The organism is Actibacterium sp. D185-2 (genome assembly GCF_054954595.1).
In genome coordinates this window covers 53,303-110,021 of sequence record NZ_JBPWNX010000005.1, presented here as the reverse complement: position 1 = coordinate 110,021, position 56,719 = coordinate 53,303, and the positions used below count along the sequence as shown (strand labels likewise).

The window sequence follows — 56,719 nt, the reverse complement described above, 5'->3', positions numbered from 1 at the left end:
GGTAAAGTCTGGTATGCACATCGATCGCGGCGCCGTAAGCGACCAGCAGCAGCGGGAACTGCGCGTCCACATCGGCCTCGGTCCAGCCAGGGCACACCCGTTCGAACCCCAGCCGCAGCATCGCCCGCCCGCCGCGAAACGCGGTGGCCTGATCCGCGATGGGGTCTAGCGGCGCGCCCAGATCCAGCTCTGCGAAACAGGCATTGGCCGCGGCGATCAAATCACCGCTGGTATCGGCCAGCGTGCCATCCAGATCGAAAATCACCGTCCGCATTGCGCACCCCCTTGGCATGTTTCCGCCGAGCGTTGAAATCCGGCGAAACGCCTTTTGATCCGCCTTTCCCTTGCGATCGGGCATAACCCCGATAAAAGGTGCGGCAGCAGAAGAAAAGGGCGGACCATGCCGACAGCGCTTATCATCCTTGCCGCGGGCCAGGGCAGCCGGATGAATTCCGACCTGCCGAAGGTGCTGCACCCCATCGCGGGCGCCCCGCTACTGGTCCACGCCATGAAATCCGGCGCAGCACTGGACCCCGAACGCTGCGTAATCGTCGCGGGCCACGGCGCCGAGGCGGTGGCCGCCGCCGCCCGCGGCCATGACCCGGATGTCACTGTGGTGCTGCAGGAACAACAGCTGGGCACCGGCCATGCAGTGGCCCAGGCGCGCGCGGCCCTGGCGGAGTTCGCGGGCGACGCGGTGGTTCTCTATGGCGACACACCCTTCATCCAGCCCGACACGCTGGCCGCGATGGCGGCGGCGCGGGGCCGCCATGATGTTGTGGTACTGGGGTTCGAGGCCGCCGATCCGGGCCGCTATGGCCGATTGATGATGGCCGGTGACGCGCTGGAGCGGATCGTCGAGTTCAAGGATGCCTCAGATGAGGAACGCGCTGTAACCATTTGTAACAGCGGGGTTATCATGGCCAATACACAGACTCTTATAGGCTTGGTCGACGGGCTGTCGAATGACAATGCGGCGGGCGAATACTATCTGACCGATATCGTGGAGCTGGCCCGCGCGCGCGGGCTGTCGGCCACCGCCGTCACCTGCGACGAGGCCGAAACCATGGGCGTGAACACCCGCGCCCAACTGGCCGGGGCCGAGGCCGCGTTTCAAGCCCGCGCCCGAGCCGAGGCGCTGGATAACGGCGTGACGCTGATTGCACCTGACACCGTCTTTTTCGCGCATGACACGGTGATCGGCCGCGACGCGCTGATCGAGCCGAATGTGATCTTCGGCCCCGAGGTCACCATCGAATCCGGCGCGCGCATCCGGGCGTTTTCGCATCTGGAAGGCTGCCATGTGTCGCGCGGCGCCACGGTCGGCCCCTATGCACGCCTGCGCCCCGGCGCCGAGTTGGCCGAGAACGTGCATATCGGCAACTTCGTCGAGATCAAGAATACAACCGTCGACGCAGGCGCCAAGATCAATCACCTCAGCTATATCGGCGACGCCTCGGTCGGCGAGGCCACCAATATCGGCGCGGGCACGATCACCTGCAATTACGACGGTGTCTTCAAGCACCGGACGGAAATCGGCGCGCGGGTCTTCATCGGGTCGGACACGATGCTGGTGGCCCCGGTCCGTATCGGCGACGAAGCGATGACGGGGTCGGGCTCGGTGATCACCTCGGACGTACCCGCGGGGGCGCTGGCCCTGGGGCGCGCGCGGCAGGAGATCAAACCGGGCTTCGCGCGCCGGATGTTCGAAAAGTTAAAGGCTGCAAAAGAAAAGCGGCACAGAGAGGAAATCTAATGTGCGGTATTGTAGGGGTTCTGGGCGATCACGAAGTTGCCCCGATCATCGTTGAGGCGCTGAAGCGGCTGGAATATCGCGGCTATGACAGCGCCGGGATCGCCACCGTGAACGACGGCCATCTGGACCGCCGCCGCGCGGTGGGCAAGCTGGTCAACCTCAGCGATCTTCTGGTGCATGACCCGTTGCCGGGCAAGGCCGGGATCGGTCATACCCGCTGGGCCACCCATGGCGCGCCCAACGTCTGCAACGCGCATCCGCACCGCTCGGGGCCGGCGGCGGTGGTGCATAACGGCATCATCGAAAATTTCCGCGAACTGCGCACCGAGCTGGCCGCGCAGGGCATCCCGTTCGAGACCGAAACCGACACCGAAACCGTGGCGCTTCTGGCCCGGTCCTATCTGGATCAGGGGCTGGCCCCGCGCGACGCGGCGATGCAGACCATCGACCGGCTGGAGGGTGCCTTTGCCCTGTGTTTTCTGTTTGACGGCGAACCCGACCTTCTGATCGCCGCGCGCAAGGGTTCGCCGCTGGCCGTGGGCCATGGCGACGGCGAGATGTTCGTGGGCTCGGACGCAATCGCGCTGGCCCCGCTGACCGACCGCATCACCTATCTGGAAGAGGGCGACCGCGCCGTGATCACCCGCGCCGGCGCCGAGATCACCGATGCGCAGGGCCGGCTGGTCAACCGCGCGGTCAAAACCATCCAGATCGACGCGACCCGGGTCGAAAAGGCCGGACACAAGCATTTCATGGCCAAGGAAATCGCCGAGCAACCCGCCGTTCTGGGCGATGCGATCCGGCATTACCTGAGCGATGACGGCCGCGACATCGCGCTGGAGGCCGATCTGGATTTCACCGCCTATGACCGGATCACCATGGTCGCCTGCGGCACCGCCTATCTGGCCTGCCTGACTGCGAAATACTGGTTCGAACAGATCGCCAGGCTGCCGGTCGATGTCGATGTGGCGTCGGAATTCCGCTATCGCGAACCGCCCATCCCCGCCCGCACCCTGGCGCTGTTCGTCAGCCAGTCGGGCGAAACCGCCGACACGCTGGCCGCGCTGCGCTATTGCGACGGCAAGGCCGACAAGATCCTGTCGATCGTCAACGTGGCCGAAAGTTCGATCGCGCGGCAAAGCGATCTGGCGCTGCCGATTCTGGCCGGGGTCGAGATCGGCGTCGCCTCGACCAAGGCGTTCACCTGCCAGTTGACGGTGCTGGCGGTGCTGGCGCTGAAGGCGGCGGTGGCGCGTGGCCGGCTGGAGCCGGACGAGTTGGCGCAGCATCTGGTCGCGTTGCAGAATCTGCCGGGGCTGATGAACATCACGCTGGGCCTGAGCAAGGAGATCAGGGCCGTCGCCCGCAAGCTGGCCGAAACCCGCGATGTGCTGTTCCTGGGCCGCGGCGCAATGTTTCCCCTGGCCCTTGAGGGCGCCCTTAAACTGAAAGAAATCAGCTATATACACGCCGAAGGTTATGCATCTGGGGAACTGAAACACGGACCCATCGCGCTGGTCGACAAGGCGGTTCCGGTGATCGTGATGGCCCCGCATGACCGGCTGTTCGACAAGACCGTATCGAACATGCAGGAGGTGCTGGCCCGCGGCGGCAAGGTGGTTCTGATCACCAACGCCCAGGGCGCGCGGGAGGCCGGCGAAGGTGTGTGGCAAACCATCATTCTGCCCGAGGTATCAGAGCTTTACGCGCCAATCCTCTATGCGCTTCCGGCGCAGCTTCTGGCCTATCACACCGCCGTGGCCAAGGGCACCGATGTGGACCAGCCGCGCAATCTGGCAAAATCCGTGACCGTGGAATAGGCGGATGGCGAAACAGTTCGACCGGATCGAAGATCCCCACCGCGCCTTCATCGAGGCGCAGCATATGTTCTTTGCCGGATCCGCCGCCCCCGAGGGCCGGGTCAACATCTCGCCCAAGGGGATGGACAGCCTGCGCGTGCTGGGGCCGAATCGCATCGTCTGGCTGAACCTGACCGGCAGCGGAAATGAGACCGCCGGGCACCTGCGTCAGGCCGACCGGATGACGCTGATGTGGTGCTCCTTCACCGCCCGCCCGCTGATTCTGCGCGCCTATGGCACGGCGCGCACGCTGCATCCGCGCGATGCCGGGTGGGATGGGCTGATCGGGCTGTTCCCGCCCCTGGCCGGGGCGCGGCAGATTTACGATATGCGGGTCGAGATGGTGCAAACCTCCTGCGGCTATGCGGTGCCGTTTTTCGAGTTCGCAGGCGCGCGCGACACGCTGGTGCAATGGACCGATGACAAGGGGCCCGACGGTATCCGTGCCTATTGGGAAGAAAAGAACCAGACCACGATCGATGGCGCGCCGACCGGTATTCTGGACCCCGCCCCGTGACGCTGGATGATGCCCTGGATGCGCTGAAAGCGCGGATCGAGCCGGGCCGTGCGGAGGGGGCGGCACGCTATCACAAGGTGGCGCGCCCCTATCTGGGCGTGACCAACCCGGCAATCAACGACCTGACCAAGACGTGGCGCCAGGGGCTGAGCGTGGACGCGCGCGTGGCGCTGGCCCGCGCCCTGTGGGACACCGATATATTCGAGGCCCGGCTGGCGGCGGCCAAGCTGCTGACCCAGGCGCGGATCCGGCCCGATGGCGCGGTCTGGGATCTGATCAAATCCTGGGCGCCCGATTTCGACAGTTGGGCAATAGCCGATCACGCCTGCATGGCCGGGCAAAAGCGGCTGGTCGCCGACCCTGCCCGGCTGGACGAGGTCGCGGACTGGACCCGCTCGGATCACATGTGGACCCGGCGCGCGGCGCTGGTCATCACCCTGCCCTGGACCCGGCAGAACCACCCCAAGCCCGCCGATCTGGCGATCCGTGACCGGGTGCTGGGCTGGGCCGCGGGCTATGTGACCGATCCCGACTGGTTCATCCAGAAGGCCGTGGCCTGGTGGCTGCGCGATCTGTCAAAGCACGACCCGGACCGGGTGCGCGCCTTTCTGGCGGCGCATGGCGATGTGATGAAGGCATTCGCGCGCAAAGAGGCCGGGAAATACCTGTAACGCCGGGCTCAGGGCCGGGCGTAGACGATCAGTTCTGGCAGCGCCGTCAGCGGCACGCCCAGAATGCGCAGCGCCGGCAACGAGACCTGGCTGCCGCCGCCTTCGCCCGCCAGCGGGCGCAACTCGACCAGCACCGCGTTGCCGGTGGCCGGATCGACCAGACGGCCCGGTTGTGCATCCTGTACCAGCGGGGTCTTGGCCCAGAACCCCGGATCGCCCGGGTCGCCGAGCGAGGCAATCGTGCGCCCCAACTCGCGGTCGGGGCGCGTGGCGGGCGGGCTTGCCACGGCGGCGGCGCGTTCGGCGCTGGTGGTGGTATCGAACGCCTCGGCCGTGTGGGCACCCGCTGGCGGGGCCGCGCTGTCGGACCGGGGCTGCGGGCGGGGCGCATCGGGCGTGACGGCCTCGGGCGCATTATCCCGCCCGAACGGGTTGATCCCGCCAGCGCATCCCGCCAGGCAAACCAGCACAAGCGCGGCCAGAACCGGCCGCGCAATCGCGTTGAAATGGGTCATTGCCTGGCCTGCCTCCGTCCGCCTCGCCGGCAGCCTACCCGGCCCTTGTGCCGCATTCAATGTGAACGAATGGCGCTTGCCGCGCGGCAGGCGCGCGCCTAGGTTGCCCGGCATGACACAGCACCCGCCCCATCTGATCGACCCGTTTGCCCGCGCGGTGACCTATCTGCGCGTCTCGGTCACCGACCGCTGCGATTTCCGCTGCGTCTATTGCATGTCCGAAAACATGACCTTCCTGCCCAAGAAGGAGCTGCTGACGCTGGAAGAGCTGGACCGCATGTGTTCGGCCTTCATCGGGCTGGGGGTGGAAAAGCTGCGCATCACCGGGGGCGAGCCGCTGGTGCGCAAGGGGATCATGACCTTCTTCCGGTCGATGACCCGGCATCTGGATTCGGGCGCGCTGAAGGAGTTGACGCTGACCACCAACGGCTCGCAGCTGGAGCGGTTCGCCGATGACCTGTACGCCGCCGGCGTGCGCCGGGTGAACCTGTCGCTGGATACGCTGGACGAGAAAAAATTCGCCCGCATCACCCGCTGGGGCCGCCTGCCCCAGGTGCTGCGCGGTATCGATGCGGCCCAGCGCGCCGGGCTGCGGATCAAGATCAACGCGGTGGCGCTGAAAGGCTTCAACGAGGATGAACTGTTCACCCTGACCGAATGGTGCGCCGAACGCGGCATGGATCTGACCTTCATCGAGGTCATGCCGATGGGCGATCTGGGCAACGAGGATCGGCTGGATCAATACTGGTCGCTGCGCGATCTGCGCGCCCGGCTGGCCGAACAGTATCAACTGACCGATCTGGCCGAACGCAGCGGTGGCCCGGCGCGCTATGTGCGGCTGGAAGAAACCGGCCAGAAGATCGGGCTGATCACCCCCCTGTCACATAATTTCTGCGAAAGCTGCAACCGGGTACGGATGACCTGCACCGGCGCGCTTTACATGTGTCTGGGCCAGGAAGACATGGCCGACCTGCGCACGCCCCTGCGCGACCATCCCGGCGACGACGCGCCACTGATCGCCGCGATCCACACGGCGATCGGACTGAAACCCAAGGGCCACGATTTCGACTATTCGCGCCAGCGCGCCGATGGCCAGGTCTTGCGCCACATGAGCCATACCGGCGGCTGAGTCCCCCGCTCGGGCTTCTTTTTCGTGCAAATATCCCCGCCGGAGGCATGAAATCTCTCTGCCCCGCCGGGCCCGGGATCCGTCAGCGCCGGTAACGCGCCACGAAACGGCCCAGGATCCGCGCGGGCACATGCACATCCGCCGCACGACACATCGCGATCAGGCTGTCAGCCTCTTCGGGCGGGAAATAACCCTTGTTGCGGTAGATGCGGATGCGGGTCTCGAACCCGTCGCTATCGGCCTCGGGGTGGAACTGGGTGGCATAGACGTTCTGCCCGTGGCGGATCATCTGATAGGGGCATGTAGGCGACGACAACAGATGCGCACAGCCATCGGGCAGCGCCTGCAGCGCCTCCTTGTGGCCGACAAAGGCGTGAAAGGCCGCCGGCAGCCCCTGCAACAGCGGATCGGCGGCGCCCGCGTCTGTCAGGCGGCAATCGGCGGTGCCGACGGATTCGCCATAGCGGTCCTTGGTCACGGGCGCGCCCAGATGATGGGCCAGCACCCCGATGCCGTAGCAGCAGCCCATGAACGGGAAATCGGCGGCGGTGATCGCGGGCATCAGGCCCAGCACCGCCGCCTCTATGCGCTGTTCGGCCGGGGACTTGTCGGCGGGGGCATCGGACACGCAGCCGGGGCCGCCGCCGACGATCACCCCTGAATAATCGTCCAGTGTCAGATCGGCCGGGATCGGTTCACACTCCAGCCGGATGCGGCGGGCCTGATGCGCGGCCAGCCCGCCCTTGCGCAGGATCGCGGCATATTCATCGTCCGAGGCTTCGGCCTCGGGGCGCAGTTGCAGGATCAGAAACGGTTTCATGCCCCGGTTCTTAGCGCCGGGCGGGCCGCGCTTCCAGCCCTGACGGGCCGTCCTCGCCCACCGAAAGCGATGACGCCCGCCCGGGCGGAAAAGCGGCCCCGATCAGGCGGCGGGCATCCGGTTCTCGATGATCTCGGCGAACCATGAACATCCCGCGGGAATGGCGTCATCGTCGAAATTATATTCGGGGTGATGCACATAGGCAGTATCGCCATTGCCCAGGAAGATATAGGCGCCGGGACGCTTGTTCAGCATGAAGCTGAAATCCTCGGCCCCCATCAGCGGCGGGGTATCCTCGATCACCGTGCCCGACACCTTGCGCGCGACCTCGATCGCGAAATCGGTCTGGTCGGGCGCGTTCACCGTCACCGGATAGCCGCGCTGGTAGTCGACCTCGGCCATAGCGCCGTAGGCGGCGGCGGTGTTGGTCACGATCTGCGAAATGTGGCCCTGCACGAAATCCTGCACATCCGCATCCATGGTGCGCACCGTGCCCTTCAGCAGCACGGTCTGCGGGATCACATTGTGGGCCTCGGTTTCGGTGCGGAAGGTGCAGACCGACACCACGATCTCTTTCAGCGGGTCCACGCTGCGGCTGGCGATGGATTGCAGCGCGATCACGATATGGCTGGCCACCAGCGTGGTGTCGATGCACTGATGTGGCTTGGCGGCATGGCCACCCTTGCCGGTCACGGTGATTTCAAACTGATCGGCCGCGGCCATGATCGGGCCGGGGCGCACGGCGAAACTGCCAACCGGAAAGCCGGGCATGTTGTGCATGCCGTAAACTTCCTGAATGCCGAACCGTTCCATCATCCCGTCTTCGACCATCTCGCGGCCGCCGCCGCCACCCTCTTCGGCGGGCTGAAAGATCACCACGGCGGTGCCGTCGAAATTGCGGGTCTCGGCCAGATATTTCGCCGCGCCCAGCAGCATCGCGGTATGGCCGTCATGGCCGCAGGCATGCATCTTTCCGGGCGTCTTGGACGCATATTCCAGGCCCGTGGCCTCTTTGATCGGCAGCGCGTCCATATCGGCGCGCAGGCCCAGCACCTTGCCGGACAGGTCGGTCTTGCCCTTGATCACGCCCACCACGCCGGTACGGCCGATGCCTTCGACCACCTCGTCGCAGCCGAAGCTGTGCAGCAATTCGGCCACCCGGGCCGAGGTCCGGTGGGTGTCGAACAGCAGTTCGGGGTGTTCGTGAAAATCGCGCCGCCAGGCGGTGATTTCGGGGTGCAGTTCGGCAAATCGGTTCTTCACGGGCATTCGTGTTACTCCTGTAGCTGATCCACAAGGCGCGCCATGAAGGCTTCGCCCTGCCGGAACTGTTCGACGGTGATAAATTCATCAGGCTGATGCGCCTGTTCGATATTGCCGGGGCCGCAGACCACGGCGGAATAGCCGCGCTGCTGGAACTGCCCGGCCTCGGTGCCATAGCTGACCACATGGGTGGCGTTGTCGCCGGTCAGCCCGCGCACCAGACCCTCGGCCGCGCCGCCCGGTTCGGGGATCAGCGGCGGGACGTGGAAATACTGCGCGACCTCGATCCCCGCATCCGGGTGGATCGCCTTCATCCCGGCCTCGACCTGGCGCACCTGTTCCAGATAGGCCGCGTGCCAGTCGTCCAGGCTTTCGCCCGGCACGCAGCGGAAATCGAGCCCAAAGCGGCAGTCGGCGGCGGTGATATTATGCGCGGTCCCGCCCGAGATCGTGCCGACATGCACCGTGGTCCAGGGCGGAACGAAGATCGCATCCAGCGCGCCGGGGGTACGGGCGCGGTTTTCCGCGTTCATCCGGTTGGCCCACTCGATCAGCTTGGCCGCCTCCATGATCGCGTTGACGCCGGTATGCATGATCGAGGAATGCACCTCGTGCCCCATCACATGGGTCGCGAACCCCGCGCCGCCCTTGTGGCCGGTCACGGCCTTCATCTGCGACGGCTCGCCCACGATCACCGCATCGGCACGCGGAAAGCCGGTATTGGCCACCATGTGGTCGATCATCGGCGGCGCGCCGGTGCAGCCGACCTCTTCGTCATGGCTCAGCGCGATCTGAAGCGGGCGGGTCACGCCCTCGACCTGCGCGCGCACCAGCGCGCACAGCGCCAGCGCGTCGAACCCTTTCATGTCGCAGCAGCCGCGCCCGAACAGCTTGCCGTCGCGTTCGACCACGGCCCAGGGGTCAGTGGTCCAGTCCTGCCCGTCCACCGGCACCACATCGGTATGACCCGACAGAACGACGCCGCCCTCCACCATCGGGCCGACATGGGCATAAAGGCTGGCCTTGCGGTCGTCGGTGGCGTTGATGACACGGATGCAGGAAATGCCGAAGCCGGCCAGATATTCCTCGACCCAATCCACCAGCGCAAGATTGCTGTCCCGGCTGACGGTCGGGAAAGAAACAAGTTTTTCAAGCAGTTGCCGTGGCGTCAACTGTCGGCGCATGAGGTACTCCAGCCTGTTGTGACGAGGTGTCGAGCGCAAGGGTGATGCGGGAAAGGGCAGAGGTCAAGCGACAACGCCCAACGATTGATCAACTGGTCAAAATTACCGCCGCGCCGCCCGAAATCTCGCCAGTTTGAAGTTGCCGGATGGGTGAATCGTGATAACAATTTCATCACAAGCACGGTGCAAGCCATGGCGGACACCGGGAAAACAACGAAAAACGAACGACTTGGGGAGTTCTCATGCCCGATGGGGGTATGCCCGTCCTTGACGTCAGGGACCTGAAGACCGTGTTTCAAACACGGTCGGGCGAAATTCACGCCGTCAATTCCGTCAGCTTCTATCTGCGCCCCGGCGAGTTGCTGGGTGTGGTGGGCGAAAGCGGATCGGGCAAGTCGGTCACGATGATGTCCCTGATCGGGCTGCTGCCCTCCCCGCCCGCCGATGTGCGGGCCGGCAGCGTGATGTTCGGCGGCGAGGATCTGCTGAAAGTCCGTGAAGAGCGGTTGCGCGAATTGCGCGGCGCGCGGATCGGGTTCGTGTTTCAGGATCCGATGACCTCGCTCAACCCGGTGTTCACCGTGGGTTATCAGATCATGGAACCGCTGCGCAAACATATGGGCCTGACCAAATCCGGTGCCCGGACGCGCGCGCAGGAACTGCTGGAACTGGTCGGCATTCCCGATGCCAAGCGCCGGCTGGGCGACTATCCGCACCAGTTTTCCGGCGGGATGCGGCAGCGGGTGATGATCGCGATCGCGCTGGCCTGCGACCCCGAAATCCTGATTGCGGACGAGCCCACAACCGCGCTGGACGTGACCATTCAGGCCCAGATCCTGGAGTTGATGAAAGAGCTGCGCGAAAAGCTGGGCATGGCGGTGATCTGGATCACCCACGATCTGGGCGTGATCGCGGGCATCGCCGACCGGGTGATGGTGATGTATGGCGGCCAGGTGGTGGAACAGGCCCCGGTGCGCGAGCTGTTCGGAAACCCGCAGCACCCCTATACCCGCGCTCTGCTGGAAACCATCCCGTCGGTCACCGGCGAGCGGGCCGAGCGGCTGCGCGTGATCGAGGGCCAGCCGCCAATCCTGTCGGCCCCGCCTGCGGCCTGCCCGTTCCGGGCCCGCTGTCCCTATCGGTTCGACCGCTGCGACCGGGAAAACCCGCCCCGTATACTGGTCGGCCCCGGCCATGACGCCGCCTGTTTCTGGGATCCGGCAACCGGGAAGCCACGCGATGTGTGAAACCTGCCGCTTTTGCGCCCTGACGGCCGTCACCGCCGATGGCCCGCACGCGAAAAGCGCCCGACAGGGAGAGATGAGCGCCTGATGCTGGACAATCCGACAAAGCTGGTCGAGGTGAAAAACCTCAAGATGCATTTCCCGATCTTTTCGGGGCTGCTACGCCGCCGCTCGGGCGAGGTGAAGGCGGTGGACGGGGTCAGCTTCGACATCTACGAGGGCGAGACCCTGGGCCTGGTCGGCGAATCCGGCTGCGGCAAATCTACCTGCGGCCGCGCCGTGCTGCGACTTTATGAAATCACCGAAGGCTCGATCCGCATCGGCGGCAAGGAAATCGGCGAGGCCGGGTACAGCCAACTACGCCCGATGCGGCCCACCATGCAGATGGTGTTTCAGGATCCGCAGGCCAGCCTGAACCCGCGCATGACCGTCGCCCGCATCATCGGCGAGCCACTGGACGAGCACACCGACCTGTCGAAAAAGGAAAAGCTGGCCCGCATCTATGAACTGATGGACGCGGTCGGGCTGAACCGCGCCTTCGCCAACCGCTATCCGCATGAATTTTCCGGCGGTCAGCGTCAGCGCATCGGCATTGCCCGCGCCCTGGCGCTGAACCCGCGGTTCATCGTCTGCGACGAACCGATCGCGGCGCTGGACGTGTCGATTCAGGCCCAGGTTGTGAACCTGCTGGAGGATCTGCAGGAAAAGTTCAATCTGACCTATCTGTTCATCAGCCACGACCTGTCGATGGTGCGCCATATCGCCGACCGGGTGGCGGTGATGTATCTGGGCCGGGTGGTCGAACTGGCCCCGCGCGACGCGCTTTATGCCCGTCCGATGCATCCCTATACCCAGGCGCTGCTGTCGGCGGTGCCCGAACCCGACCCGAATCTGGAAACCCGCAAGCAGCGGGTAATCCTCAAGGGCGACGTGCCCTCGCCCGCGAACCCGCCGCAGGGCTGCAATTTTTGCACCCGTTGCCCCAGGGCAATGCCGATCTGCCACCAGATCGACCCCGAAACGAAAGAGCTGGCGCCGGGCCACTTCGTGGCCTGCCATCTTTACGATCCGACAATCAGCCAGACCGCCGGGGACACGGCGGCGCCCGAGGCCGAGAAGAGCATCCAACAAGGAGAGTAATAAAATGAGACTGAAGACAGCCCTTTTGGGCGCAGCGACAGCGCTGGCGCTGGCCCCTGCAGCCTTCGCCGAACGCGGGTCGGATGGCCAGTTGAACATTATCTACTGGCAAGCGCCCTCGACCCTGAACCCGTTCCTGTCGGGCGGGACAAAAGAGGTCGAAAGCGCCTCGCTTGTGATCGAGCCGTTGGTGCGGTTCGACGAAACCGGCACCATGGTGCCCTGGCTTGCCGACAGCATTCCGACGGTCGAAAACGGCGGCGTCAGCGACGACCTGACCCAGATCACCTGGAAACTGAAACCGGGCATTCTGTGGTCCGATGGCACCCCGCTGACCGCCGCCGATGCGGTGTTTACCTGGGAATACTGCACCCATCCCGAAGGCGGCTGCGCGCAGTCGTCGTATTTCGACGGGGTCGAAAGCGTGGTGGCCGTGGACGACATGACCATTCAGGTCAATTTCGCCACCCCCAAACCCTTTCCCTACACCGCCTTCGTCGGCTCCGAGAGCCCGATCATCCAGAAGGCGCAGTTCGCCGACTGTCTGGGCGCCAAGGCCCCCGAATGCACCGACGCGAATTTCGGCCCGATCGGCACCGGCCCCTACGTGGTCAGCGAATTCCGCCCCAATGACGTGATCCAGTTCAGCGCCAACCCGAATTTCCGCGAGGCGGACAAGCCGGCCTTCGCGACCGTGCTGTTCAAAGGGGGCGGCGACGCCACCGCCGCGGCCCGCGCCGTGATGGAAACCGGCGAATTCGACTATGCCTGGAACCTGCAGATCGATCCGAACGTGCTGAAGGACATGGAATCCAAGGGCCTGGGCAAGGTCGTTGCCGCCTATGCGACCTCGGTCGAGCGGATCCACGTCAACCAGACCGACCCCAACCCCGCGCTTGGCGACGAACGCGCCACCGTGGCCCATCCGCACCCGTTCCTGACCGATCCCCGGATCGGCAAGGCGCTGTCGATGGCTATCGACCGTTCGCTGATCGCCGAGATCGGCTATGGCGCGGGCGGCGTTCCCACCTGCAACGTACTGCCGGCGCCGGCCCTCTATGCCTCGACCGCCAATGACGATTGCCTGGTGCAGGATGTCGACGGCGCCAAGGCACTGCTGGACGAGGCCGGCTGGGTCCCGGGCCCCGACGGCGTGCGCGTCAAGGACGGCATGCGCCTGTCGGTCAGCTATCAGACCTCGACCAACGCCGTGCGCCAGGACACCCAGGCGCTGGTGAAACAGTGGTGGTCGGAAATCGGTGTGGAAACCGAATTGCGCAATATCGACGCGTCGGTCTTCTTCGGCGGCGATCCGGGCAGCCCGGACACGTTCCAGAAGTTCTTTGCCGATGTCGAGATGTACACCAACAACTTCGCCGGTGTGGATCCCGAGGCCTATATGGCCAACTGGCGCTGCTCGGAAATCCCGAGCCCCGAAACCCAGTGGCAGGGCTCCAACATGCAGCGGTTCTGCGATCCGGCCTATGACGCGCTGGTCGACAAGCTGTCGCAGACCGCGCCGCTGGAAGAACGGGCCGCGATCGTGAAGCAGATGAACGATATGCTGATGCAGTCCTATTCGATCATCCCGCTGATCCACCGCGGCAACCCGTCGGCCCATGCCAACACCCTTGCCGGTGTGCGCATGAACGACTGGGACAGCGAGATCTGGAACATCAAGGACTGGTCGCGCGCCGACTGATCCAACCCCATCCGACGGCCCCGGATCCCGTATCCGGGGCCGCCTTCCCTTTTTTGCAAGACTGCTGACCCGAGGCGCCCGTCATGTTCACCTACACGATCCGTCGCTTGCTGATCGCATTGCCGACGCTTCTGTTCATCAGTCTGATCATCTTTCTGCTGCTCGACCTCGCGCCGGGCGACCCCACCGCACAGCTGCCGCTGACCATCCCCCCCGAGGTGAAGGAGAAGATCCGCCAGAGCCTGGGCCTGGGCGAGCCGATCCACATTCGCTATCTGCTGTGGATGAAACAGTTTTTCGTGGCCGAGCCGCTGCATGTGTTCGACAACATGTTCGGCACCGAATTCGCCGGCGACATGCAGCGCGTGATGTCGTGGCAGACCCGCAGCCCGGTCGCCGACATCATCGCCCAGCGGATGCCCCAGACCCTATGGGTGGTGGGCATGTCCTATGTCATCGGCACCCTGATCGCGGTGCCGATCGGCATCATCTCGGCCTACCGGCAATACAGCTGGTTCGATCAGATCGGCACGTTCGTGTCGATGATCGGTTATTCGGTGCCCACCTTCTTTACCGGGGTGCTTCTGATCGTGATCTTCGCGGTCAATCTGGGCTGGTTCCCGTCGATCTATGACACCACGCTGGTGGTGAAGGACTGGGGAACCTTCGTGACCCAGCTGAAACAGATGGTGATGCCGGTTTCGGTGCTGGCGCTGTATAACGCGGCCCAGATCAGCCGGTTCATGCGCGCCTCGATGCTGGACAATCTGGGTCAGGACTATGTGCGCACCGCCCGGGCCAAGGGCCTGTCGGAAAAGGTGGTGGTGCTGATCCATGTGCTGCGCAACTCGATGATCCCGGTGGTGACCGTGATCGCGCTGGGGGTGCCGACGATCTTTGGCGGTGCCATCATCACCGAACAGGTGTTCAAGGTGAACGGGCTGGGTCAGCTGCTGATCACCGCGATCTATGCCAATGACATCCCGATGGTGCAGACGCTGACCTTCATCTTCGCCGTGCTGATCGTGCTGTTCAACCTGATTGCCGACGTGCTTTACGGCATTCTCGACCCAAGGATCCGCTATGACTGACAGCCTCCCCCCCCGCATGGTCGAAGAGGCGTTCCGCCCGCCGCGCAATCAGTGGCTGGACGTGTGGGACCAGTTCAAGACCCACAAGGGCGCATTGCTGGGCGCGATCATTTTCGCGGCGATCCTGTTTGCCGTGCTGTTCGGCCCGTGGCTCTGGCATATGGACCCCACCTATATCGACATCCGCGCCCGCAATCAGGGGCCCAGTCTTTCGCATCCGCTGGGCACCGATCAGTTGGGCCGCGACATGCTGGCCCGGATGATGGCCGGCGGGAAAGTGTCGATTGCGGTCGGCGTCACGGCCATGGGGCTCAGCCTGCTGCTGGGTACGTTGATCGGGGTGCTGGCGGGCTATTTCAAACGGCTGGACGGGCCCTTGATGCGGCTGACGGACCTGTTTCTGGCACTGCCGCTGCTGCCGCTTCTGCTGGTCATGGTGATGCTGTTCCGCGAGGCGCTATCGACCCGCTTTGGCCCCGAAACCGGGGTTTTCATCCTGATCGTGGTCGCCATCGGCGTCACCAGCTGGATGCAGACCGCCCGCATCGTGCGCGGCGACGTTCTGGCACTGAAGGAACGCGAATTCGTGCTGGCCGCACGCTCGATCGGGACGCCCAGCCGCCGGATGATCACCCGCCACATCCTGCCCAACGTGATGTCGCCGGTGATGGTGTCGGCCACACTGGGCATCGCCAACGCGATCATCACCGAATCCGCGCTGTCCTTTCTCGGCCTTGGCTTTCCGCCGGATTTCCCGACCTGGGGCCGGTTGCTGTATGATGCGGTGGATTATCTGCAGCAACATCCCGAGCGGGTGCTGTGGCCCGGCCTGGCGATCTCGTTGGCGGTGCTGTCGGTCAACTATATCGGCGACGGGCTGCGCGATGCGCTGGACCCGCGGATCCGGGGCCGCTGAAAATAAGAACGCCGCCCCACCCGGCCCGCGGACCGTGGCCGGGGATTTCCCATGCCCCGCCCGGCCCGGAACGGGTTTCGCCCGACCGTGGGAAACCGGAACAATGTTCCATTCTCAGGGCGCGACCCCGCGCGTAAACACCTTGATTTACAGGCGGGCCCGGCGCAGGTGGAACGAAATTCCGCATCAAAGGAAACCCCATGTTCGAAGAGTTCGGATTCGCAACCCTGACCGCACCGCAGGCCGCCATCTGGTTCGGGCTGGCGCTTGGCGCCCTGTTCGGCGCGCTGGCCGAGATCACCGGATTTTGCTTTCGCCGCGCCGTCACCGGCCCGGCCGCACAGCGCCGCCCCGCCCTTGGCCTGTGGCTGATGGCGCTGGTCGCGGCCCTGCTGGGCACCCAGGGCGCGGTCGCCGCCGGGTTGATCAGTTTCGAGGGGCACCGTTTTTTCACCGCCGATCTGCCGGTGCTGGCGATTGTCCTGGGCGGGCTGTTGTTCGGCGCAGGCATGGTGCTGACGCGCGGCTGCGCCTCGCGGCTGACGGTGCTGGCCGGGTCGGGGAACCTGCGCGCGGCATTGGTTCTGGTCGTCTTCGCGATCACCGCCCATGCCACGCTGAAGGGTGTGCTGGCACCACTGCGCGTGGCCCTTGGGTCGGTCACCATGCCGCTGGGCGAGACCGCCAGCCTGGCCGCCCTGCCCGGCGGTGCCGCGCTGTGGACGGCCGTTCTGGCAATTCCGGCGCTGGCCTATGTCTGCTGCTCGGGGGCGCGGGCCCGGATGCTGGTGCTGGCGGTGCCGCTGGGCCTGCTGGCCGCGGCGGGCTGGGTCGGCACCGGGTTTGTCCTGTATGACGATTTCGACCCCATCGCGCTGGAAAGCCTGTCCTTCACCTCGACCGCTGCCGATACGCTGTTCTGGGGCGTCGCGGCGACGTCGATCCCGGCACGGTTCGGTGTGGGCCTGATCGGCGGGGTGCTGGCCGGCGCGCTGGTGGCCTCACTGCTGGGCGGGCGGTTTCGCTGGCAAAGCTTCGAAAGCCCGGCCCAGACCGGCCGTTACCTGGCGGGTGCCGTTCTGATGGGGCTAGGCGGCGTTCTGGCCGGGGGCTGCACCGTGGGCGCGGGCCTGTCGGGGGTGCCGACGCTGAGCCTGGCCGCACTGCTGGCCATCGCCGCCATCGCGGCAGGCGCGGTGGCGATGGACCGGGTTCTGGGCACTAGCCGATCGCACGCCGGATCCGGCGCACCATCAGCCACACAACCAATACGACAAGCGGCGTAAGGATCGCCGTCAGCATCCCCTTGCTCAGCCCCAGAGGTTCAGCAAGGGGATAGGCCATATAGCCCGCAAGGCTGACCGCGTAATAGCTGATCGCGACCACCGACAGCCCCTCGACCGTTTCCTGAAGCCGCAATTGCAGATCGGCCCGCCGGTCCATGCTTTCCAGCAACGCCTGGTTTTGGGCCGAGCGCGCCACGTCGACCTGGGTGCGCAGCAACTCGCCCGCGCGGGTGGCACGTTCGGCCATCGCGTTCAACCGCGCCTCGGTCGACTTCACCGTGCGCATGGCCGGGTCGAACCGGCGCATCATGAATTCGCGGAAGGTCTGGCGCCCGCCGAAGCGTTCCTCGCGCATTACCTCGATCCGCTGATGCACCAGCGCCTCATAGGCCATGGTGGCCCCAAACCGGAACGAGGATTGCGCAATCATGCTTTCCAGTTCGGCCGAAATCGCCAGCAGCCCGTGCAGGGTTTCCTCGGCGGTGTGGGCGCCTTCGTTCAGATCGCCGACCAGCGCCACCAGCATCGGGTCAAGCTGCCCCATCCGCGCCGACAACTCCCGCGCACGCGGCAGGCCCAGCATCGACACCGCCTTGTAGGTCTCGATCTCGGTCAGGCGCTGCACGATGCGCCCGACCCGGCGCGCGCCGGTCTCGGGCCGCGCGAACAGGGCGAACCGCATATGGCCGGCGCTGTCGATCCTGAAATCGGACGCCACCACCGCGCTGTCATCCAACACCCGCGAACAGGCCAGGCTTTCGGGCACGAACCAGTCATGCAGGCGCTGCACGATCTCCTCGTCCTCATGCCGAAGCTGCTCGACCCGCATCAGCGCCGATGTGACCCGCAACCCCGGCGCGGCGGCCAGCCAATCCTCGGGAAAGACGTCGAAGGCGTTGGGGTCGAACGGCCGCTCGGCCACGCCATCGGTGAAGATCGTGTAGGTCACGAATTCGGTGTGACTTTCCCATTTCAGCTTGTGCCGCCCGATCTGGCCGAAAAAATGCGTAGCATCCGGCTGCGGGTGCTGTGCGCCGAACCGGTCAAGCAGATCGAGCAGATGCGCGCGATCGGCGTCCCGGTCGCGATTGGCGGCGTCATGGGGCCGCTTGATCGCCAGATAGGCGGCATGGCACGGTGTGTCCAGCGCCGGAAACGGGCGCGCATGCAACTCGTTCGCCATTGCATAGCGCAGCGGGTGATCTTCGATCGGGCTCATGCCGGTGCCTTCTGAAATGTCACCAGACCCTACCCGGAAACACGCCGGTGTAAACAAAAACATTCAACAAAAACCATGTGTTGAACGCATACAATGGCACACAGCCAAAGGATCACTCGGCTTTGGGTGGCGTGGTGTTGCCGTGTTTGCGCGCGATCAGCATGAACCCGGCAAGCCCCAGAAAGGCCAGCCCGGCGCTGGCCCAGAAGGTCGCCGCCGGGCCAAGCCCGGCCCACAGGACCCCGGCCAGAAAGCTGGCCAGAAACAGCGCAATGCCGCTTGTCAGGTTGAAGACGCCGAACGCGGTGGCGCGCACCTCGGGCGGGGCGCTGTCGGCCACCAGTGCCGACAACAGCCCCTGTGTCAGGCCCAGATGCAGCCCCCAAAGTGCTGCCCCGATGAACACCGCTGTCACGCCTTGCGCCAGGGCCAGGATCACATCCGCCACCACCAAGGCCGCGAATCCCAGCATCAGCAGCCCGCGCTTGCCGATCCCGTCGGACAGCACCCCGACCGGATAGGCCGAGGCTGAGGAGACCAGGTTGATGATCACCAGGATCAACGGCGCCAGGGCCAGGGCCAGCCCCTGCTCCTCGGCCCGCAGAATGACAAACGCCTCGGTGAACCGGGCGAGCGTCATCACCCCGCCCAACGCCACCACACCCCAGAACAGCGGCCCCATCCGCGACAGCACCTTTCGGTCGATCGGGGTGCGCACGGGGGCAGCGGCGGCGCGCTTTGGTTCGCGCACGAAGGTGACGAGCAGGAAAACCGCGATGCAGCCGGGCACAAGCGCAACCCAGAACACCAGCCGGAAATTATCGGAAAACAGCGCCATCAGCGCCATCGCCAGCAGCGGCCCGACGAAGGCGCCGACATTGTCCAGCGACTGACGCAACCCGTAAGCTGCGCCGCGCTTGTCGGGCGGGGCCAGATCGCCGACCAAAGCATCGCGCGGCGCACCGCGGATGCCCTTGCCGATCCGGTCGGCAAACCGCGCGCCCAGGACCCAGCCCGCCGTGGGCGCCAGCGCGAAGATCGGTTTCGACAGGGTGCCCAGCCCATAGCCCAGAATGGTCAGCGGCTTGCGCTTTCCCATCCGGTCGCTCAGCGCGCCGGAAAACAGCTTGGTGATATTGGCCGTGGCCTCGCCGATCCCCTCGATCAGGCCAACGGTAACGGTGCTGGCCCCCAGGACCGTCACCAGAAAGACCGGCAGCAGCCCGTGGATCATCTCGGACGAGATATCCATCAGCATACTGACAAAGCCCAGCGCCCATATACTGCGCGGAAGGCCGCGCCAGTTGCCCTTGTCACCGTCGGTCATGCTGCCCCCTTTGCCATTGCAGAAAACGCTAGGCCCGCTGCCGCCCCCAGGCAACAAAAAAGCCCCGGCGCAATGGCCGGGGCTTTGATTTTCATGGACTTCCGATTACTGGATCAGCGTCAGCAGCTTGTCGATGCTGGCCTTGGCGTCGCCATAGAACATGCGCGTGTTTTCCTTGTAGAACAGCGGGTTCTCGATGCCCGAATATCCCGTGCCCTGGCCGCGTTTGCTGACAAACACCTGCTTGGCCTTCCAGCATTCCAGCACCGGCATACCGGCGATGGGGCTGTTGGGATCGTCCTGCGCGGCCGGGTTCACGATGTCGTTCGAGCCGATGACGATGGCCACATCGGTGTCCGGGAAGTCATCGTTGATCTCGTCCATCTCCAGCACGATGTCGTAGGGCACCCGCGCCTCGGCCAGCAGCACGTTCATGTGGCCGGGCAGACGCCCCGCCACCGGGTGAATGGCGAAGCGCACATTCTTGCCCTTAGCGCGCAGCCGCTTGGTCAGCTCAGACACCGATTGCTGCGCCTGCGCCACCGCCATCCCGTAGCCGGGGATGATGATGATGCTGTCGGCCTCGTCCAGCGCCGCGGCCACGCCTTCGGCGTCGATTGCGATCTGCTCGCCCTCGACCGCCATCGCCGGGCCCGTGGTGCCGCCGAAGCCGCCCAGAATGACCGAGATGAACGAACGGTTCATCGCCTTGCACATGATGTACGACAGGATCGCGCCCGAGGAGCCAACCAGCGCCCCCACCACGATCAGCAGATCGTTGCCAAGGCTGAAGCCGATCGCCGCCGCCGCCCAGCCCGAATAGCTGTTCAGCATCGACACCACCACCGGCATGTCGGCGCCGCCGATACCCATGATCAGGTGATAGCCGATGAACAGTGCGGCCAGCGTCATCAGGGACAGCGGCAGGAAGCCACCCGTGTTGAAGTACCAGATCAGGCACAGCACCGAAAGCGCCGCGGCGCCCGCGTTCAGCATATGCCCGCCCGGCAGTTTGGTGGCGGTCGAGCCGACCTTGCCCGCCAGCTTGCCATAGGCGATGACAGAGCCGGTGAAGGTCACGGCACCGATGAAGATGCCCAGAAACAGCTCGACCCGCAGGATGTTGACCTCGACCGAAGTCTTGTGCGCCAGCAGCGCGGCAAAGCCTTCCAGCCCCGTTCTGGCGGCGTCATCCATCGCCAGCACGCGGCCCAGCTCGATATGGGCGACATAGCCCACGAAGACCGCCGCCAGACCGACCAGAGAGTGCATGGCCGCCACAAGCTGCGGCATCTCGGTCATCTGAACGCGCTGCGCCACGACATAGCCGATCGCGCCGCCGGCGGCGATCAGAACGAGCGACAGCAGCCACAGGCCCGAGCCGGGCCCGATCAGGGTGGCCAGCACCGCCAGCGCCATGCCGGCGATCCCGTACCAAACCGCGCGCTTTGCGCTTTCCTGCCCCGACAGACCGCCGAGCGACAGGATGAACAGAACAGCCGCGACAACATAGGCGGCAGTGGTGAATCCGAATTCCATCGTCCCGGCCTCCTTAAGATTTCTGGAACATGGCGAGCATGCGCCGGGTTACGAGGAAGCCGCCGAAGATGTTGATCCCGGCCATGAAGACCGACAGCGCCGCCAGTATGACCACCAGCGCCGAGCCCGATCCGATCTGTACCAAGGCCCCCAGGATGATGATCGACGAGATTGCATTCGTGACCGCCATCAAGGGCGTGTGCAGGCTGTGGCTGACGTTCCAGATCACCTGGAAGCCCACGAACACCGCCAGCACAAACACGATGAAATGCTGCATGAAGCTGGCCGGGGCCACCAGCCCCACCCCCAAAATCAGCGCAGCACCCACCGCCAGCAATGTGACCTGCTGCTTGGTCTGCTTTTGGAAAGCGGCGACTTCCTGCGCGCGCTTTTCCTCCGCGCTCAGTTCTTTGACCTTTTCCTTGGGCTTGGCGGCAATCGCGGCCACTTTCGGCGGCGGCGGCGGGAAGGTGATTTCGCCGTCATGGGTGACGGTAGCGCCGCGGATCACGTCATCTTCCATGTTATGCACGACCTGGCCGTCTTTTTCGGGCGTCAAATCGAACATCATGTGGCGGATGTTGTTACCATAAAGCGTGGACGCCTGGGCGGCCATCCGGCTGGGGAAATCGGTGTAGCCGACGATGGTCACACCGTTTTCGCTGACCACTTTTTCGTCCTTCACGGTCAGATCGCAGTTGCCACCCTTTTCGGCGGCAAGGTCCACGACGACCGAGCCCGGCTTCATCGCCGCGACCATGTCTTCCAGCCACAGCTTGGGCGCGTCGCGGCCCGGGATCAGCGCGGTGGTGATGACGATGTCCATGTCGGGGGCCAGCTCGCGGAATTTCTCCAGCTGCTTTTCGCGGAATTCGGGGCTCGAGGGCGCGGCGTAACCACCGGTCGCCGCACCGTCTTGCGCCGCTTCGTCAAAGTCGAGGAACACGAAATTCGCGCCCATCGATTCGATCTGCTCGGCCACTTCGGGGCGCACATCGAAGGCATAGACGATCGCACCCAGCGAGGTTGCCGTGCCGATGGCGGCCAGACCGGCCACACCGGCGCCCACCACCAGAACCTTGGCCGGAGGCACCTTGCCCGCCGCCGTCACCTGGCCGGTGAAGAAGCGGCCGAAGTTGTTGCCCGCCTCGATCACCGCGCGGTAGCCCGCGATATTGGCCATCGACGACAGCGCATCCATCTTCTGGGCGCGGCTGATGCGCGGCACCATGTCCATGGCGATCACATTGGCGCCCTTGGATTTGCACAGCTCCAGCAAAGCCTCGTTCTGCGCAGGCCAGAAGAAGGAAATCAGCGTCTGCCCCTTGGTCAGGCGCTTGGCCTCGGTCTCGTTCGGCTCGCGCACCTTGACCACCACATCCACCGCTTTCCAAAGCGCGGCGGGCGTCTTGATGATCTCGACCCCGGCTGCCGCATAGGCGGCATCGGAAAACCCGGCGGCAACGCCGGCTCCGGTCTCGATTGCGCAGTCATACCCCAGCTTTTGCAGCTGAAGGGCCGAGTCCGGAGTCATGGCAACGCGTGCCTCCCCCTCGAATACTTCCTTCGGTGCCCCGATTTTCACGTCAGCTTTCCCTCTCTTTCGTGTCTGCTGGCGGCCTTGGCCCATTCAGACGCAGCCCTATTACCATTGCGCAAGATTATTTCACAAGCGCCGTGTGTGCGATTTTGTTTATGTTCCTGCGGTGTGCCCCTTACAGCCATCGGCGAACCCGCGCCCTGTAGGCATCGAATTCCGCACCGAAGACATCGTGAAGCTGCGCTTCCTCGCCCAATATGAATCGTTGCTGGATAAGTGCCATGAAAGCCGGGAGCAACACCAGCCCCGGCACCGCATCCCAGCACAGGACCAGCCCGGCCAGGACCAGCACATCGCCCAGATAGATCGGATTGCGCGTCAGCCGATAGATGCCGCCCTGCACCAGACCCGAGGGCGCTTGCCGGGGGATGAGCGTGGTGCGGCGGGCCAGGAACTGCGCCGCCGCCGCCAGCATGACCGCCAGCCCGGCCCCGATCAGCACCGCGCCCAGCGGGTCGCCCCAGGCCCCGAAGCCAGACACCGGCAGCAGCGTTGCCTGCGCCCGGGCCAATCCCGCGAACACCGCCAGCCAGACCGGCGGCAGGTCAATCCAGCCCAGCACGGACCGCATCACCGCGCCCTCCGCAAAAGGGCGGGCACCGCCCAAACCGTCGAAACCGCTGATCGCATGGCGCGCCTCCCTGTTCCTCAATCGGTACCTCCCGCGCCATCGCACCTGCAAGCCCTTCAATTTCCGGCCACCCGCGCTTACACAAATCATGCGGAGGTGACGCAGCCATGACCGATGACAGCACAGGCCAGTTCAGCGCGGGTCAGTTCACCACGGGCTCAAAGGCGCGGCACCTGCCCGAAAGCATGATTCGCCCCGGCCGCCCCGGTGACGGCCCCGCCGCCCATGCGCTGTTCCATGCGGCGGTGCATCAGGGCGCGGCCGCGTTCTATGACGATGCCGAGCGCCGCGCCTGGGCCCCCGCAGGCGGTCCGCCCGACGGCTGGGAGGCCCGGCTGCTGGCCGGTCACTGCCGCGTGGCCCAGGACGCGGCAGGCCGGATGGCGGGGTTCATGACATTGGGCGCGGACGGCTATCTGGACTATGCCTATGTCGCGCCGGGCTGGATGGGCAAGGGTGTGTCGGACGCGCTTTACGACCAACTGGAACAGATCGCGCGCGCGGCCGGCCTGCCCGTCCTGAGCACCGAGGCCAGCCATCTGGCGCGCCGCTTTCTGAGCCGCAAGGGCTGGCACACCACCGCGCGCCAAAGCGTGATTCGCGACAGTGTGGCAATCACCAACTTTCGCATGGAAAAATCGCTGCGCTAAGCCGGGCACCCGCCCCCGCCTGCCCTATTTCGGCCACCGAGTTGCCCCACCCCGGACGCGCCCGGCACAAAACCCGGCCCGATTTACCCGATATTTTCCACTTCCAGAAATGATGTCCGCAGGTCTGCCCATGGGCAGGGCAGGCCTCGCCAACGAACAAGGCGGAAACGGCAAAAAACGCGGCTTTCGCAATGTGCGGATGCCGCGCGAAGAATGAGCAGGAACGGCAATGGCGACGTATCAGGTACGGTTTTACGATTTCAACCCGGGCGGCGCTGTGCCCACCGGCACCGGCAGCACCTTCACCTGGAACGGTCCCTCGACCGCGGACGGTGTTGCCACGATCAACGACACCGAATCCGGCATCGAGGGGCTGACGCTGGACGATGACAACAACGGCCGCGAAACCGCCACCGCGAATGTCACCCTGGGCGGCGCATCGTCCACCGGGGCAAGCGTCGATGCCGAACTGGTCTGGACGGTCCGCGACACGGTCACCGGCGACACATTCGAAATCGCCCAGTTCGAGGTCGAAAGCGGCGGCGCGTCGGGCATGTATACCCTGTCCGAAATGCCGCTTGTGGCAGGCCGCAGCTATGAGGTCGTCAACTATGACAGCAACCCCAACGTGCTGGCGGGCGACCCTGTCTTCAGTTCGACCGACTATGTCGCGCCCGGCAATGTCGTGTCCGGCACTGACGGCGACGACACGATCGACGCCAGTTATTCCGGCGACCCGGAAGGCGATCATGTCGACAGTGGCCTGGGCACCGGTCCGGGCGGCAATGGCGATGTGATCGAGGGGCTGGGCGGCGACGACACGATTTTCGCCGGCGCCGGCGACGACACCATCTATGGCGGCGCGGGTCAGGACACGATCGACGGCGGCGCGGGCAATGACACGATCTATGGCGACGCCCCGGCCAGCGCGTCGCAGAACGAACATGTGGACTGGTCCGCGCAAGGCGGTGATGGCAAGTCGGTCGCCGGTGGCTTTACACAGTCCACCGGCCAGATCGACGTCACCGTCTCGTTTCAAAGCGACGGGAACAATGCCCCCACCTATCAGATCGAAACCTCGGACCCGGCCTATACCGAATCCGGCGAACCGTTCGCCGCCAATTCCAACCTCTATCTTTACGGCGCGGGCGACGGCGCCACCTCGACCACCACCATCGACTTTTCGGCCAACGATCCCGGCGTCGAAAGCGAGGTCGAGAATATCCAGTTCCGCATCAACGACATCGACGCCTATGCCCGCAACCACCAGGACGTGATCACCGTCAACGCCTATGACGCCGACGGCAACCCGGTTCCGGTCACGATCACCAGCGATGGCAACGATACGGTTTCGGGCAACACGATCACCGCCGCGATGACGCTGGACGAGGCCGATAACGCGCTCGGCTCGGCCCTGGTCGAGATTGCCGGCCCGGTGGCCCGTGTCGAGATCACCTATTCCAACGCGATCAGCCCCTCGGGCAATTACAGCGGCACCCATGCGATCTGGGTCAGCGATGTCTATTACGACACCGTCCCGGTCGAAGGCGATGCCGATATCATCGATGGCGGCAGCGGCGACGATGTGATCGACGGCGGCGAGGGCGACGACACCCTGACGGGCGGCACCGGTGCAGACACGCTGTCGGGTGGCACCGGCGGCGACACGCTGCATGTGGCCGAGGGCGACACCGCGTCCGGCGGCGCCGGCGACGATACCTTTCTGGTCTCGGATCTGGGCGAGGCAGGCGCGGCCACGATCGACATCACCGGCGGCGAGGGCGACGAGACCCTGGGCGATACGCTGAACTTTCAGGGGCTGATCCAGGCCAGCGACATCACCTATACCAATACCGACGATGCGTCGGGCGGGCTGAGCGGTTATGCCACCCTGTCGGACGGCACCGTGGTCAACTTCTCGGAAATCGAGAATGTGGTGATCTGCTTTGCTGCGGGCACCTTTATCCTGACCCCGCATGGTGAACGGACGGTCGAAAGCCTGAAACCCGGCGATCTGGTCATCACCGCTGATCACGGGTTGCAGCCCATCCGCTGGATCGGCATCCGCGCGGTGCCCGCCACCGGCCCGCTGGCGCCGGTGCGCATCCGCCGGGGCACGCTGGGCAATACCCGCGATCTGCGCGTCTCGCCGCAGCACCGGATGCTGCTGGGTGGCTATCGCGCCGAGCTGTTGTTCGGCGAATCCGAAGTGCTGGTGCCCGCCCTGCATCTAGTGGACGATCTGGCGATCACCCGCGAAGCGGGGGGCACCGTTACCTATGTGCACCTGCTGTTCGACCGGCACGAGGTGATCTTTGCCGAAGGCACGCCCAGCGAAAGCTTCCACCCTGGACATGTCGGGCTGGACGCGATCCTGGCCCCCGCCCGCGAAGAGCTGTTTCGCCTGTTCCCCGATCTGCGCGCCGATATCACGGCCTATGGCCCGGCCACGCGGCTGAGCCTGAAAAAGCATGAGGCCCACGCGCTGCGGATGGGTTAAAGCAGCCGGTCGTAATCCGACACAAGAAGCTGAAGGGGCGGCACGTCCTCCTCCACCTCGGCGAAGCGGCCGATCGGGTCGCGGAACACGTTGTCCGTCAGATCGTCGTTGACGGTCGACACCTCGCCGATCAGCACATCGCCACCCTCGCCCCAGAACGCATGCCAGTCGCCCGGCATCAGGGTGACGCTTTCGCCGGGGGCCAGTTTCAGCACATCGCCGGGGCCGAACGCGCGTTCGATTCCGTCGCAGCGCACCGTGCCACCCGCGCTTTCGTCGAAATCGCCCTGCGGGTCCGAGCCGTAAAGCTGCACCGCCAGCGTGGCGCCGCCACGGTTGATGATATCCTCGGCCTTGACGATATGGCGGTGCATCGGGCTGAGCTGATCACGGCGCGAGATCAGCAGCTTTTCGGCATAGCACATGCCCTGCCCGCGCCGCAGATCGGCCAGCCGCCCGTTGCGCAGGGTGAACAGGAACAGGCCCAGCCGGTCGAAATCGCCCTGCCCGTAATCGGTGATGTCCCAGCCCAGCCGCGCATCGATGATCCCCGACAGATCGGCCTTTCTGGCGCGCATCTCGTCGGGGGTCCAATAGGCGAACGGCGGCAAGGTGATTGCGAACGAGCGGATGAATTCATCCGCCGAGGCCATGATCTGATTGATGCGCGAGCGTTTCATCGGGTTCCTCCGTTACCGGCAGCATGACCCGGACCGGCAGCTCAGTAAATCCCGTTCGCCTGCTGCACCTCGCGCACATAGGTGATCACGGCGCCGATTTCGGCATCCGTCACCCCCTTGACCGGCGGCATGTTGCCAAAACGCCAGTGATGCGATTTCACGCCCTGGCGCGCGGCCCGCACGAAGGATCCGTCGCCGTGGTGCCCCGGCTCATAGATCTTGTGGATCAGCGGCGGGCCCATGCCATCGCGCCCGGCGGCGTTATCCCCGTGACAGGCGGCGCATTTGGCGTTGAACACCGCCTGCCCCATCTGCGCGGTTGGGCTGAGATCGGGCACCGCAACCGAGACCAGCGCATCCTTCGCGCTGGCCGGCGCCTGTTGCGGCATCAACCCGAACAACGCCACCCCACCCGCCACAACGGCCAGGGCGCCAACAGATAGTATCTTGATATTCATATGCATTCTCCGGCTTTCCTGCCCCCAGCCCTAGGCGTTCCAGCACGGGGAAGGTCAAGCCGAATAGACGCACACACAAAGACGTGAGGATCCGCGCGCCCGGATCAGGCCGATTGCAGCACCGGGCTGCGGACGCGGTCGGCCCAGACGCGCAGCGCTGTGCCGAACGCCTCGAACAGCGGGCGCGAGACCGGGTCGCAGGCGGCGTTGTATTCGGGGTGCCACTGCACCGACAGGGTAAAGCCCGGCGCATCCTTGACATAGATCGCCTCGGGCGTGCCGTCGGGGGCGACGCCGTCGATCACGATCCGCGCGCCGGGGGTCTTGATCCCCTGCCCGTGCAGCGTGTTGGTCATCACCTCATTCGCGCCGAACAACCGGGCGAAGGGGCCGCCGTCGGTGAATTGCACCATGTGGCGCAGGGCGAATTTCTCTTCCAGCGTGCCGTCGGGGGGCATCCGGTGGTTCAGCCGGCCCGGCAGGTCGCGAATCTCGGGGTAGAGCGTGCCGCCCATCGCCACGTTCACTTCCTGAAAGCCACGGCAGATGCCCAGGAACGGCTGGCCGCGCTCGACCAGCGCGCGGATCAGCGGCAGGGCGACCGCATCGCGGGCGCGGTCAAAGGCGCCATGCGCCTCGGTCGGGTCTTCGCCGTATTCCTCGGGGTGGACATTGGGCCGGCCGCCGGTGAACAGGAACCCGTCGCAGGTCTCCATCAGTTCCTCGACCGTCACATAACGCGGATCGGCGGGGATCAGCAGCGGCATGGCATTCGATACCTCGGCCACAGCCTCAGAGTTCATCGTGCCGCCCGCATGGGCCGGGTAGCTGTCATTAAGCAGGTGGTGATTGCCGATGATGCCGACGACGGGGCGCATGTTCGTCCTCTTCTTGCTATCAAGGGACAATATAGCCATTCCGCACGCGGGTGAAGAGGGGGCGCGCCCGCACATGACCTGTGCACGGGCAAACGCCTGTTTTTTCATCTTGGACGGGCGATCAGAGTTCGCCCTCCAGCCCGGCGGCGGTGATTCCGGCCATGCCGGCCGCCGCGTCATTGTCCGAGGTGTCGCCGGTCACGCCAACCGCGCCGACCACCACACCGCGCCGGTCGCGCAGCAGGATGCCGCCCGGCACCGGCACCACCTGTCCGCCATAGACGCCACTGACCGCCGCCATGAAATAGGCCTGCGATTCCGCGCGCGCCATCTGGGCCGAACCGGCGATGCCCAGCATCACGGTGCCGTAGGCCTTGCCGTGGGCGATCGCGAACCGACCGGGGCTGGTGCCATCCTCGCGCTCGAAGGCGATGACGTGGCCGCCCGCGTCCAGCACGATGACGGACAGTGGTTTAAGCCCCATCTCGCGGCCCGTCTCGAAGGTCTTGCGGATGATCGTGCGCGCCTTGCGCAGGGATACGGTTGCCATGGGCGGTGTCCTTTCGGGATCGGGTCAGGCGGTTCGGGTGGATTTGAGCTGACGGCGGCGGCTGTGCAGCACCGGCTCGGTATAGCCCGCGGGCTGCTCGCGCCCGCGGAACACCAGATCGCAGGCGGCCTGAAACGCGATACCGTCGAAACCGGGGGCCATGGGCCGGTAGGCCGGATCGCCCGCATTCTGCGCATCGACCACCGCGGCCATCCGGCGCATCGCCGCCAGCACCTGCTTTTCATCGACCACACCGTGATGCAGCCAGTTGGCCAGCGCCTGGCTGGAAATGCGGCAGGTGGCGCGATCCTCCATCAGGCCGACATCGTAGATATCGGGCACCTTGGAACAGCCCACCCCCTGATCGACCCAGCGCACGACATAGCCCAGAATGCCCTGCGCGTTGTTTTCAATCTCGGCCTGAATTTCATCGGCATTCCAGTTGGTGCCGGTGGCGACCGGGATGGTCAGCAGATCGTCCAGACTGCCGCGCCGGCCCTGCGTGGCGATTTCGTCCTGCCGCGCGAACACATCGACCTTGTGGTAATGGGTGGCGTGCAGCGTGGCCGCCGTCGGGCTGGGCACCCAGGCGCAGGTGGCCCCGGCCATCGGATGGCCGATCTTGGCGGCCAGCATATCGGCCATCAGATCGGGCATCGCCCACATCCCCTTGCCGATCTGCGCGCGCCCCTTCAGCCCGCATTCCAGCCCGATATCCACATTGCGGTCTTCATAGGATACAATCCAGGGCGTGTTCTTCATCTCGCCCTTGCGGACCATCGGCCCGGCCTCCATCGAGGTGTGGATCTCGTCGCCGGTGCGGTCCAGAAAGCCCGTGTTGATAAAGGCCACCCGATGCCTTGCCGCCCGGATACAGTCCTTGAGGTTGACACTGGTGCGGCGCTCTTCGTCCATGATGCCCAGCTTCACCGTGTAGCGCGGCAGGCCCAGCGCGGCCTCGACCCGGCTGAAAACCTCATCCGCGAAGGCGACTTCCTCGGGGCCATGCATCTTGGGCTTGACCACATAGACCGAGCCGGTGATCGAATTGCGCATGCCGTCCGCCTTTTGCAGATCGTGCATCGCGATCAGCGTGGTGATCATCGCGTCCAGCAGGCCCTCGGGCACTTCGGCATTGTCGGCGTCCAGCACGGCGGGGTTGGTCATCAGATGCCCCACATTGCGCACCAGCATCAGCGCCCGGCCCTTCAGCGTGGCCGCGCCGCCATCGGTGGCGGTATAGGCGATGTCGCCGTTCAGGGTCCGGGTAAAGCTTTTGCCGCCCTTCGCCACCTCCTCTGACAAATCGCCCTTCATCAGGCCCAGCCAGTTGCCATAGGCCAGCACCTTGTCCTCGCCATCGACGGCGGCAACGCTGTCTTCGCAATCCATGATCGAGGACAGGGCGGATTCAAGGATCAGGTCGCTGATATGCGCCGGGTCGTCGCGCCCCACGGGGGTCGTGGCATTGATCACGATGCGGATATGCAGGCCATTGTTTTTCAGGATCACCTCGCGCGGGGTGGCGGCGTCGCCGATGTAGCCGGCAAATTGCGCCGGATCGGCCAGTGCGGCCCCCACCAATGTGCCATCCAACACCGACAGGGTGCTGACATCGGCCCAGCGGCCATCGGCCAGCGGCGCGGCATCGTCCAGAAACGTCTTGGCCCAGGTCACCACCCGCGCGCCGCGTGCCGGATCATAGCCGCCACCCGCCGGCAGATCGCCCAGCGCGTCGGTGCCGTAAAGCGCATCGTAAAGCGATCCCCAGCGCGCATTCGCGGCGTTCAGCGCATAACGCGCGTTCATGATCGGCACCACCAGTTGGGGCCCCGGCTGGCTGGCGATCTCGGGGTCGGTCGGGCCGGTTTCAATGCTGAAATCCGGCCCCTCGGGCAGCAGATAACCGATCTCTTCCAGAAAGGCGCGATAGGCGGCGGCGTCATGCGCCTGCCCCGCGCGGGCGATGTGCCAGGCGTCGATCTGTTCCTGCAGCGCATCCCGGCGTGCCAGAAGGGCCGCGTTTTTCGGGGCCAGGTCGCCGATCAGCGCCGCCAGCCCGTCCCAGAACGCAGAGGCGGGCAGCCCCGTGCCCGGCAGCGCCGCCTGCTCGATAAATCGCGCCAAGGCCGCGTCCACCTTCAGCCCGGCCCGTTCAACCCGCGTTTCCATCCGACATCCCCCGCTATCATCGCTTGAAGACTAGGGTTAGGAAATTTGTTTCCGATAGGCAACAGGCCTTGGTAAAGAATGTTGACCAATTCCGGCAGAAACCGTTCGGCATTCCCCGAACGCCGGGGACGCAGGCGGGCTTATCGGGTGTCCACGGGGGCAGAGTCGGGCATGGTTTCGACCTGTTCGCCGGTGCGCCCGTCGATCCGGGCATCGGGGGTTTCGGGCGCGTTGCCGCCGGCGGCGACCTCGAACAGCCACCAGACGATCAGCACTACGCCAAAAACCGCCGACAGCCGGATGCCCCAGATCGCCGGGCGGTGGCGTTTCTTTTCTGTTTCGGGATCGGTGTGCGGGGCAGACATGGCGGCTGACCTCCTCATTCTCGTGTCGCTTTGCAGGCAGGTGGTTGAAGCCCGCCGTTCAGACCCCTAACGTCTAAGCTATCGAAGAGTTCCTTCGCAGCCGGAGACGGACATGAAAGACACCAGCGCCCAGGCGGTTCACCTGTCGGACTATACCCCGCCCGCCTATCTGATCGACGATGTGACGCTGAATTTTCGCCTGTCGCCGCGCGCCACGCGGGTGATCGCGCGCATCGCGTTTCGCCCGAACCCGGACACGACCGCGCGCGGTTTCACACTGGACGGCGAGCAGTTGAAACTGATCCGCGCCACGATCGACGGCGCCCCGGTCACCCCCGAGGTCACCGCCACCGGCCTGACCTGCGCCGTACCCGACGCACCCTTTATCTGGGAGGCCGAGGTCGAAATCGCGCCGCAGGACAACACCGCGCTGGAAGGGCTGTATATGTCGAACGGCATGTATTGCACCCAGTGCGAGGCCGAAGGTTTTCGCAAGATCACCTATTACCCCGACCGCCCCGACGTGATGGCCCCGTTCACCGTACGGATCGAAGGCGACCTTCCGATCCTGCTGTCCAACGGCAACCCGGTGGCGCAGGGCGCGGGCTGGGCCGAATGGCACGACCCCTGGCCGAAGCCGGCCTATCTGTTCGCCCTTGTCGCAGGTGATCTGGCGGCGGTTTCGGACGATTTCACAACCGCGTCGGGCAAGCCGGCGACGCTAAACATCTGGGTGCGCCCGGGCGACGAGGGCAAATGCGCCTATGCGCTGGACGCGCTGAAACGCTCGATGCGCTGGGACGAACAGGTTTACGGGCGCGAATACGATCTGGACGTGTTCAACATCGTCGCGGTCGACGATTTCAACATGGGCGCGATGGAAAACAAGGGGCTGAATATCTTCAACAGCCGCTATGTGCTTGCCAGCCCGGAAACCGCGACCGATGACGATTTCGCCCGGATCGAGGCGATCATCGCCCATGAATATTTCCATAACTGGACCGGCAACCGCATCACCTGCCGCGACTGGTTTCAGCTATGCCTGAAAGAAGGTCTGACCGTGTTCCGCGATCAGCAGTTTTCCGGCGACATGCGCAGCCACGCGGTCAAACGGATCGAGGATGTGGTGATGCTGCGCGCCCGCCAGTTCCGCGAGGATAACGGCCCGCTGGCCCATCCGGTGCGCCCCGAAAGCTATGTCGAGATCAATAATTTCTACACCGCCACAGTCTATGAAAAGGGCGCCGAGGTGATCGGGATGCTGAAACGGCTGGTGGGCGACGACGGCTACAAGGCCGCGCTCAACCTCTATTTCGACCGCCACGACGGCGACGCCGCCACGATCGAGGATTGGCTGACCGTGTTCGAAGACACCACCGGCCGCGACCTGACCCAGTTCAAGCGCTGGTATTCCCAGCCCGGCACCCCGCGGCTGCACGTTACCGACGATTTCGACGGCGGCACATATACCCTGCATTTCAAGCAGGAAACGCCCCCCGCGCCGGGCCATCCCGCGCCCGGCCCCCAGGTGATCCCGATCGCGGTGGGGCTGCTGAACCCCAATGGCGACGAGGTGCTGCCGACCACCGTTCTGGAAATGACCGAGGCCGAGCAAAGCTTTACCTTCGACGGGCTGGCGGCACGCCCCGCCGCGTCGATCCTGCGTGGCTTTTCCGCGCCGGTGATCGTGCAGCGCGACAGCACCGCGGCCGAACGCGCCTTTCTGCTGGCCCATGACACCGACCCGTTCAACAAATGGGAAGCGGGCCGCGCGCTGGCCAAAAACGTATTGATGCGCATGGTCGCCGAGGGCGCCGCCCCGGGTGCGGAGTATCTGGACGCGCTGCGCGCCATGGTGGCGGACGGCGCGCTCGACCCGGCCTTCCGGGCGCTGGCGCTGCGCCTGCCGTCCGAGGATGACATGGCCCAGTCGCTGTTCGACAGCGGCTTCCCCCCCGATCCGCTGGCCATCCACGCCGCGGTCGGCGATTTGAAAACGGCCATGGCACGGCACCTGTCCGATCTGCTGCCCGGCCTTTACGCCGACATGGCCTGCCCCGGCCCCTATTCACCCGATGCGGATCATGCCGGGCGGCGCGCGTTGCGGCAGGCGGTGCTGGCGCTGCTGGCCCGGCTGGACGGCGGCGCGCAGGCGCAGGCGCAATTCGCCGGGGCCGACAACATGACCGACCAGACCGGCGCACTGGCCTGCCTGCTGGAGATCGGCCAAGGCGCGCCCGAGATCGCGGCCTTTTCGCGCCAATGGTCCGGCGACCGGCTGGTGATGGACAAGTGGTTCGCGCTTCAGGCCTCTTATGCCGCGCCCGAACGCGCGGCCGAGGTGGCCGGCGCGCTGACCCGGCATCCGGATTTCGACTGGAAGAACCCCAACCGCTTTCGCGCGGTCATCGGGGCGCTGGCGATGAACGCGGCGGGGTTCCATGCCCCTGGCGGCGCCTGCTATGATCTGGTGGCCGACTGGCTGATCCGGCTGGATGGGGTCAACCCGCAGACCGCGGCGCGCATGTCCACCGCGTTCGAGACCTGGGCGCGCTATGATGCCGACCGGCAGGGGCGGATGCGGGCTGCGCTGGAACGTATCCGCGCGCAGGAGGGTTTGTCGCGCGACATGGGGGAAATGGTGGACAGAATGCTGGGCGGGGGAACACAATGACCCGGCAGGTTGTTGCCGGTTTTTTGAAGAAATCTATTGCACTTGACCTGACCGGCGCGCTTCGCGTCAGATGTCACACAAGTGTCACGGCGATATGGTGACAAAGCACATGCAGGAAAGAATCGACCCCCTGATCGAAGAGCGCGCGCCCTGGCTGTTCGCGCAGCACGCCTGGAGCGCCCCGTCCCGGCGGGTTCTGACACGGCTTCTTGGCTATCCGCGCACCGTGGCCATCGGCGAGCGGATCGAACACCACGCCGCCCCCGCGATCATGGATGAAATGGCCCGGATCCTGGCCCGCGACGTCGAGGCCACAGGGCTGGAAAACATCCCCCGCACCGGCCCCGCGTTGGTGGTGGCCAACCACCCCACCGGCATTGCCGACGGTATCATGCTGTGGAGCCTGCTAGGCAACATCCGGCCCGATCTGTTCTTCTATGCCAACAGCGACATCCTGCGCGTTCTGCCGCAGATGGACACCATGATCGCCCCCGTCGAATGGCGCGAGGAAAAGCGCAGCCACAGCAAGACCCGCGAAACCATGGCCTATACCCGCAAGGCGATCGACGACGGGCGCATGGGCGTGATCTTTCCGTCGGGGCGGCTGGCCAAGCGGCGCGGGCTGAAACTGCACGAACGGCCCTGGATGGCCTCGGCGGCGATGATCGCACGCAAGTTCGATCTGCCGGTGATCCCGATCAACGTGCGGGCGCGCAACTCTGTTCTGTTCTATCTGTTCGACGTGATCCACCCGACGCTGCGCGACATCACCCTGTTCTACGAGACGCTGAACAAGGACGAACAGCCCTACCGCGTCACCGTGGGCGAGCCGATTTCGCCTTCGGCCCTGCCGGTGAAGTCCGAAGATGGGATCGAGCTGCTGCGCCGTGCCACCCTGGCCCTGGGCGGGCGCCACGCGCCGACCGTCAGCCTGGTGGACAACACCCGCCGACCCAGCTGGGCACGTTCATTGGTGGGCGGCGCGTAATCCCCGCGCCGCCGTCACCCCCACCCATAAGTTTGCTGTGCGCGCCGCCGGGTCACTCGACCCGGCAATAGGATTGCGCGCCGGTCCACGCGGCGATATCGGCGCGCTTGTCGGCGCTGTGGAACGGCCCCCAATCGGCGGCGATGCCGTGCCCTCCGGCCGAAACGACCTGATCGCGCGCCACCGTGCGCGCCGCGATGCGGATCGCGCAGGACAGGTTCGCCGCGCCATCCTTCAGCGCCGCACCCGATTGCGCCGAACAGCCATAGCCGCGCGCGGTCGCCGGCGCGATCTGCACCAGCCCGAACCATTGCCCGCCGCCGCCCACGGCCTGCGGGTTCCAGGTGCTTTCATGCTTGGCCAGCGCCGAGAACAGCCCCGCCCAAAACGCGCGCCGCTCTTGCAGGCTGGCGTCGGGATAGCCGGGGCAGTAATCGGCGATATCCGCCGGCACCGTCCGGGCCAGCCCCGCGCCGTAGGTTTCCAGCGCCAACAGCGAGGCACGGGTCCAGCGCGCGGCCTGATCTGCCGGGCGGTGATCGTCCCAGCGCATCGCTGGCAGAACCGCGTTCGAAGAGGTCCCCATCGACACAAGCGTGTCATCCCTGCTGCCACAGCCCAACGGCAACAGCAGCAGCATTACGGCGCAAACGGTTTTCTTCATCGACACGACCGCGGAAAAAACCGGGTCATGCCCCGGCAACCCGGACAGGATGCTCAAAAACCGGCCTTCGGGCAATTGCCCTGTTCCGGCACCGGCGGAACCTCGCCGCCCCTTGCCCCCTACGGGCCGGTGCCCTAGAACGCATACCGACCCCTGACAGGACGCGAAAAGATGCTCGATCTCAGCCATACCGCCCCCGAACCGAAAGTCATTGCCGGCGCCAAGCACGACTGGGAGCTTGTGATCGGCCTGGAAGTCCACGCCCAGGTCGCGAGCAAGGCCAAGCTGTTCTCCGGCGCCTCGACGCAATTCGGGGCCGAGCCCAATTCGAACGTGGCCTTCGTGGATGCGGCCATGCCCGGCATGTTGCCCGTGATCAACGAATTCTGTGTCGAGCAGGCGGTGCGCACCGGGCTGGGGCTGAAGGCGCAGATCAACCTGTTCTCGGCCTTCGACCGCAAAAACTATTTCTACCCCGACCTGCCGCAGGGCTATCAGATCAGCCAACTGTACCACCCCATCGTGGGCGAGGGCGAAATCATCGTCGACATGGCCCCCGGTATCGCCCGCAAGGTGCGGATCGAACGGATCCATCTGGAACAGGACGCCGGCAAGTTGATCCATGACATGGATCCCAACATGTCCTTCGTCGATCTGAATCGCACTGGTGTGGCGCTGATGGAAATCGTCAGCCGCCCCGATATCCGCAGCCCCGAAGAGGCCGCCGCCTATGTCGTGAAGATGCGCCAGATCCTGCGCTATCTGGGCACCTGCGACGGCAACATGCAGAACGGCAACATGCGCGCCGATGTGAACGTGTCCGTCTGCCGCCCCGGCGCCTATGAGAAATACCAGGAAACCCAGGATTTCGGTCATCTGGGCACCCGGTGCGAGATCAAGAACATGAACTCGATGCGGTTCATCCAGCAGGCCATCGAATACGAGGCCCGCCGCCAGATCGCGATTCTGGAAGATGGTGGCGCGGTGGTGCAGGAAACCCGGCTTTACGACCCCGACAAGGGCGAGACGCGCTCGATGCGGTCCAAGGAAGAAGCGCATGACTACCGCTATTTCCCCGACCCCGACCTGCTGCCGCTGGAGATCGAACAGGACTGGGTCGACGCGATCAAAGCCACGCTGCCCGAACTGCCCGACGAAAAGAAGGCCCGCTTCGTCACCGATTTCGGCCTGACCGAATATGACGCAAGCGTACTGACCGCAGAGGCCGAGAATGCCGCCTATTTCGAGGCAGTGGCCGAAGGCCGCGACGGCAAGCTGGCCGCGAACTGGGTCATAAACGAACTGTTCGGCCGCCTGAAGAAGGAAGAGCACAACATCACCGAAAGCCCGGTCAGCCCGGAGCAGCTTGGCGGGATCATCGACCTGATTTTCAAGGGCGACATTTCCGGCAAGATCGCCAAGGACCTGTTCGAGATCGTCTACACCGAAGGCGGTGACCCCGCGCAGATCGTGGACGCGCGCGGCATGAAGCAGGTGACCGATACCGGCGCGATCGAGGCGGTGGTGGATCAGATCATCGCCGACAACCCCGCGCAGGTGGAAAAGGCCAGGGCCAACCCGAAACTGGCGGGCTGGTTCGTGGGTCAGGTGATGAAGGCCACCGGCGGCAAGGCCAACCCGCAGGCGGTGAACGAGATCGTCGCGAAAAAACTGACCTGACCGCGCAGCGGGGGGCGGCCTTTGCCCCGCCCGCTGTGACGCGATCACCGCGCGGCGGCGAAAAGTCGCGCTGGGGTTTGGACTCTGGCCCTCCGAATCATTAACTTAGCCACGCGTGCCATCCGGGGGAAAGACCACATGCAGCAATTCGAGTACAAAGTTGTGCCCGCGCCGGTGCGCGGCGACAAGGTGAAGGGCGTCAAGGGAATCCAGGCGCGGTTCGCCCATGCGCTGGCCAGCCTGATGAACGAGATGGGCCGCGAGGGCTGGGAATATCAGCGCGCCGACACCCTGCCCTGCGAGGAACGTCAGGGCCTGACCGGCAAGACCACCACATTCCAGAACATGCTGATCTTCCGCCGTGCGCTGCCGCAACAGCAGGTGCAGGCCGCCCCGCCCGTTCCCGTCACCCCGGAAGAAATTGCCGCCATCGCCAGCGCCAGCCTGCGTGCCGATGCGCCCGAAGGCGTCGCGCCGAAGATCGAGCAAGCCACCCCCGGCCCGGCCCCCGTGATCGGCCCGGCGGCCCGAACAGACGGGATGGCCGCCGAGTAGCCGCTAGACCTCGATCGTCAGGGCCAGGGCATGAATACGACCGATCAGGTCGGGCCCCAGCGCGTCATGCACCGCGCGGTGGCGGGCGATGCGGCTTTCGCCCGCAAAAGCGGGGGCCACGATATGCACGTTGAAATGGCTCTCGCCCCCCTCGTGATGGCCGCTGTGGCCGCGATGGCTTTCGCTGTCATCCACCACCTCCAGCAGGGTCGGGTGAAATGCCTCGGCCAGCCGTGTGTGAATCTCGTCTCTTATGCTCATTTTTCTCATCCGCCCCCTTCATTCCCGGGCTTAAAGGTCTAAACTCTTACGTCCGAGTCGAAAAGGTGTCTGGTTATGACGAAGCGCGATCCGTTCGGATTCGATATCTCCGTGTCTGCGGACAAGAAGAAACGTACCCGCGGCAAGCGCGGCATGTCGGGGGCGTTCGAGACCTCGACCCGCAAGTGCGAGCATCCCGGCTGTCAGGAGTCGGGCCAGTACCGTGCACCCAAATCGCCCGATCACCTGGATGAGTATTTCTGGTTCTGCAAGGATCATGTGCGCGAGTACAATCTGAAATGGAATTTCTTCAACGGCAGCACCGAAGAGGAAATGGAAGCGCAGATGGAAAAGGACCGGGTGTGGGAGCGGGAAACCAAACCCTTTGGCAAACCGTCCGAGGAACAGCGCGCCTGGGCGCGGCTGGGGGTGGATGATCCGCATCAGGTGCTGGGCGAGAATGCCACGCGCAACCACGGCAAAAGCGCCGGCGGCAGCACCCGCCGCCTGCCCCCGACCGAGCGCAAGGCGCTGGAAATCCTCGAAGCCCGCGATCACTGGAACAAGGCCGAGATCCGCAAGCAGTACAAATCGCTGGTCAAGGATCTGCACCCCGATATGAACGGCGGCAACCGCGCCGACGAGGATCGTTTGCAGGAGGTCGTCTGGGCCTGGGATCAAATCAAGGACAGCCGCAGCTTTCCAAGCTGAGGTGCGCCTTATTTCGCACCGGGAACTAAAGCCGCCTAATGTTGCGGCCGCAAATTCCCATGCAGCGCGATTTTTTCAAGCTGCGCCGAGATCTGGACCAACTCGTCCAGGGTCTTGCTGGACCACAGATAACCGCTATCGATGGCTGCGGATTCCGCCAGCCCCGAGGCCAACCGCAGCGCCAGCGCGTTCTGGCGACGGCTTGGCCAGCCCTCGGTCATCCGCTGGAATTCTTCGAGAAGATACTCGCAAATCGCGTCGGGATTCCCGAGATCGACACCGGAAAAGAAATCTTCACTCATACGTGGCACCACATGTCGCTCATACCAGAAACCATTGCCCGAACGCGGTGCCGCGTTCGGGAGCATCCCGCGCGCCGACATCGCAAGCCTGCCATTCCAGGCCGGACCCGGCCCTTATCCGCTAACGTGAAACTGGGCCAAGCGCGATCCATTAAATTCGAAATTCAAAGCAATCAAGGGGGTTCGGTCGACATTCACGCGCAGAACGGGACAATCGCAGCCATGACGCTACGTCACTTTCGGCGCCACGCCGGATCAGGCGGGTTGGAATTTCAGGGCTGCGCCGTTGATGCAGTGGCGCTTGCCGGTGGGGGCGGGCCCGTCGTTGAAAACATGTCCCAGATGGCTGCCGCAGCGGCGACAATGCTCTTCGGTACGGACGACCAGAAGCTTGCGGTCGGCCCGGTTTTCCACCGCATTGGGCAGCGCCTGCCAGAAGCTGGGCCAGCCGGTGCCGCTGTCGAACTTCGCCGCCGCGTCGTAAAGTGGCAGATCGCAGCCGCGGCACAGGAACAGCCCGGCGCGCTTTTCGTCGTTCAGCGGGCTGCTGAAGGCACGCTCGGTGCCTTCCTTGCGCATCACCTTGTATTCAAGATCGCTCAGCATGGCGCGCCATTCCGCATCGCTGCGGGTCACTTCGAACGGGGCCGACAGCGCCGCGCGCGGCAAGGCGCCCAACAGGGCGGCGCCGGTGGCGGCTTTCATCAGGAGGCGGCGGTTCATCTGCGGTTCCTTTCCGGGGCACGGCATCGGATTACGGCAAGGGTACGGGCGCGCCACCACACTGTCATCTCACAATCACTTGCCCCCGCCGTGAGCGGCAGGGCTGCGGTATTTGGCCCACCCGGCGGGTGTTCCCCTTGCACCCCCTCGCGATATGTTCCACTAAATCGTCTGGGCGGTCGTTACGGCACGCCCATGCGGCAGACGAGGCGACAATGGCGGACGGCACGATGGATATAAACGCGAAACCCACCGAAGAGATTTCTGTCCGCGAGGTGTTCGGAATCGATTCCGACATGATCGTGAAGGGCTTTGCCGACCGCACCGACCGCGTGCCCGAGTGGGACAGCACCTACAAGTTCGACCCCGACACCACGCTGGCGATCCTCGCGGGCTTCACCCATAATCGCCGGGTGATGATCCAAGGCTATCACGGCACCGGCAAATCGACCCATATCGAACAGGTCGCCAGCCGGCTGAACTGGCCTTGCGTGCGCGTCAACCTCGACAGCCATATCAGCCGGATCGACCTGATCGGCAAGGACGCGATCAAACTGCGCGACGGCAAGCAGGTCACCGAATTTCAGGAAGGTATCCTGCCCTGGGCGCTGCGCAACCCGACCGCGATCGTGTTCGACGAATACGATGCCGGCCGCGCCGACGTGATGTTCGTGATCCAGCGGGTGCTGGAGGTCGACGGCAAACTGACCCTTCTGGACCAGAACAAGGTTCTGACCCCGCACAAGTATTTCCGCATCTTCGCCACCGCCAACACGGTCGGCCTGGGTGACACCACCGGCCTTTATCATGGCACCCAGCAGATCAACCAGGGCCAGATGGACCGCTGGTCGCTGGTGGCCACGCTGAACTATCTCAGCCACGACGCCGAAACCGCGATCGTGCTGTCGAAGAACCCGACCTACAACACCGAAAAGGGCCGCAAGACCGTCAGCCAGATGGTCACCGTGGCCGACCTGACCCGCACCGCCTTCATGAATGGCGATCTGTCCACGGTCATGAGCCCCCGGACGGTGATCGCCTGGGCGCAGAATGCCAGCATCTTCCGCGACGTGGGCTATGCGTTCCGGCTGTCCTTCCTGAACAAATGCGACGAGCTGGAGCGCCAGACCGTGGCCGAGTTCTATCAGCGCTGTTTCGACGAGGAACTGCCGGAAAGTGCTGCGAGCATGAGCCTGGGGTGAGACCGGGCCGCCCATCCCTGCCGTACATCGCCGCCGCCCTGGTGGCCGTTTCAGGTGCGGCACATGCGGCAAGTGATGCACAGCGCGCCCTCTTCCCCGCCGCCCAATGCGCCGCCTTCTGGCTGGGCTATGGCGATTTTCAGAGCCGCTATGCCATCGCGTCGGGCGACGCGGCCGACGCGTACCGTGTGGCCGCTGATTTCCGCGCCGCCGCGATCCGGCTGGGCGGCGGGGACGCCACTGCGGTGGATGCCTATATTTCGGAACAGCGGCCCCTGATGCTGCTGATGAATAAATCCTTCATGATCGACGGCAATCGCGAAAGTCAGGACATGTTCGACAGGCTTGCCCGGACCTGCGATGATTTCGCCACAACCCAGCCCGAGACCCGAGAACAGCCATGACCCAATCCGACAACCCCGCCGATCCGTTCAAGAAGGCGCTGGCCGAGGCCACCAAGGTCATGGCCGACGACCCCGACCTGGGCGTCATCTATTCGGTCGATCCGCCGGGCATGACCGTTGACGCCGTCCGCCTGCCGCAGATCAGCCGCCGCATGACCCGCGACGAGGTGCTGCTGGCGCGCGGCACCGCCGATGCCTATGCGCTGCGCCGCAAATATCACGACGGCACCACCCATACCCGCTATCTGCCCCAGGGCGAGATGGCCCGCGATCTGTACGAGGCGATGGAAACCGCCCGGTGCGAAGCCGTGGGCGCCCGCGCCATGCCCGGCACCGCCGGAAATATCGACGCGATGATCGGGGCCGAGGCCGCGCGCAAGGGCTATGATCAGATCTCCGCCGCCGCCGATGCGCCGCTGGCCGTGGCCGCCGGCTATCTGATCCGCCATTTGGCCACCGGGCGCAACCTGCCCGCGGGCGCACAGAACGTGATGGAACTGTGGCGCGGTTTCATCGAGGAACAGGCCGCCGATACGCTGGACGATCTGCAGGAAATCCTGGCCGACCAGACCGCCTTTGCCAAATTCGCGCGGCAGATGATTTCCGATCTGGGCTACGGCGATCAGCTGGGCGACGATCCCGACATGGCCGAGGATGACGCCGAGGATCAAAGCGAGGCCAGCGAAGAGGAAGAGGAACAGCCCGACAGCACCGGCGAGGACGACGAGCAGTCCGCCGATGACAGCGACGCCACGCCCGAGCAGGATCAGGACGACAGTCAGGACGCCGCCGAGGCCCAGGTCTCGATGGATGACAGCGCCGATATGGAAATGTCGGATCAGGCCGAACTGCCCGAGGGCGAAGCCCCGATCGAGCCCCCCGCCCCCGCGCCGCATTCCGCCGCCGATCCGAACTATCAGGTCTTCAGCACCGAATTCGACGAGGAAATCCGCGCCGAGGATCTGGCCGAACCGGCCGAATTGGAACGGCTGCGCGCCTATCTCGATCAACAGCTGGAACCGCTGAAAGGCGCGGTCAGCCGCCTAGCCAACAAGTTGCAGCGCCGCCTTCAGGCCCAGCAAAGCCGCAGTTGGGAGTTCGATCTGGAAGAGGGCATTCTGGATGCCGGGCGGCTGGCCCGCGTCGTGGCCAACCCCACGACGCCGCTGTCGTTCAAGGTCGAAAAGGACACCGAATTCCGTGACACCGTGGTGACGCTGCTTTTGGACAACTCGGGCTCGATGCGGGGTCGGCCGATTTCCATCGCCGCGATTTGCGCCGATGTGCTGGCGCGCACGCTTGAACGCTGTTCCGTCAAGGTCGAGATCCTGGGATTCACCACCCGCGCCTGGAAGGGCGGGCAGAACCGCGAACGCTGGCTGGCCGAGGGCCGCGCCCAGCAGCCCGGCCGCCTGAACGATCTGCGCCATATCATCTACAAACAGGCCGATGCGCCGATGCGCCGGACCCGGACCAATCTGGGTTTGATGATGAAAGAAGGGCTGCTGAAGGAAAACATCGACGGCGAGGCGCTGGAATGGGCGCACCGCCGCATGATGGGCCGGGCCGAGGCGCGCAAGATCCTGATGGTGATTTCCGACGGCGCGCCGGTGGATGACAGCACCCTGTCGGTGAACCCGGCGAACTATCTGGAAAAGCATCTGCGCGACGTGATCGCGATGGTCGAAAAGAAGAAGGCGGTCGAACTGATCGCCATCGGCATCGGCCATGACGTGACCCGCTATTACGAGCGGGCGGTGACGATCACCGATGTGGAACAGCTGGCCGGCGCGATGACCGAGCAACTGGCCGGCCTGTTCGACAGCGATCCCCGCGCGCGGGCGCGCATGATCGGGATCAAGCGGGCCAGTTGAGGGCGGAACAAGAATTTTCTTGCCTCCGGCGGGGATATTTCAGCGAAAAAGAAGGCAGGAGCGCGGGCGCATGTTTCAGACATTCGAGGCGGTGACGCGGCCGGATCAGGGGCCGCCCCGGCTGGCCGCCCTGCGCGCGGTGATGCGGGCCGAGGGGGTCGACGGCTTTCTGATCCCGCGCGCCGATGCACATCAGGGCGAATATGTCGCCCCGCGCGACGAGCGGCTGGCCTGGCTGACCGGATTCACCGGTTCTGCCGGGTTCGCGGCGGCGCTGTCGGACCGGGCCGGTGTGTTCATCGACGGGCGCTACCGGGTGCAGGTCAAGGCGCAGGTCGATCCGGCCAGCTTCACCCCGGTGCCCTGGCCCGAGGTGAAGCTGGCCGACTGGCTACGGAGCGCGCTGCCGGGGGGCGGCGTGGTCGCGTTCGACCCCTGGCTGCATACGTTCGAGCAGATCGACAGCCTTGTACAAGGGCTGGAGGGCAGCGGCATCACCCTGTCCGAGACCGGCAACCTGATCGACCGGATATGGGACACCCAGCCCGGCCCGCCGCTGGGCCAGATCACCCCCTACCCCGAGGCGTTGGCAGGCACCGATCACGACGCGAAGCGCGCCCGGATCGCCGCCGATCTGCGCGCGGCGGGGCAGAAGGCCGCGGTGCTGACCTTGCCCGATTCCATCGCCTGGCTGCTGAACATCCGCGGCAGCGACATCGCCCGCAACCCGGTGCCGCATGGCTTTGCGGTACTGCATGACGACGCGCGGCTGACGCTGTTTGCCGACCCGGCCAAATGCGACGACACCCTGCGCGCCCATCTGGGCGATCAGGTCACGTTGCGCCCGGTCACGGCCTTCGCCGCCGGGCTGCGCAGCCTGACCGGGCCGGTGCGGGTGGACCGCACCAGCGCGCCGTTCTGGGTCACCGGGCAGTTGAACGAGGCAGGCGTGGTGATGGAATGGGGCGAAGATCCCTGCATCCTGCCCAAGGCCTGCAAGACCCCGGCCGAGATCGCCGGCGCGGTCGAGGCGCATCTGCGCGACGGCGCCGCTATGGTCGAGTTCCTGTGCTGGCTGGACGCCACCGCGCCGGGCGGACGGCTGACCGAGATCGACGTGGTGACCGAACTGGAGGTCTGCCGCCGCGCCACCAACCGGCTGCGCGACATCAGCTTCGAGACGATCGCCGGCAGCGGCCCGAACGGTGCCATCGTGCATTACCGCGTCACCCGCAAGACCAACCGCGAGATCGCCAAGGGCGAGCTGCTGCTGATCGACAGCGGCGGGCAATATATCGATGGCACCACCGACATCACCCGCACCATCGGCGTGGGCGAGGTCGGGACCGAGGAAAAGCAGTGCTTCACCCGGGTTCTGAAAGGCATGATCGCCATGTCGCGGGCACGCTGGCCGCGCGGGCTGGCCGGGCGCGATCTGGATGCGCTGGCGCGCTATCCGCTGTGGCTGGCCGGGCAGGATTACGACCACGGCACCGGCCATGGCGTCGGCGCCTATCTGAGCGTGCATGAAGGCCCCCAGCGGCTGTCGCGGCTGTCGGATGTGGCGTTACAGCCGGGCATGATCCTGTCGAACGAGCCTGGCTATTACCGCGAGGGCGCCTTCGGCATCCGCATCGAGAACCTGATCGTGGTTGAACAGGCCGCTGCCCTGCCCGGCGCCGATGCGCGCGACATGCTGTCGTTCCGCACCCTGACCTTCGTGCCGATCGACCGGCGGCTGATCCTGCCCGCGATGCTGGATGACGACGAGCGCGGCTGGCTGAACGCCTATCACGCGCAGGTCCACGAACAGATCGCGCCGCGCGTATCCAAAAGCGCGCGTGCCTGGCTGGCCGCCGCCACCGCCCCGCTGTGATCCCCCCTGCGACACGCGCGGGCTGGCCTTCGCGACATGGAACTGTCATGAACCCCCGGCAGTATGCGACCGCGTCTGAAATAGGGGAAACAGGCATGACAAACCACATCACGATCCGCAAGGCCGATGGCAAATGGGTGGTCCGCGCCGGTGGCGCCGTGCTGGGCGAAAGCGCCAACGCGCTGGAACTGATCGAGGGCGACATGGCCCCGGTGATCTATTTCCCCCGCGCCGATATCGCGATGGCGTTTCTGGATGCCACCGACCGCCGCACCACCTGTCCGCATAAGGGCGAGGCGCGCTATTACGCGATCGAAACCAAAAGCCAGACCCTGACCGACGCGGCCTGGTCTTATGAGGACCCGCTTGCCGGGGTGGAGCAGATCAAGGACCACCTGGCCTTCCATGTCAGCGACACGGTGGCGGTGGAGCGGCTGTAACCGCACCCGTTCAGGAATGTTCCTCGGCCGCGGTGGCGGCCAGCGCGCGGTTATAGGCGGTCAGCGCATCCACATGAAATAACGCCCCCAGCAGCATGGCCGGGCCCGCACCGCTGGCCGGGGCCACGACCGGGATGAAGCTGTGGCCGGTTTCGGCAAACAGCGGCAGCGCTTTTTCCAGCGTCGCACTCGGGTTCAGCATCACCCCGGTTTCCATCAACTCCTGGCAGGCCTCGGGCGAGGCCGCGCCGGGACTGCCCTTGGCCCGCATCACCACCGACGCCTTGTAAAGCGACAGAAGATAGGCCTGCGGCCCGGCGGCCACATGCTTGCCGCTGCGTTCCAGCAAGGTCAGAAAGAACGAGCGGTGCACCAGTTTCGACGCCAGCGCAGTCGAGATCGAGACCGCCAGCATCACCGCCAGCCCGGTCTGCCAGTCGCCGGTCAGTTCGAACACGATCAGCGTGGTCGAGATCGGCGCGCCCAGCACCGCCGCCGCCACCGCCCCCATGCCCGCCAGCGCGTACAGGGTTTCCTCGCCCGACACCGCCGGAAAGATCGAGGTGGCCACGATGCCAAAGGCCAGCCCGGTCAGCGCCCCCATCATCAGCGACGGTGAAAATACCCCGCCCCCCATTCGGCCCGCCATGGTGATCGCCACCGCCACCGCCTTGAGCAGGGCAAAGATCACCGCCTCGTGGAACAGCAGGTTACTGGTCAGCGCGGCGGATGTGGTTTCATACCCCACGCCGATGATATGCGGATAGAACACCGCCAGCCCGCCCAGCATCGCCCCCGCCACTGCGGGGCGCAGCCAGCGCGGCAGGTGGGTGGTCTTTTGCAGGTAATTGCCCAGATCGTCGGCCCAGAAGATCGCCTTCATCAGCGCCACCGCCACCAGCCCGCAGACCAGCCCCAGCAGCAAAAAGGCCGGCAGTTCGACATAGACGATCAGCGAATTGTCGAGCGGCAGCGCGAATTCGGTCACGTTGCCGAATTCCAGCCGGCTGATCACCGTGCCCGCCACACTGGCGATCACGATCGGCGCGAAGGCATGGACCGCGAAGTGGCGCAGCACCACCTCCATCGCGAACAGCGCCCCGGCGATCGGCGCGTTGAACGAGGCCGAGACCGCCGCCGCCACCGCGCAGCCCAGCAATTCGCGCCCGGTGATTCCGTTGGCGTTGATCCGGGCCGACACCCAGGATGAAATCAGCGCGGCCATATGCACCACCGGCCCCTCGCGGCCCGTCGAGCCGCCCGAGGACAGGGTGATCAGCGACGACAGCACCGAGGCCAGGCCGGCCTTGGTTTCCACCCGGCCTTCGTGCAGGGCCGCGCCCTCTATCACATCGGCGACCGAACGCACCCGCCCGTCATCGGTGAACCGGTGCAGGATCAGCCCTACCGCCAGCCCGCCGCAGACCGGAATCGCCAACACCCAGTACCAGGGCAGCGTTTCGGCATAGCTGTGCAGCAGGTGGGTATCCTCGACCCCGTAAACCGTGGATTGCAGCAGATCGATCGCCTTGCGAAAGCCCAGCGTGGCGAATCCGGCGGCGATGCCGACCGCCAGCGCGATCACCCAGAACTGGAATTGCGACGGTCCCTTCTGGCGCAGCACCGACCACGCCTGGCGGATGGCATCGGCCGCCGCCTCCTTCTGGCGCTTCACACGGCCTGAAAGCGGCGCGTCCATCTGCTGCGGTTCCGTCCTGTCGCCGGGCTGTGCGGCCTTGGGCTTTTCCCCGCGCCGCCCGTCTGGCATAGGGTGCCCCGGATGCGCCAGAACCCTGCAGGAGGCACGATGCCCATTCCCGAAGCGCTTGACGCCCTTACCAGTCTTCTAGGCGATCGGCTGAGCCGGTCCAAGCCCGATCTGGACGCCCATGGCCGCAACGAGACCCATTTCCCACACTGCCCGCCCGATGCCGTGGCCTATCCGCGCACCACGGCCGAGGTGGCCGGGATCGTCAGGATATGCGCCGCCCATGCCTGCCCGGTCATCGGCTGGGGCGCGGGCACGTCGCTGGAAGGTCACGCGCTGGCGGTACGCGGCGGGGTCTGCGTCGACTTTCGCGACATGAACAAGGTTCTGGCGGTGAACCCGGCGGATATGGATGTGATGGTCCAGCCCGGCCTGACGCGCGAGGATCTGAACCGCGAGTTGCGCGCGACGGGTCTGTTCTTTCCGGTCGATCCCGGTGCCAATGCCACGCTGGGCGGCATGGCGGCGACACGGGCCAGCGGCACCACCGCCGTGCGCTATGGCACGATGCGGGACAATGTACTGGCGCTAGAGGTGGTGCTGGCCGATGGCCGGATCATCCGCACCGGCACCCGCGCGCGCAAATCAGCGGCGGGCTATGACCTGACCGGGCTTTTCGTGGGGTCCGAAGGCACGCTGGGCCTGATCACCGAAATGACCCTTCGCCTGCATGGCCAGCCCGAGGCGGTGTCGGCGGCGGTCTGCGCGTTCGACGGTATCGCCGCGGCGGTGGATACGGTGATCGCCACGATCCAGATGAGTATTCCGATGGCCCGGATCGAGTTTCTGGACGCGGCCTCGGTCACGGCGGTCAACGCCTATTCGGGCACTGATCTACCCGAGGCCCCGCATCTGATGGTGGAATTTCACGGATCAAACGCAGGGGTGGCCGAACAGGCCGAACGCTTTGGCGACCTGGTCGCCGATATGGGCGGCACCGGTTTTCGCTGGGCCAGCAAAACCGAAGAGCGCAGCGCGCTGTGGGACGCCCGCCACAAGGCCTATTGGGCGATCCTGGCCTCGCGCCCCGGCGCGCAAGGCGTGGTGACGGATATGTGCGTGCCGATCTCGCGCCTGGCAGAGGCGGTCGAGGACACCCGCGCCGACATCGCCCGCGGCACCATCCCCGGCCCGATCCTGGGCCATGTCGGCGACGGCAATTTCCACGCAATCCTGCTGGTCGATCCCGCAAATCCGGTCGAGATGGAGGAAGCAAAGGCGCTGTCGCACCGCATGGCCGAGCGCGCGCTGGCAATGGGCGGCACCGTCACCGGCGAACACGGGATCGGCATGGGCAAGCTGGGCTATATGGAAGCCGAGCACGGTGCGGGTTGGGACGTGATGGGCCAGATCAAGCACGCGTTGGACCCGATGGGCCTGATGAACCCCGGCAAGATGGTGCGCGGAAATTGAGATTGTAACAGGAAGAATTTTCACGAAAATTCTTCAGCCTGAAAAATCTTCGGGAAGATTTTTCTGTCCAGCCCTCAGCCGTTCAGCAAGGCCCGTGCCGCCGCGCGCGCCTCTTCGGTGATCGTGTCGCCGGCCAGCATCCGGGCGATCTCGTCCACGCGCTCGGCCTCGGCCACGGGGGTGACGGTGGACAGGGTCATGCCACCCTGCACATGTTTCGCCACGCGCCAGTGATGCCCGCCCTGCGCGGCCACCTGCGGCGAATGCGTCACCACCAGGACCTGCCCGCCCGCCGCCAGCGCCGCCAGCCGCCGGCCCACCGCATCCGCCGTCGCCCCGCCCACGCCGCGGTCGATTTCATCGAAGATCATCGTGACGCCGCTGTCATTGCCATGCAGACAGACCTTGAGCGCCAGCAGAAACCGCGACAGCTCGCCCCCCGAGGCGATCTTGTTCAGCGGCCCCGAGGGCGCGCCGGGATTGGTCGCCACGGTAAAGGCCACCGCATCCTGCCCCTCGGGCCCCGGCGCGGCGCGGGTGATTTCGGTGGCGAAAACCGCGCGCTCCATTTTCAGCGGGGCCAGTTCGGCGGCCATCGCCGCGTCCAGCGCCCCGGCGGCGGCCACGCGGCGCGTGCTCAGATCATCGGCCGCCACCTGATAGGCTGCCTCGGCCGTGCGCAGGGCGGCGCGCAGCGCCTCCAGATCGGCCTCGCCCGCGTCCAGCGCCGCCAGCCGGGCGCGCAGATCCTCGGCAAAACCACCCAGATCGTCGGGCGCCACGCCATGCTTGCGGGCCAGGCCGCGAATGGCGAACAGGCGTTCCTCCACCGTTTCCAGTTCGGCCGGGTTGAAGGCCAGCGCCTGCAGGCAATCCTCAACCCCCTGCTGCGCCTCGCCCAACTCGATCATGGCGCGGCCCAGCGCATCCAGCGCACCGTCGAGCCGACCCTCGGCCTTGTCCGCAACCCCGTCCAGCCAGCGCGCGGCATCGCCCATCATCGCCTCGGCCCCGTCACCGCCAAGGGCGGAAAAGGCGCGGGCGATATCCTCGCGGATGCGGTCTGCGGCCTGCATGGCGCGGCGTTGCGTGTCCAGCACGGCCTCTTCGCCCGGCTGCGGGTCCAGCGCGTCCAGTTCACCCACCGCGTGGCGCAGGTAATCCTCTTCGGCGCGCACTGCATCCAGCGCCACCTGCGCCGCCGCCAACGCCTTGCGCGCCCCGGCCACATCGCGCCAGGCGGCACGGATGGCGGCCAGTTCCGACGCCAGCCTTGCGTAATCGTCCAGCATCGCCCGGTGGGCGCGCGGGTTCAGCAAACCGCGGTCATCCTGCTGGCCGTGCAGCTCCACCAACGTGTCCGACAGCGCGCGCAGCACGTCGCCCGAGGCGCGGCGGTCGTTGATCCAGGCGGTCTTGCGCCCGTCGGCGCTGTTGACCCGGCGCAGGATCAGCTCATCTTCGGCCGGCAATCCGGCCTCCTGCAGCACCGCGCGGGCCGGGTGACCGGGGGCAAGCTGAAACACGGCCACGACCTCGCCCTGATCGGCACCGGCGCGCACCAGTTCGGCCCGGCCGCGCCAGCCCAGCACAAAACCCAAAGCATCCAGCAGAATGGATTTACCCGCCCCGGTCTCGCCGGTCAGCACGTTCAGCCCCGGCTGGAACGCAAGCTCCAGCCGGTCGATGATCAGCAGATCCCGGATATCGAGACTGCGCAGCATCGGCTAGGTCCCCCCGTGGCGGATCAGAGCCATTCGCCCCTGATCATCTGGCGATAGACCGACTGCAACCAGCCGGTGCCGATCAGTTCGGGCTTGAGCCCCTGACCCTGCAGCAGGTTGAACGCGTCCTCGTACCAGTCCGTGGACTGGAAGTTGTAGCCCAGGATCGCACCGGCGGTCTGCGCCTCATCGACCAGGCCAAGCGACAGATAGGCCTCGATCAGGCGATACAACGCCTCGGCGGTGTGGGTCGTGGTCTGGAAATCCTCGACCACCACGCGGAACCGGTTGATCGCGGCGGTGTAATGCCCGCGCTTGAGGTAATAGCGCCCGATCTCCATCTCCTTGGCGGCAAGATGGTTGAAGGCCAGATCGAATTTCAGAATCGCGGACTGGGTGTATTCGCTGTCGGGATAGCGTTCGATCAGGGTGCGCAGCGCCTGCAACGCCTGATAGGTCAGGCCCTGATCGCGGCCCACAAGGTCGATCTGATCGTAATAGCTGAGCGCCAGAAGATACTGCGCATAGGCGGCATCCTCATCGGCCGGGTAGAAATCGATATAGCGCTGCGCGGCGGCGCGGCTGCTCTCGTAATCCTTGGCCTGATGATAGGAATAGGCCTGCATGATCAGCCCGCGCTTGGCCCATTCCGAATAGGGGTAAAGCCGCTCCACCTCGGTGAACAGAACCGCCGCCTCGTCCGCGTTGCGAGGGCCCTGGTTCAGTTCATATTCCGCTTTCTTATAGATATCCTCGGCGGAATAGCTGTCGAGCGCGGGCTCTTTGCTGCCCCCGCCACACGCTGCCAGAAATACCAATGCCGTCACCGCCCCGGCGAGATTCGCGCGCGAATTGCTCTTGCCCATGAACCGCCCAACCCCATCGTCTGCTTCTGCGGCGGAGGGAAATCCACCGCAGCCTTGCATGTGTCCTAGCACAGAAAAATCCGGTGCAAAACGCCTTTGGAGCGGTTTTTATCCGCTCAGGCGACCGCCCGCAGATCGGCGGTTTTCACCCCGACGCCAGGCAGGCGGCGCGCGATCCGCGCATCGCAGATTTCCATCCGGTAGGCATCGGGCTGCGCGAACAGGGCGCGCAGCAGACTGTTGGTCAGGGCGTGCCCCGCGCGGTGGCCGGTATAGCGGCCCAGGATCGGGGCACCGGCCAGCGCCAGATCGCCCAGCGCATCCAGCATCTTGTGGCGCACGGCCTCGTCGTCATGGCGCAGCCCGCCGGGGGTCAGCACCTTGTCGCCCTCGACCACCACGGCGTTTTCCAGATTGCCGCCCAGCGCCAGGCCATTGGCGCGCATCGCATCGACATCGGCCTGGCGGCAGAAGGTGCGGCTGTCGCACAGCTCGCGCACGAAGGCGCCATTGGCCATGTTCAGCGCCTTGTCCTGACGGCCAATGGCGGCATCCGCGAATTCGATGTGGAAATCGATCTCCAGCGTTTCGGCCGGTTCCAGCCGGGCACGGGCCGCACCGTTCATCACCTCGACCGGCCGCAGAATCCGGATCGCGCGGTTGGGGGCCTCAAGCGGTTGCAGGCCACGGGCCATGAACCCGGCCACGAAGGGCGCGGACGAGCCGTCGAGGATCGGCACTTCGGGGCCGTCGATCTCGATCAGCGCGTTCTGAATGCCACAACCGGCCAGCGCCGCCATCACATGCTCGACCGTCGAGACGGACACGCCGTCCTCGTTCGCCAGCCTGGTGCACAGTTTCGACGGCAGCACCGCATCCCAGCGCGCCGGGATCAACGGATCAAGGCCCAGCACATCGGTGCGGCGGAACCAGATCCCGTATTCGGCAGAGGCGGGGCGCACGGTCATCCGAACCGGCTGACCGGAATGCAATCCGACCCCGGAAAAGACGGCATTCGATTTGAGCGTAGTCTGCAATAGACACCTGATTTGTTGCCCCGGGCATCCCCCTGATCCCGGCATACTCGACCTACGCCGCAGGGGGTGCGATCACAATTCAATCTTTGCAACGAGCTGAAACATAGAAAGTTCAGGTTCGGCGACTTCCCGCCAACGGCTGCGGCGACCCCGGAAAACCCATTGATATACAAATAGAAAAGGGCCGGAAAACCCGGCCCTTTTCAGCAATGCTGCTGTGCAGAATTCAGTTTGCCTGGCGGCGCAGGAAGGCCGGAATTTCGATCCGCTCCTGCTCGGGGTCCAGTTCGGCATCGTCGGGGTGACCATGCAAAGGCGGCTGCTGGCGCAGCGGCTGACCGCCGCGTGCCGGGGCTTCGTGGCCGTGACCCGCCATGCGGTTGATCAGCGATCCGATGCCGAAACGGGCCTTGTCGGCCTGGGCCTGCGGGGCCGGTTCCTCGGCCCGCAGCGGCGCGCCAGAACTGCGCGGCGCTTTCGACACGGCGGCCTGAAGCCGGGCCAGCGCCTCGGGCGAGGGGGTGCCGGGCGTACGCGGACGCGGCGCGACGAAGGCTTCTTCCTCGGCCGGTTCGGGCGCGGCATAGGCAACGGGCTCGGCCGCGCGCGGCTGATAGGCCGGGGCCGGCACCTCGTCATCTGCGGCTTCGAAGATATGCTCGGCCTGTTCCTGCGCGGTTTGCGCATCGTAAGACTGGAACAGCGACGGCTCGGGCGCGGCATCGACCTTCGCGGCGATCTCGGGCTGCGGCGCGGGGGCCTCGGCCTGAACGGTCGGCTGCAACGGCGCGGCCATGCGGCGGCGCGCGACCGGCGCTTCGTGGACCACTTCGCTGGCGTCGATGCCGGTGGCCACGACGGAAACCCGCATGGTGCCTTCCATGCTGGTGTCCAGCGTCGAGCCGACGATGATATTGGCCTCGGCGTCCACTTCTTCGCGGATGCGGTTGGCGGCTTCGTCCAGTTCGAACAGGGTCAGGTCATATCCGCCGGTGATGTTGATCAGAACACCGCGCGCGCCGCGCAGGCTGATTTCATCCAGCAGCGGGTTGGCGATCGCCTTTTCGGCGGCCTGGATCGCGCGATCCTCGCCGGTGCCTTCGCCGGTGCCCATCATCGCCTTGCCCATCTCGTCCATCACCGCGCGCACGTCGGCGAAGTCGAGGTTGATCAGGCCGGGGCGCACCATCAGGTCGGTCACGCCCTTGACGCCCTGATAGAGCACGTCGTCGGCCATGCTGAAGGCTTCGGTGAACGTCGTTTTTTCATTGGCCAGACGGAACAGGTTCTGGTTCGGAATGATGATCAGCGTGTCCACGACCTTTTGCAGGGCATCGACCCCGTCCTCGGCCTGGCGCATCCGCTTGGCGCCCTCGAACTGGAACGGCTTGGTCACGACGCCGACGGTCAGCACACCCAACTCACGCGCGGCCTGCGCGATGATCGGGGCCGCGCCCGTACCGGTGCCGCCCCCCATGCCGGCGGTGATGAAGCACATATGCGCGCCGGCCAGATGATCGACGATCTCTTCGATGGTTTCTTCGGCGGCCGCGGCCCCGACCGAGGGGCGCGCCCCCGCGCCCAGCCCTTCGGTGACCTTGACCCCCATCTGGATTTTCGCCGTCGCCTGCGATTGCTGCAACGCCTGCGCGTCGGTATTCGCGGTAACGAATTCGACCCCTTCAAGCTGCTTCTCGATCATGTTGTTGACCGCGTTGCCACCTGCCCCACCGACACCGAATACGGTGATCCGCGGCTTGAGGTCGTCTCTCTCCGGTATCATGAGGTTCAGTGTCATAAAACTATCCGCCTGTTTTTTTACTAAGCACCTGCCCCAGCAAATGCACGGTCCCACCGTTATTTGCACCCAATTCTACCTGTTGAACCAGTGCCGGTCACTAAAAAAACGCGAAAACGCCACAAAATCTGGGGATTTTGCCGAAGTAATCAGCGGTATTTCGCCAATCTCGCAGCATCTTGCGGTTACCAGTTATCCTTGAACCAGCGAACCGCCCGTTTCAGCGACCGCGCCGGGTATCTTTCAGCGGGAATATCGAAGTCCCACCACTCATCCTGCGGGTGCGCCGCGAACAGGCACAGCCCCACCGAAGACGAAAACGCCGGCCCCGTGGCGGCCTGCGGCAGGCCCTGAACCCGCAACGGACGGCCCAGGCGCACCTGCTGGCCCAGAATGCGGCTGGCCAACCCGTCAAGGCCGGGGATCTGGCTGCCGCCACCGGTCAACACGATCTGCTGGCTGGGCAGATGCTCGAACCCGGCCGCGTCCAGACGGGCGCGCACATCTTCCAGAATCTCCTCGACCCGCGGGCGCATGATGCCGATCAGCTCGGCCCGGCTGACGGTGCGGCGGTCATGCTCGTAATCGCCGGTATCGCCGCCGATCTCGATCATCTCGCGGTCGTCCATGCCGGTGGCGACAACGCCGCCGTAGAAGGTCTTGATCCGCTCGGCGGTGGCCAGCGGCACCTGCAATCCCTTGGAGATGTCCTGGGTGACGTGATCGCCGCCCAGCCGCACGCTATCGGCATAGATCATGTGTTTCTTGATGAAGATCGACACGCCGGTGGCGCCGCCCCCCATGTCGATACAGGCCGCGCCCAGTTCCTGCTCGTCCTCGACCAGACTTGAAATGCCCGACACATAGGCCGAACTGGCCATGCCGGCCAGTTCCAGATCGCAGCGCTTGATACAATACAGCAGGTTCTGGATCACATGGGCATCCACGGTCAGCAGATGCATGTCGCAGGCCAGCCTGTTGCCCATCTGGCCACGCGGATCGCCCAGCCCCGAGCGGTGATCCAGCGCGAAATTCACCGGCTGGGCGTGCAGCACCTCGCGCCCGTCCCCGAAATCCGGCACGTCGCAGGCGGCCAGCACCCGGGCCACGTCCTCCTCGCTGACCACGCTGTCGGCCAGGTCGATCACCCCGTCCAGCCCATAAGAGCGCGGCTGCGCCCCGGCCAGACAGGCGATCACATGATCCACCCGCACATTGGCCATCTTCTGCGCCGCCTGCACCGCGGTGCGGATGGCGCGCTCGGTTTCCTGCATGGCGTCGATCTCGCCAAAGCGCACGCCGCGCGACCGGGTCGTCGCCGCGCCGATCACCCGAAAACTGGATTGCCCGGCCAACGAGCCCACCCCGTCGCCGCCGCGAAACCGATCCGGCCCGTCGAAGCGCAGCACCAGACAGGCGATCTTGGAGCTGCCGACATCCAGAATCGCGATCACGCCGCGATCCATGGCCTGTTTGCGCATCCGCCGCATGGCGCGCTGAGACTGATAGAGATCGGTCATCCGTTGGTTGCTCCTGCCTCAAGTGTTTTTATTCGCCGCAATTCCTGCACCGCGCCCGGCGCCATGCGCAGGGTCGGACGGGCGGCGTTTCGCATATCCACTGCCGATATGTCGCGTTCCAGCATGTCTTCGGCCTGGTTCAGCGCGATCACCCGCTCCAGCGCCTGCACCGCGCCCTGTTCGGGCAGCAGGATGCGCTGATCGCGATCCAGCACCACATCCCAGCGCCGGTTGCCCATCCGCACCAGCCCGCGCAGCCGCGGCGCGATCGGGCGCGCGGCGTCAAGCAGCGCCAGCGCCTCGGTCACCACCGCGTCGGCGCCCTCGCCCGCGATCACCGGCAGATCGGCCCGCTCGGCGCGATGTTCCAGCGGCGCGACGCGGTGGCCTTCGCCGTCCAGCAGTTCCAGCCCCTGACGGCCGCGCCAGATCAGAACCGGCATCCGTTCCTGTACGCGTACCGCCAGAATCCCCCCCGGCTTGACCCGCAGATCGGCCTTGGCCACCGCATCCAGCCCCATGATGGTCCGGCGCATCCCTTCGAGGTCCAGATCGAACGACGACATCGGAAAATCCA

At 65.5% G+C, this 56,719-nt stretch carries 51 protein-coding genes (2 of these 51 cut by a window edge); 24 read left to right on the top strand and 27 right to left on the bottom strand.

Annotation, left to right across the window (positions count from 1 at the left end; genetic code table 11):
• Window positions 1-274 carry the 5' portion of an HAD-IA family hydrolase gene (locus ACSR1C_RS10905; RefSeq protein WP_460259441.1) on the bottom strand. Its footprint begins 395 nt before the window's first position, so 274 of the gene's 669 nt are visible here — the first part of the coding sequence; it begins with the start codon at window positions 272-274; its stop codon lies beyond the left edge, outside the window.
• Between the two features lie 126 nt (window positions 275-400).
• On the opposite strand from ACSR1C_RS10905, the gene glmU reads away from it, so the two are divergent.
• From glmU to ACSR1C_RS10885, 4 genes are read left to right on the top strand one after another with little or no spacing between them, the layout of a single operon-like run.
• The gene (gene glmU, locus ACSR1C_RS10900) at window positions 401-1,756 is read left to right on the top strand and encodes a bifunctional UDP-N-acetylglucosamine diphosphorylase/glucosamine-1-phosphate N-acetyltransferase GlmU (protein ID WP_460259442.1); all 1,356 of its coding nucleotides are present in this window, start codon (window positions 401-403) and stop codon (window positions 1,754-1,756) included.
• A complete protein-coding gene (gene glmS, locus ACSR1C_RS10895) occupies window positions 1,756-3,576 on the top strand; it encodes a glutamine--fructose-6-phosphate transaminase (isomerizing) (RefSeq protein WP_460259443.1) in 1,821 nt (606 codons plus the stop codon). Before glmU ends, glmS begins: the two co-directional genes overlap by 1 nt.
• 4 nt (window positions 3,577-3,580) lie before the next feature.
• Window positions 3,581-4,132, top strand: coding sequence for a pyridoxamine 5'-phosphate oxidase family protein (locus ACSR1C_RS10890; RefSeq protein ID WP_460259444.1), 552 nt, complete (start codon window positions 3,581-3,583; stop codon window positions 4,130-4,132).
• Window positions 4,129-4,803, top strand: coding sequence for a DNA alkylation repair protein (locus tag ACSR1C_RS10885; RefSeq protein ID WP_460259445.1), 675 nt, complete (start codon window positions 4,129-4,131; stop codon window positions 4,801-4,803). The genes ACSR1C_RS10890 and ACSR1C_RS10885 overlap by 4 nt, the downstream gene beginning before the upstream one ends.
• A gap of 8 nt (window positions 4,804-4,811) precedes the next feature.
• On the opposite strand, the gene ACSR1C_RS10880 is transcribed toward ACSR1C_RS10885, so the two are convergent.
• A complete protein-coding gene (locus ACSR1C_RS10880; RefSeq protein ID WP_460259446.1) occupies window positions 4,812-5,318 on the bottom strand; it encodes a hypothetical protein in 507 nt (168 codons plus the stop codon).
• Between the two features lie 112 nt (window positions 5,319-5,430).
• Here ACSR1C_RS10880 and moaA point away from each other — a divergent pair, with 112 nt between their 5' ends.
• Window positions 5,431-6,447 (top strand): GTP 3',8-cyclase MoaA, encoded by a 1,017-nt coding sequence (gene moaA / locus ACSR1C_RS10875; protein ID WP_460259447.1) that lies wholly within the window; start codon window positions 5,431-5,433, stop codon window positions 6,445-6,447.
• Between the two features lie 82 nt (window positions 6,448-6,529).
• On the opposite strand, the gene ACSR1C_RS10870 is transcribed toward moaA, so the two are convergent.
• The 3 genes from ACSR1C_RS10870 to argE all read right to left on the bottom strand — a co-directional run bounded on the left by ACSR1C_RS10870 (window position 6,530) and on the right by argE (window position 9,714).
• Window positions 6,530-7,267 (bottom strand): glutamine amidotransferase, encoded by a 738-nt coding sequence (locus tag ACSR1C_RS10870; RefSeq protein ID WP_460259448.1) that lies wholly within the window; start codon window positions 7,265-7,267, stop codon window positions 6,530-6,532.
• Window positions 7,268-7,369: 102 nt separating this feature from the next.
• Window positions 7,370-8,536, bottom strand: a complete 1,167-nt coding sequence (locus tag ACSR1C_RS10865) for a M20 aminoacylase family protein (RefSeq protein WP_460259449.1) — start codon at window positions 8,534-8,536, stop codon at window positions 7,370-7,372.
• Between the two features lie 5 nt (window positions 8,537-8,541).
• Window positions 8,542-9,714 carry an acetylornithine deacetylase gene (argE, locus tag ACSR1C_RS10860; protein WP_460259450.1) on the bottom strand — a complete coding sequence of 391 codons (1,173 nt, stop codon included), beginning with the start codon at window positions 9,712-9,714 and terminating at the stop codon, window positions 8,542-8,544.
• Window positions 9,715-9,956: 242 nt separating this feature from the next.
• On the opposite strand from argE, the gene ACSR1C_RS10855 reads away from it, so the two are divergent.
• From ACSR1C_RS10855 to ACSR1C_RS10830, 6 genes are all read left to right on the top strand, one after another.
• Entirely contained in the window at window positions 9,957-10,961 is a 1,005-nt protein-coding gene (locus tag ACSR1C_RS10855; RefSeq protein WP_460259451.1) for an ABC transporter ATP-binding protein, read from the top strand.
• Between the two features lie 84 nt (window positions 10,962-11,045).
• Entirely contained in the window at window positions 11,046-12,098 is a 1,053-nt protein-coding gene (locus ACSR1C_RS10850; RefSeq protein WP_460259452.1) for an ABC transporter ATP-binding protein, read from the top strand.
• A 4-nt stretch (window positions 12,099-12,102) separates the two neighbouring features.
• Window positions 12,103-13,800, top strand: coding sequence for a peptide ABC transporter substrate-binding protein (locus ACSR1C_RS10845; protein ID WP_460259453.1), 1,698 nt, complete (start codon window positions 12,103-12,105; stop codon window positions 13,798-13,800).
• Between the two features lie 83 nt (window positions 13,801-13,883).
• Complete coding sequence (locus ACSR1C_RS10840; protein WP_460259454.1) at window positions 13,884-14,891, top strand: ABC transporter permease; 1,008 nt, start codon at window positions 13,884-13,886, stop codon at window positions 14,889-14,891.
• On the top strand, window positions 14,884-15,807 hold the full coding sequence (locus ACSR1C_RS10835) for an ABC transporter permease (RefSeq protein ID WP_460259455.1): 924 nt from the start codon (window positions 14,884-14,886) through the stop codon (window positions 15,805-15,807). The genes ACSR1C_RS10840 and ACSR1C_RS10835 overlap by 8 nt, the downstream gene beginning before the upstream one ends.
• Before the next feature lie 200 nt (window positions 15,808-16,007).
• On the top strand, window positions 16,008-17,093 hold the full coding sequence (locus tag ACSR1C_RS10830; RefSeq protein ID WP_460259456.1) for a YeeE/YedE family protein: 1,086 nt from the start codon (window positions 16,008-16,010) through the stop codon (window positions 17,091-17,093).
• Here ACSR1C_RS10830 and ACSR1C_RS10825 read toward each other — a convergent pair.
• From ACSR1C_RS10825 to ACSR1C_RS10805, 5 genes are all read right to left on the bottom strand, one after another.
• Window positions 17,029-18,312 carry a DUF3422 family protein gene (locus ACSR1C_RS10825; RefSeq protein WP_460259457.1) on the bottom strand — a complete coding sequence of 428 codons (1,284 nt, stop codon included), beginning with the start codon at window positions 18,310-18,312 and terminating at the stop codon, window positions 17,029-17,031. The genes ACSR1C_RS10830 and ACSR1C_RS10825 overlap by 65 nt on opposite strands.
• A 112-nt stretch (window positions 18,313-18,424) precedes the next feature.
• On the bottom strand, window positions 18,425-19,639 hold the full coding sequence (locus ACSR1C_RS10820; protein ID WP_460259458.1) for an MFS transporter: 1,215 nt from the start codon (window positions 19,637-19,639) through the stop codon (window positions 18,425-18,427).
• 105 nt (window positions 19,640-19,744) lie between these two features.
• On the bottom strand, window positions 19,745-21,178 hold the full coding sequence (locus tag ACSR1C_RS10815) for an NAD(P)(+) transhydrogenase (Re/Si-specific) subunit beta (protein WP_460259459.1): 1,434 nt from the start codon (window positions 21,176-21,178) through the stop codon (window positions 19,745-19,747).
• A 13-nt stretch (window positions 21,179-21,191) separates the two neighbouring features.
• Entirely contained in the window at window positions 21,192-22,763 is a 1,572-nt protein-coding gene (locus ACSR1C_RS10810) for a Re/Si-specific NAD(P)(+) transhydrogenase subunit alpha (RefSeq protein ID WP_460259460.1), read from the bottom strand.
• A gap of 130 nt (window positions 22,764-22,893) precedes the next feature.
• A complete protein-coding gene (locus ACSR1C_RS10805; RefSeq protein ID WP_460259461.1) occupies window positions 22,894-23,430 on the bottom strand; it encodes a methyltransferase family protein in 537 nt (178 codons plus the stop codon).
• Window positions 23,431-23,516: 86 nt separating this feature from the next.
• Here ACSR1C_RS10805 and ACSR1C_RS10800 point away from each other — a divergent pair, with 86 nt between their 5' ends.
• Together ACSR1C_RS10800 and ACSR1C_RS10795 are read left to right on the top strand one after the other, a co-directional pair.
• Complete coding sequence (locus ACSR1C_RS10800) at window positions 23,517-24,059, top strand: GNAT family N-acetyltransferase (protein ID WP_460259462.1); 543 nt, start codon at window positions 23,517-23,519, stop codon at window positions 24,057-24,059.
• 229 nt (window positions 24,060-24,288) lie between these two features.
• Window positions 24,289-26,559, top strand: coding sequence for a Hint domain-containing protein (locus ACSR1C_RS10795; protein ID WP_460259463.1), 2,271 nt, complete (start codon window positions 24,289-24,291; stop codon window positions 26,557-26,559).
• Here ACSR1C_RS10795 and ACSR1C_RS10790 read toward each other — a convergent pair.
• The 6 genes from ACSR1C_RS10790 to ACSR1C_RS10765 all read right to left on the bottom strand — a co-directional run bounded on the left by ACSR1C_RS10790 (window position 26,556) and on the right by ACSR1C_RS10765 (window position 31,662).
• On the bottom strand, window positions 26,556-27,239 hold the full coding sequence (locus ACSR1C_RS10790; protein ID WP_460259464.1) for a D-lyxose/D-mannose family sugar isomerase: 684 nt from the start codon (window positions 27,237-27,239) through the stop codon (window positions 26,556-26,558). The genes ACSR1C_RS10795 and ACSR1C_RS10790 overlap by 4 nt on opposite strands.
• Before the next feature lie 41 nt (window positions 27,240-27,280).
• Window positions 27,281-27,697, bottom strand: a complete 417-nt coding sequence (locus ACSR1C_RS10785; protein ID WP_460259465.1) for a c-type cytochrome — start codon at window positions 27,695-27,697, stop codon at window positions 27,281-27,283.
• A 104-nt stretch (window positions 27,698-27,801) separates the two neighbouring features.
• Window positions 27,802-28,575: a gamma-glutamyl-gamma-aminobutyrate hydrolase family protein gene (locus ACSR1C_RS10780; RefSeq protein ID WP_460259466.1), complete on the bottom strand. Its 774-nt coding sequence runs from the start codon at window positions 28,573-28,575 to the stop codon at window positions 27,802-27,804.
• Window positions 28,576-28,696: 121 nt separating this feature from the next.
• Window positions 28,697-29,125, bottom strand: coding sequence for a GlcG/HbpS family heme-binding protein (locus ACSR1C_RS10775; RefSeq protein WP_460259467.1), 429 nt, complete (start codon window positions 29,123-29,125; stop codon window positions 28,697-28,699).
• A 24-nt stretch (window positions 29,126-29,149) separates the two neighbouring features.
• On the bottom strand, window positions 29,150-31,297 hold the full coding sequence (locus ACSR1C_RS10770; RefSeq protein ID WP_460259468.1) for a malate synthase G: 2,148 nt from the start codon (window positions 31,295-31,297) through the stop codon (window positions 29,150-29,152).
• A gap of 140 nt (window positions 31,298-31,437) precedes the next feature.
• On the bottom strand, window positions 31,438-31,662 hold the full coding sequence (locus ACSR1C_RS10765; protein ID WP_460259469.1) for a hypothetical protein: 225 nt from the start codon (window positions 31,660-31,662) through the stop codon (window positions 31,438-31,440).
• A 112-nt stretch (window positions 31,663-31,774) separates the two neighbouring features.
• Here ACSR1C_RS10765 and pepN point away from each other — a divergent pair, with 112 nt between their 5' ends.
• Together pepN and ACSR1C_RS10755 are read left to right on the top strand one after the other, a co-directional pair.
• Window positions 31,775-34,336: an aminopeptidase N gene (gene pepN, locus ACSR1C_RS10760; protein WP_460259470.1), complete on the top strand. Its 2,562-nt coding sequence runs from the start codon at window positions 31,775-31,777 to the stop codon at window positions 34,334-34,336.
• 70 nt (window positions 34,337-34,406) lie between these two features.
• Window positions 34,407-35,324 (top strand): lysophospholipid acyltransferase family protein, encoded by a 918-nt coding sequence (locus ACSR1C_RS10755; protein ID WP_460259471.1) that lies wholly within the window; start codon window positions 34,407-34,409, stop codon window positions 35,322-35,324.
• 52 nt (window positions 35,325-35,376) lie between these two features.
• Here the strand turns inward: ACSR1C_RS10755 and ACSR1C_RS10750 are convergent, their stop codons facing one another.
• On the bottom strand, window positions 35,377-35,988 hold the full coding sequence (locus ACSR1C_RS10750; RefSeq protein ID WP_460259557.1) for a transglycosylase SLT domain-containing protein: 612 nt from the start codon (window positions 35,986-35,988) through the stop codon (window positions 35,377-35,379).
• Window positions 35,989-36,159: 171 nt separating this feature from the next.
• Between ACSR1C_RS10750 and gatB the strand changes: the two genes are divergently transcribed.
• Complete coding sequence (gene gatB / locus ACSR1C_RS10745) at window positions 36,160-37,668, top strand: Asp-tRNA(Asn)/Glu-tRNA(Gln) amidotransferase subunit GatB (RefSeq protein ID WP_460259472.1); 1,509 nt, start codon at window positions 36,160-36,162, stop codon at window positions 37,666-37,668.
• A 138-nt stretch (window positions 37,669-37,806) separates the two neighbouring features.
• Complete coding sequence (locus ACSR1C_RS10740) at window positions 37,807-38,223, top strand: DUF4177 domain-containing protein (protein WP_460259473.1); 417 nt, start codon at window positions 37,807-37,809, stop codon at window positions 38,221-38,223.
• Between the two features lie 3 nt (window positions 38,224-38,226).
• Here ACSR1C_RS10740 and ACSR1C_RS10735 read toward each other — a convergent pair whose 3' ends face one another.
• Window positions 38,227-38,484: a BolA family protein gene (locus ACSR1C_RS10735; RefSeq protein WP_460259474.1), complete on the bottom strand. Its 258-nt coding sequence runs from the start codon at window positions 38,482-38,484 to the stop codon at window positions 38,227-38,229.
• Window positions 38,485-38,559: 75 nt separating this feature from the next.
• On the opposite strand from ACSR1C_RS10735, the gene ACSR1C_RS10730 reads away from it, so the two are divergent.
• A complete protein-coding gene (locus tag ACSR1C_RS10730; RefSeq protein WP_460259475.1) occupies window positions 38,560-39,195 on the top strand; it encodes a DnaJ domain-containing protein in 636 nt (211 codons plus the stop codon).
• 35 nt (window positions 39,196-39,230) lie between these two features.
• Here ACSR1C_RS10730 and ACSR1C_RS10725 read toward each other — a convergent pair whose 3' ends face one another.
• Together ACSR1C_RS10725 and msrB are read right to left on the bottom strand one after the other, a co-directional pair.
• Window positions 39,231-39,497 (bottom strand): hypothetical protein, encoded by a 267-nt coding sequence (locus ACSR1C_RS10725; RefSeq protein ID WP_462563537.1) that lies wholly within the window; start codon window positions 39,495-39,497, stop codon window positions 39,231-39,233.
• A 255-nt stretch (window positions 39,498-39,752) separates the two neighbouring features.
• A complete protein-coding gene (gene msrB, locus ACSR1C_RS10720) occupies window positions 39,753-40,220 on the bottom strand; it encodes a peptide-methionine (R)-S-oxide reductase MsrB (protein ID WP_460259477.1) in 468 nt (155 codons plus the stop codon).
• Window positions 40,221-40,435: 215 nt separating this feature from the next.
• Between msrB and cobS the strand changes: the two genes are divergently transcribed.
• From cobS to ACSR1C_RS10695, 5 genes are all read left to right on the top strand, one after another.
• On the top strand, window positions 40,436-41,422 hold the full coding sequence (gene cobS, locus ACSR1C_RS10715) for a cobaltochelatase subunit CobS (protein ID WP_460259478.1): 987 nt from the start codon (window positions 40,436-40,438) through the stop codon (window positions 41,420-41,422).
• Window positions 41,419-41,826, top strand: a complete 408-nt coding sequence (locus ACSR1C_RS10710; protein WP_460259479.1) for a hypothetical protein — start codon at window positions 41,419-41,421, stop codon at window positions 41,824-41,826. Before cobS ends, ACSR1C_RS10710 begins: the two co-directional genes overlap by 4 nt.
• Window positions 41,823-43,700 carry a cobaltochelatase subunit CobT gene (gene cobT / locus ACSR1C_RS10705; protein ID WP_460259480.1) on the top strand — a complete coding sequence of 626 codons (1,878 nt, stop codon included), beginning with the start codon at window positions 41,823-41,825 and terminating at the stop codon, window positions 43,698-43,700. The genes ACSR1C_RS10710 and cobT overlap by 4 nt, the downstream gene beginning before the upstream one ends.
• A gap of 70 nt (window positions 43,701-43,770) precedes the next feature.
• Entirely contained in the window at window positions 43,771-45,576 is a 1,806-nt protein-coding gene (locus ACSR1C_RS10700) for an aminopeptidase P family protein (RefSeq protein WP_460259481.1), read from the top strand.
• 95 nt (window positions 45,577-45,671) lie between these two features.
• The gene (locus tag ACSR1C_RS10695; protein WP_460259482.1) at window positions 45,672-46,016 is read left to right on the top strand and encodes a DUF427 domain-containing protein; all 345 of its coding nucleotides are present in this window, start codon (window positions 45,672-45,674) and stop codon (window positions 46,014-46,016) included.
• Window positions 46,017-46,026: 10 nt separating this feature from the next.
• Here ACSR1C_RS10695 and ACSR1C_RS10690 read toward each other — a convergent pair whose 3' ends face one another.
• The gene (locus ACSR1C_RS10690; protein ID WP_460259558.1) at window positions 46,027-47,715 is read right to left on the bottom strand and encodes a chloride channel protein; all 1,689 of its coding nucleotides are present in this window, start codon (window positions 47,713-47,715) and stop codon (window positions 46,027-46,029) included.
• A 108-nt stretch (window positions 47,716-47,823) separates the two neighbouring features.
• On the opposite strand from ACSR1C_RS10690, the gene ACSR1C_RS10685 reads away from it, so the two are divergent.
• Complete coding sequence (locus tag ACSR1C_RS10685) at window positions 47,824-49,197, top strand: FAD-binding oxidoreductase (RefSeq protein WP_460259483.1); 1,374 nt, start codon at window positions 47,824-47,826, stop codon at window positions 49,195-49,197.
• A gap of 74 nt (window positions 49,198-49,271) precedes the next feature.
• Here ACSR1C_RS10685 and recN read toward each other — a convergent pair whose 3' ends face one another.
• The 6 genes from recN to ACSR1C_RS10655 form a co-directional block, all read right to left on the bottom strand.
• Complete coding sequence (gene recN, locus ACSR1C_RS10680; protein ID WP_460259484.1) at window positions 49,272-50,921, bottom strand: DNA repair protein RecN; 1,650 nt, start codon at window positions 50,919-50,921, stop codon at window positions 49,272-49,274.
• Between the two features lie 23 nt (window positions 50,922-50,944).
• Window positions 50,945-51,787: an outer membrane protein assembly factor BamD gene (locus tag ACSR1C_RS10675; RefSeq protein ID WP_460259485.1), complete on the bottom strand. Its 843-nt coding sequence runs from the start codon at window positions 51,785-51,787 to the stop codon at window positions 50,945-50,947.
• 116 nt (window positions 51,788-51,903) lie between these two features.
• Window positions 51,904-52,824 (bottom strand): UDP-3-O-acyl-N-acetylglucosamine deacetylase, encoded by a 921-nt coding sequence (lpxC, locus tag ACSR1C_RS10670; protein ID WP_460259486.1) that lies wholly within the window; start codon window positions 52,822-52,824, stop codon window positions 51,904-51,906.
• A gap of 226 nt (window positions 52,825-53,050) precedes the next feature.
• Window positions 53,051-54,622 (bottom strand): cell division protein FtsZ, encoded by a 1,572-nt coding sequence (gene ftsZ, locus ACSR1C_RS10665; RefSeq protein ID WP_460259487.1) that lies wholly within the window; start codon window positions 54,620-54,622, stop codon window positions 53,051-53,053.
• Window positions 54,623-54,807: 185 nt separating this feature from the next.
• Window positions 54,808-56,142: a cell division protein FtsA gene (ftsA, locus tag ACSR1C_RS10660; RefSeq protein ID WP_460259488.1), complete on the bottom strand. Its 1,335-nt coding sequence runs from the start codon at window positions 56,140-56,142 to the stop codon at window positions 54,808-54,810.
• Window positions 56,139-56,719, bottom strand: the 3' portion of a protein-coding gene (locus ACSR1C_RS10655; protein WP_460259489.1) for a cell division protein FtsQ/DivIB. The gene runs 307 nt beyond the window's last position; only the last 581 of its 888 coding nucleotides appear in the window; its start codon lies off the right edge, out of view; the stop codon is at window positions 56,139-56,141. The genes ftsA and ACSR1C_RS10655 overlap by 4 nt, the downstream gene beginning before the upstream one ends.

What these genes read in the sequence shown, in the direction of transcription:
- argE (WP_460259450.1), bottom strand. Translation starts at nt 9,714, where the DNA reads ATGCGCCGACAGTTGACGCCACGGCAACTGCTTGAAAAACTTGTTTCT.
- ACSR1C_RS10835 (WP_460259455.1), top strand. Translation starts at nt 14,884, where the DNA reads ATGACTGACAGCCTCCCCCCCCGCATGGTCGAAGAGGCGTTCCGCCCG.
- recN (WP_460259484.1), bottom strand. Translation starts at nt 50,921, where the DNA reads ATGCTGCGCAGTCTCGATATCCGGGATCTGCTGATCATCGACCGGCTG.
- ACSR1C_RS10800 (WP_460259462.1), top strand. Translation starts at nt 23,517, where the DNA reads ATGACCGATGACAGCACAGGCCAGTTCAGCGCGGGTCAGTTCACCACG.
- ACSR1C_RS10855 (WP_460259451.1), top strand. Translation starts at nt 9,957, where the DNA reads ATGCCCGATGGGGGTATGCCCGTCCTTGACGTCAGGGACCTGAAGACC.
- ACSR1C_RS10785 (WP_460259465.1), bottom strand. Translation starts at nt 27,697, where the DNA reads ATGAATATCAAGATACTATCTGTTGGCGCCCTGGCCGTTGTGGCGGGT.
- ACSR1C_RS10870 (WP_460259448.1), bottom strand. Translation starts at nt 7,267, where the DNA reads ATGAAACCGTTTCTGATCCTGCAACTGCGCCCCGAGGCCGAAGCCTCG.
- ACSR1C_RS10740 (WP_460259473.1), top strand. Translation starts at nt 37,807, where the DNA reads ATGCAGCAATTCGAGTACAAAGTTGTGCCCGCGCCGGTGCGCGGCGAC.
- msrB (WP_460259477.1), bottom strand. Translation starts at nt 40,220, where the DNA reads ATGAACCGCCGCCTCCTGATGAAAGCCGCCACCGGCGCCGCCCTGTTG.
- ACSR1C_RS10725 (WP_462563537.1), bottom strand. Translation starts at nt 39,497, where the DNA reads ATGAGTGAAGATTTCTTTTCCGGTGTCGATCTCGGGAATCCCGACGCG.
- ftsZ (WP_460259487.1), bottom strand. Translation starts at nt 54,622, where the DNA reads ATGACACTGAACCTCATGATACCGGAGAGAGACGACCTCAAGCCGCGG.
- ACSR1C_RS10820 (WP_460259458.1), bottom strand. Translation starts at nt 19,639, where the DNA reads ATGACCGACGGTGACAAGGGCAACTGGCGCGGCCTTCCGCGCAGTATA.
- ACSR1C_RS10790 (WP_460259464.1), bottom strand. Translation starts at nt 27,239, where the DNA reads ATGAAACGCTCGCGCATCAATCAGATCATGGCCTCGGCGGATGAATTC.
- ACSR1C_RS10840 (WP_460259454.1), top strand. Translation starts at nt 13,884, where the DNA reads ATGTTCACCTACACGATCCGTCGCTTGCTGATCGCATTGCCGACGCTT.
- glmS (WP_460259443.1), top strand. Translation starts at nt 1,756, where the DNA reads ATGTGCGGTATTGTAGGGGTTCTGGGCGATCACGAAGTTGCCCCGATC.
- ACSR1C_RS10815 (WP_460259459.1), bottom strand. Translation starts at nt 21,178, where the DNA reads ATGGAATTCGGATTCACCACTGCCGCCTATGTTGTCGCGGCTGTTCTG.
- ACSR1C_RS10890 (WP_460259444.1), top strand. Translation starts at nt 3,581, where the DNA reads ATGGCGAAACAGTTCGACCGGATCGAAGATCCCCACCGCGCCTTCATC.
- moaA (WP_460259447.1), top strand. Translation starts at nt 5,431, where the DNA reads ATGACACAGCACCCGCCCCATCTGATCGACCCGTTTGCCCGCGCGGTG.
- ACSR1C_RS10685 (WP_460259483.1), top strand. Translation starts at nt 47,824, where the DNA reads ATGCCCATTCCCGAAGCGCTTGACGCCCTTACCAGTCTTCTAGGCGAT.
- ACSR1C_RS10695 (WP_460259482.1), top strand. Translation starts at nt 45,672, where the DNA reads ATGACAAACCACATCACGATCCGCAAGGCCGATGGCAAATGGGTGGTC.
- ACSR1C_RS10865 (WP_460259449.1), bottom strand. Translation starts at nt 8,536, where the DNA reads ATGCCCGTGAAGAACCGATTTGCCGAACTGCACCCCGAAATCACCGCC.
- ACSR1C_RS10845 (WP_460259453.1), top strand. Translation starts at nt 12,103, where the DNA reads ATGAGACTGAAGACAGCCCTTTTGGGCGCAGCGACAGCGCTGGCGCTG.
- ACSR1C_RS10755 (WP_460259471.1), top strand. Translation starts at nt 34,407, where the DNA reads ATGTCACACAAGTGTCACGGCGATATGGTGACAAAGCACATGCAGGAA.
- ACSR1C_RS10825 (WP_460259457.1), bottom strand. Translation starts at nt 18,312, where the DNA reads ATGAGCCCGATCGAAGATCACCCGCTGCGCTATGCAATGGCGAACGAG.
- glmU (WP_460259442.1), top strand. Translation starts at nt 401, where the DNA reads ATGCCGACAGCGCTTATCATCCTTGCCGCGGGCCAGGGCAGCCGGATG.
- ACSR1C_RS10880 (WP_460259446.1), bottom strand. Translation starts at nt 5,318, where the DNA reads ATGACCCATTTCAACGCGATTGCGCGGCCGGTTCTGGCCGCGCTTGTG.
- pepN (WP_460259470.1), top strand. Translation starts at nt 31,775, where the DNA reads ATGAAAGACACCAGCGCCCAGGCGGTTCACCTGTCGGACTATACCCCG.
- ACSR1C_RS10830 (WP_460259456.1), top strand. Translation starts at nt 16,008, where the DNA reads ATGTTCGAAGAGTTCGGATTCGCAACCCTGACCGCACCGCAGGCCGCC.
- gatB (WP_460259472.1), top strand. Translation starts at nt 36,160, where the DNA reads ATGCTCGATCTCAGCCATACCGCCCCCGAACCGAAAGTCATTGCCGGC.
- ACSR1C_RS10730 (WP_460259475.1), top strand. Translation starts at nt 38,560, where the DNA reads ATGACGAAGCGCGATCCGTTCGGATTCGATATCTCCGTGTCTGCGGAC.
- ACSR1C_RS10675 (WP_460259485.1), bottom strand. Translation starts at nt 51,787, where the DNA reads ATGGGCAAGAGCAATTCGCGCGCGAATCTCGCCGGGGCGGTGACGGCA.
- ACSR1C_RS10765 (WP_460259469.1), bottom strand. Translation starts at nt 31,662, where the DNA reads ATGTCTGCCCCGCACACCGATCCCGAAACAGAAAAGAAACGCCACCGC.
- ACSR1C_RS10850 (WP_460259452.1), top strand. Translation starts at nt 11,046, where the DNA reads ATGCTGGACAATCCGACAAAGCTGGTCGAGGTGAAAAACCTCAAGATG.
- cobT (WP_460259480.1), top strand. Translation starts at nt 41,823, where the DNA reads ATGACCCAATCCGACAACCCCGCCGATCCGTTCAAGAAGGCGCTGGCC.
- ACSR1C_RS10700 (WP_460259481.1), top strand. Translation starts at nt 43,771, where the DNA reads ATGTTTCAGACATTCGAGGCGGTGACGCGGCCGGATCAGGGGCCGCCC.
- ACSR1C_RS10780 (WP_460259466.1), bottom strand. Translation starts at nt 28,575, where the DNA reads ATGCGCCCCGTCGTCGGCATCATCGGCAATCACCACCTGCTTAATGAC.
- ACSR1C_RS10750 (WP_460259557.1), bottom strand. Translation starts at nt 35,988, where the DNA reads ATGAAGAAAACCGTTTGCGCCGTAATGCTGCTGCTGTTGCCGTTGGGC.
- ACSR1C_RS10770 (WP_460259468.1), bottom strand. Translation starts at nt 31,297, where the DNA reads ATGGAAACGCGGGTTGAACGGGCCGGGCTGAAGGTGGACGCGGCCTTG.
- ACSR1C_RS10690 (WP_460259558.1), bottom strand. Translation starts at nt 47,715, where the DNA reads ATGGACGCGCCGCTTTCAGGCCGTGTGAAGCGCCAGAAGGAGGCGGCG.
- ftsA (WP_460259488.1), bottom strand. Translation starts at nt 56,142, where the DNA reads ATGACCGATCTCTATCAGTCTCAGCGCGCCATGCGGCGGATGCGCAAA.
- ACSR1C_RS10775 (WP_460259467.1), bottom strand. Translation starts at nt 29,125, where the DNA reads ATGGCAACCGTATCCCTGCGCAAGGCGCGCACGATCATCCGCAAGACC.
- ACSR1C_RS10795 (WP_460259463.1), top strand. Translation starts at nt 24,289, where the DNA reads ATGGCGACGTATCAGGTACGGTTTTACGATTTCAACCCGGGCGGCGCT.
- ACSR1C_RS10735 (WP_460259474.1), bottom strand. Translation starts at nt 38,484, where the DNA reads ATGAGCATAAGAGACGAGATTCACACACGGCTGGCCGAGGCATTTCAC.
- cobS (WP_460259478.1), top strand. Translation starts at nt 40,436, where the DNA reads ATGGCGGACGGCACGATGGATATAAACGCGAAACCCACCGAAGAGATT.